This window comes from Streptomyces sp. NPDC044719 (genome assembly GCF_056433405.1).
Window position 1 is genome coordinate 1 of record NZ_JBWKHE010000012.1, and the last position, 51118, is coordinate 51118.

At 69.6% G+C, this 51118-nt stretch carries 43 protein-coding genes and 2 tRNA genes; 21 read left to right on the forward strand and 24 right to left on the reverse strand.

Annotation, left to right across the window (positions count from 1 at the left end; all coding sequences use genetic code 11):
• Positions 1 to 404 precede the first annotated feature (404 nt).
• Positions 405 to 478 (forward strand) — tRNA-Lys (locus AC07DF_RS37175).
• Here the strand turns inward: AC07DF_RS37175 and AC07DF_RS37180 are convergent.
• From AC07DF_RS37180 to AC07DF_RS37200, 5 genes are all read right to left on the reverse strand, one after another.
• On the reverse strand, positions 444 to 2111 hold the full coding sequence (locus AC07DF_RS37180) for a long-chain-fatty-acid--CoA ligase (RefSeq protein ID WP_478981265.1): 1668 nt from the start codon (positions 2109 to 2111) through the stop codon (positions 444 to 446). The genes AC07DF_RS37175 and AC07DF_RS37180 overlap by 35 nt on opposite strands.
• Positions 2112 to 2151: 40 nt before the next feature.
• Entirely contained in the window at positions 2152 to 2616 is a 465-nt protein-coding gene (locus AC07DF_RS37185) for a DUF3592 domain-containing protein (protein WP_478981267.1), read from the reverse strand.
• An 89-nt stretch (positions 2617 to 2705) separates the two neighbouring features.
• Positions 2706 to 3311: a lytic polysaccharide monooxygenase auxiliary activity family 9 protein gene (locus AC07DF_RS37190; protein WP_193478274.1), complete on the reverse strand. Its 606-nt coding sequence runs from the start codon at positions 3309 to 3311 to the stop codon at positions 2706 to 2708.
• A gap of 101 nt (positions 3312 to 3412) precedes the next feature.
• On the reverse strand, positions 3413 to 4534 hold the full coding sequence (locus tag AC07DF_RS37195) for an SPFH domain-containing protein (protein WP_478981270.1): 1122 nt from the start codon (positions 4532 to 4534) through the stop codon (positions 3413 to 3415).
• A 70-nt stretch (positions 4535 to 4604) separates the two neighbouring features.
• Positions 4605 to 5951: a peptidoglycan-binding protein gene (locus AC07DF_RS37200; RefSeq protein ID WP_478981272.1), complete on the reverse strand. Its 1347-nt coding sequence runs from the start codon at positions 5949 to 5951 to the stop codon at positions 4605 to 4607.
• A gap of 201 nt (positions 5952 to 6152) precedes the next feature.
• On the opposite strand from AC07DF_RS37200, the gene AC07DF_RS37205 reads away from it, so the two are divergent.
• The 5 genes from AC07DF_RS37205 to AC07DF_RS37225 all read left to right on the forward strand — a co-directional run bounded on the left by AC07DF_RS37205 (position 6153) and on the right by AC07DF_RS37225 (position 15727).
• Positions 6153 to 6226, forward strand: a tRNA-Lys gene (locus tag AC07DF_RS37205).
• Positions 6227 to 6354: 128 nt separating this feature from the next.
• On the forward strand, positions 6355 to 7068 hold the full coding sequence (locus AC07DF_RS37210) for a FadR/GntR family transcriptional regulator (RefSeq protein ID WP_478981274.1): 714 nt from the start codon (positions 6355 to 6357) through the stop codon (positions 7066 to 7068).
• A 325-nt stretch (positions 7069 to 7393) separates the two neighbouring features.
• Positions 7394 to 9394, forward strand: coding sequence for a glycosyltransferase family 2 protein (locus tag AC07DF_RS37215; RefSeq protein WP_478981276.1), 2001 nt, complete (start codon positions 7394 to 7396; stop codon positions 9392 to 9394).
• Positions 9391 to 11331, forward strand: coding sequence for a radical copper oxidase GlxA (gene glxA / locus AC07DF_RS37220; RefSeq protein ID WP_478981278.1), 1941 nt, complete (start codon positions 9391 to 9393; stop codon positions 11329 to 11331). Before AC07DF_RS37215 ends, glxA begins: the two co-directional genes overlap by 4 nt.
• Positions 11332 to 11515: 184 nt before the next feature.
• The gene (locus AC07DF_RS37225; RefSeq protein ID WP_478981280.1) at positions 11516 to 15727 is read left to right on the forward strand and encodes an nSTAND1 domain-containing NTPase; all 4212 of its coding nucleotides are present in this window, start codon (positions 11516 to 11518) and stop codon (positions 15725 to 15727) included.
• Here AC07DF_RS37225 and AC07DF_RS37230 read toward each other — a convergent pair.
• From AC07DF_RS37230 to AC07DF_RS37260, 7 genes are all read right to left on the reverse strand, one after another.
• Positions 15724 to 16761, reverse strand: coding sequence for a glycoside hydrolase family 6 protein (locus AC07DF_RS37230; RefSeq protein WP_478981282.1), 1038 nt, complete (start codon positions 16759 to 16761; stop codon positions 15724 to 15726). The two genes, AC07DF_RS37225 and AC07DF_RS37230, sit on opposite strands and share 4 nt — an antisense overlap.
• A gap of 350 nt (positions 16762 to 17111) precedes the next feature.
• Positions 17112 to 17795 (reverse strand): class F sortase, encoded by a 684-nt coding sequence (locus AC07DF_RS37235; protein ID WP_478981284.1) that lies wholly within the window; start codon positions 17793 to 17795, stop codon positions 17112 to 17114.
• Positions 17796 to 17797: 2 nt separating this feature from the next.
• Entirely contained in the window at positions 17798 to 18547 is a 750-nt protein-coding gene (locus AC07DF_RS37240; RefSeq protein WP_478981286.1) for a hypothetical protein, read from the reverse strand.
• Positions 18548 to 18669: 122 nt separating this feature from the next.
• Positions 18670 to 19449: an HAD-IIA family hydrolase gene (locus AC07DF_RS37245; RefSeq protein WP_193478283.1), complete on the reverse strand. Its 780-nt coding sequence runs from the start codon at positions 19447 to 19449 to the stop codon at positions 18670 to 18672.
• A gap of 133 nt (positions 19450 to 19582) precedes the next feature.
• Positions 19583 to 20374 carry a hypothetical protein gene (locus AC07DF_RS37250; RefSeq protein WP_478981288.1) on the reverse strand — a complete coding sequence of 264 codons (792 nt, stop codon included), beginning with the start codon at positions 20372 to 20374 and terminating at the stop codon, positions 19583 to 19585.
• A 246-nt stretch (positions 20375 to 20620) separates the two neighbouring features.
• Entirely contained in the window at positions 20621 to 22294 is a 1674-nt protein-coding gene (locus AC07DF_RS37255; protein ID WP_478981290.1) for an eCIS core domain-containing protein, read from the reverse strand.
• A gap of 141 nt (positions 22295 to 22435) precedes the next feature.
• A complete protein-coding gene (locus tag AC07DF_RS37260; protein WP_478981292.1) occupies positions 22436 to 22654 on the reverse strand; it encodes a hypothetical protein in 219 nt (72 codons plus the stop codon).
• A gap of 131 nt (positions 22655 to 22785) precedes the next feature.
• Here AC07DF_RS37260 and AC07DF_RS37265 point away from each other — a divergent pair, with 131 nt between their 5' ends.
• A complete protein-coding gene (locus tag AC07DF_RS37265; RefSeq protein WP_478981294.1) occupies positions 22786 to 23601 on the forward strand; it encodes a TetR/AcrR family transcriptional regulator in 816 nt (271 codons plus the stop codon).
• On the opposite strand, the gene AC07DF_RS37270 is transcribed toward AC07DF_RS37265, so the two are convergent.
• The gene (locus tag AC07DF_RS37270; protein WP_478981561.1) at positions 23559 to 24860 is read right to left on the reverse strand and encodes an ROK family transcriptional regulator; all 1302 of its coding nucleotides are present in this window, start codon (positions 24858 to 24860) and stop codon (positions 23559 to 23561) included. The two genes, AC07DF_RS37265 and AC07DF_RS37270, sit on opposite strands and share 43 nt — an antisense overlap.
• A 96-nt stretch (positions 24861 to 24956) precedes the next feature.
• Here AC07DF_RS37270 and AC07DF_RS37275 point away from each other — a divergent pair, with 96 nt between their 5' ends.
• The 3 genes from AC07DF_RS37275 to AC07DF_RS37285 all read left to right on the forward strand — a co-directional run bounded on the left by AC07DF_RS37275 (position 24957) and on the right by AC07DF_RS37285 (position 27533).
• The gene (locus AC07DF_RS37275) at positions 24957 to 26060 is read left to right on the forward strand and encodes a Gfo/Idh/MocA family oxidoreductase (RefSeq protein WP_478981296.1); all 1104 of its coding nucleotides are present in this window, start codon (positions 24957 to 24959) and stop codon (positions 26058 to 26060) included.
• Positions 26057 to 26578 (forward strand): heme-degrading domain-containing protein, encoded by a 522-nt coding sequence (locus tag AC07DF_RS37280; protein WP_478981298.1) that lies wholly within the window; start codon positions 26057 to 26059, stop codon positions 26576 to 26578. The genes AC07DF_RS37275 and AC07DF_RS37280 overlap by 4 nt, the downstream gene beginning before the upstream one ends.
• 88 nt (positions 26579 to 26666) lie before the next feature.
• On the forward strand, positions 26667 to 27533 hold the full coding sequence (locus AC07DF_RS37285; protein ID WP_478981300.1) for an LLM class F420-dependent oxidoreductase: 867 nt from the start codon (positions 26667 to 26669) through the stop codon (positions 27531 to 27533).
• A gap of 91 nt (positions 27534 to 27624) precedes the next feature.
• Here AC07DF_RS37285 and AC07DF_RS37290 read toward each other — a convergent pair whose 3' ends face one another.
• The 3 genes from AC07DF_RS37290 to AC07DF_RS37300 all read right to left on the reverse strand — a co-directional run bounded on the left by AC07DF_RS37290 (position 27625) and on the right by AC07DF_RS37300 (position 29737).
• Positions 27625 to 28482, reverse strand: coding sequence for a fumarylacetoacetate hydrolase family protein (locus AC07DF_RS37290; RefSeq protein WP_478981302.1), 858 nt, complete (start codon positions 28480 to 28482; stop codon positions 27625 to 27627).
• 145 nt (positions 28483 to 28627) lie between these two features.
• Positions 28628 to 29338 (reverse strand): YidC/Oxa1 family membrane protein insertase, encoded by a 711-nt coding sequence (locus AC07DF_RS37295; protein WP_478981304.1) that lies wholly within the window; start codon positions 29336 to 29338, stop codon positions 28628 to 28630.
• Between the two features lie 87 nt (positions 29339 to 29425).
• Positions 29426 to 29737 (reverse strand): DUF6412 domain-containing protein, encoded by a 312-nt coding sequence (locus AC07DF_RS37300; RefSeq protein ID WP_478981306.1) that lies wholly within the window; start codon positions 29735 to 29737, stop codon positions 29426 to 29428.
• Between the two features lie 235 nt (positions 29738 to 29972).
• Between AC07DF_RS37300 and AC07DF_RS37305 the strand changes: the two genes are divergently transcribed.
• A complete protein-coding gene (locus AC07DF_RS37305) occupies positions 29973 to 31448 on the forward strand; it encodes a glycoside hydrolase (protein ID WP_478981308.1) in 1476 nt (491 codons plus the stop codon).
• Positions 31449 to 31576: 128 nt separating this feature from the next.
• On the forward strand, positions 31577 to 32596 hold the full coding sequence (locus AC07DF_RS37310) for an SEC-C domain-containing protein (RefSeq protein WP_478981310.1): 1020 nt from the start codon (positions 31577 to 31579) through the stop codon (positions 32594 to 32596).
• A gap of 16 nt (positions 32597 to 32612) precedes the next feature.
• Here AC07DF_RS37310 and AC07DF_RS37315 read toward each other — a convergent pair whose 3' ends face one another.
• Both AC07DF_RS37315 and AC07DF_RS37320 read right to left on the reverse strand, forming a co-directional pair.
• A complete protein-coding gene (locus tag AC07DF_RS37315) occupies positions 32613 to 33200 on the reverse strand; it encodes a hypothetical protein (RefSeq protein ID WP_478981312.1) in 588 nt (195 codons plus the stop codon).
• Positions 33201 to 33582: 382 nt separating this feature from the next.
• Positions 33583 to 34707 (reverse strand): MrcB family domain-containing protein, encoded by a 1125-nt coding sequence (locus AC07DF_RS37320; RefSeq protein WP_478981314.1) that lies wholly within the window; start codon positions 34705 to 34707, stop codon positions 33583 to 33585.
• 736 nt (positions 34708 to 35443) lie between these two features.
• Here AC07DF_RS37320 and AC07DF_RS37325 point away from each other — a divergent pair.
• The 4 genes from AC07DF_RS37325 to AC07DF_RS37340 are packed head-to-tail and all read left to right on the forward strand — an operon-like array spanning position 35444 to position 41374.
• Positions 35444 to 37792, forward strand: a complete 2349-nt coding sequence (locus AC07DF_RS37325) for an ATP-binding protein (RefSeq protein WP_478981316.1) — start codon at positions 35444 to 35446, stop codon at positions 37790 to 37792.
• A gap of 5 nt (positions 37793 to 37797) precedes the next feature.
• Complete coding sequence (locus tag AC07DF_RS37330) at positions 37798 to 39453, forward strand: DEAD/DEAH box helicase family protein (RefSeq protein ID WP_478981318.1); 1656 nt, start codon at positions 37798 to 37800, stop codon at positions 39451 to 39453.
• Positions 39450 to 40049, forward strand: a complete 600-nt coding sequence (locus tag AC07DF_RS37335; protein WP_478981320.1) for a hypothetical protein — start codon at positions 39450 to 39452, stop codon at positions 40047 to 40049. Before AC07DF_RS37330 ends, AC07DF_RS37335 begins: the two co-directional genes overlap by 4 nt.
• An 8-nt stretch (positions 40050 to 40057) precedes the next feature.
• Entirely contained in the window at positions 40058 to 41374 is a 1317-nt protein-coding gene (locus tag AC07DF_RS37340) for a sigma factor-like helix-turn-helix DNA-binding protein (protein WP_478981322.1), read from the forward strand.
• Positions 41375 to 41545: 171 nt separating this feature from the next.
• Here AC07DF_RS37340 and AC07DF_RS37345 read toward each other — a convergent pair whose 3' ends face one another.
• Both AC07DF_RS37345 and AC07DF_RS37350 read right to left on the reverse strand, forming a co-directional pair.
• On the reverse strand, positions 41546 to 42274 hold the full coding sequence (locus AC07DF_RS37345) for a very short patch repair endonuclease (protein ID WP_478981324.1): 729 nt from the start codon (positions 42272 to 42274) through the stop codon (positions 41546 to 41548).
• 97 nt (positions 42275 to 42371) lie between these two features.
• Entirely contained in the window at positions 42372 to 43760 is a 1389-nt protein-coding gene (locus AC07DF_RS37350; RefSeq protein ID WP_478981326.1) for a DNA cytosine methyltransferase, read from the reverse strand.
• 148 nt (positions 43761 to 43908) lie between these two features.
• Between AC07DF_RS37350 and AC07DF_RS37355 the strand changes: the two genes are divergently transcribed.
• A complete protein-coding gene (locus AC07DF_RS37355) occupies positions 43909 to 44718 on the forward strand; it encodes a GIY-YIG nuclease family protein (RefSeq protein WP_478981328.1) in 810 nt (269 codons plus the stop codon).
• 204 nt (positions 44719 to 44922) lie between these two features.
• On the opposite strand, the gene AC07DF_RS37360 is transcribed toward AC07DF_RS37355, so the two are convergent.
• Together AC07DF_RS37360 and AC07DF_RS37365 are read right to left on the reverse strand one after the other, a co-directional pair.
• Positions 44923 to 46353 (reverse strand): alginate lyase family protein, encoded by a 1431-nt coding sequence (locus AC07DF_RS37360; protein WP_478981330.1) that lies wholly within the window; start codon positions 46351 to 46353, stop codon positions 44923 to 44925.
• Between the two features lie 269 nt (positions 46354 to 46622).
• Entirely contained in the window at positions 46623 to 46925 is a 303-nt protein-coding gene (locus AC07DF_RS37365) for a hypothetical protein (protein WP_478981332.1), read from the reverse strand.
• Between the two features lie 189 nt (positions 46926 to 47114).
• On the opposite strand from AC07DF_RS37365, the gene AC07DF_RS37370 reads away from it, so the two are divergent.
• From AC07DF_RS37370 to AC07DF_RS37385, 4 genes are all read left to right on the forward strand, one after another.
• Positions 47115 to 47537 (forward strand): Hsp20/alpha crystallin family protein, encoded by a 423-nt coding sequence (locus tag AC07DF_RS37370; protein ID WP_432960872.1) that lies wholly within the window; start codon positions 47115 to 47117, stop codon positions 47535 to 47537.
• Positions 47538 to 47631: 94 nt separating this feature from the next.
• Complete coding sequence (locus AC07DF_RS37375) at positions 47632 to 48060, forward strand: DUF2267 domain-containing protein (RefSeq protein WP_478981335.1); 429 nt, start codon at positions 47632 to 47634, stop codon at positions 48058 to 48060.
• Positions 48061 to 48282: 222 nt separating this feature from the next.
• Positions 48283 to 49116 carry an alpha/beta fold hydrolase gene (locus AC07DF_RS37380; RefSeq protein ID WP_478981337.1) on the forward strand — a complete coding sequence of 278 codons (834 nt, stop codon included), beginning with the start codon at positions 48283 to 48285 and terminating at the stop codon, positions 49114 to 49116.
• Between the two features lie 49 nt (positions 49117 to 49165).
• Positions 49166 to 49651, forward strand: a complete 486-nt coding sequence (locus tag AC07DF_RS37385) for a MarR family transcriptional regulator (protein ID WP_478981339.1) — start codon at positions 49166 to 49168, stop codon at positions 49649 to 49651.
• A gap of 162 nt (positions 49652 to 49813) precedes the next feature.
• Here the strand turns inward: AC07DF_RS37385 and AC07DF_RS37390 are convergent, their stop codons facing one another.
• Complete coding sequence (locus AC07DF_RS37390) at positions 49814 to 50161, reverse strand: DUF397 domain-containing protein (RefSeq protein WP_478981341.1); 348 nt, start codon at positions 50159 to 50161, stop codon at positions 49814 to 49816.
• On the reverse strand, positions 50162 to 51007 hold the full coding sequence (locus tag AC07DF_RS37395) for a helix-turn-helix domain-containing protein (RefSeq protein WP_478981343.1): 846 nt from the start codon (positions 51005 to 51007) through the stop codon (positions 50162 to 50164). It abuts the gene before it with no gap.
• Between the last annotated feature and the right edge of the window lie 111 nt (positions 51008 to 51118).

Genomic DNA, 51118 nt, shown 5'->3' on the forward strand with positions numbered 1-51118 from the left:
CGACTGGCTGGACTGGTACAACTACCACCGACCCCACACCGGAATCAGCGGCCACACCCCAGCCAGCCGCGTCACCAACCTCCCCGGACAGCACATCTAGGGCCTGTCGTTTGGATCACGCCGCAGACGCGGGGCCTGGCACGCACATCTGCCGCGTTGTCGTCGGTTGCCGGCGCTCCGCGCCGACGCCCTCCTCCGCCTTGCAGCTGCACGCACCAAGCCCCGCTCACCGGCGCTGACAAGGTGCCGCCGATTCCCTGCGACCTGATCCAAACGACAGGCCCTAGGCCCGGCCCTTCTGATCACGCCGCGGCCACGAGGTGGTCAGGAGCACCCCTGGAGACCGGGTAGTATTTTTACGTCGCCCACCACGGAACACGGTTCCGCCGGTCGGCGCGAGTCATGCGCCGCTAGCTCAGTTGGTTAGAGCAGCTGACTCTTAATCAGCGGGTCCGGGGTTCGAGTCCCTGGCGGCGCACCGGTGAAGGGCCTCTCGTGGGAGCGAGAGGCCCTTCGGCGTGTTCGAGGTCCTCCCCGGTCAGCCTGCGGTACGTGCCCTTCCCCGGCGGCCGCCACCACACCGGATCGGCGCACCGGAAGCCCTCCCGCCGTAGAGCCGCCCGGTGGATCTTGTTCGTGGCCGTGACCGGCATGCGGTCGGTCACGCGGACGAACCGGGGAGCCATCTTCGTCCCCAGGTCGGGCTGGGCGAGCAGGAACTCCGCGAAGGACAGCGGATCGAAGGTACCGGCGATCGTCGCCATGACCTGGTCGCCGGTCACCGGGTCCGGCACCGCGTACACGCAGACCGCCGCCGCCCCCTCGTAGCGCGCGAGGATGTTCTCGATCATCGCGGCGGCCAGGTTCTCGCCGTCGACGCGGAGGCGGTCGTCGGTACGCCCGGCGAAGTGAAGATAGCCGTCGGTGTCCCGGCAGAAGAGGTCGCCCGTCCAGTACCAGCCTCCCTTGCGGCGCTCCGCCTCGGCCGCCGGGTTGCGCCAGTAGCCCTCGAAGGGGCTGGGGCCCTGGTTGACCAGTTCGCCGATCGCCTCGTCCCCGTTGAGCAGCCGGCCCGCCGTGTCGAAGCGGGCCGGCGGGCACTCCCGGCCCGTATCCGGGTTCAGGACCACCAGCCCGGGCGTCGCCCGCCCGACCGCTCCCGGCGGCGTGCCCGGCGACCACTGCACGGCCGCCCCGCCCTCCGACGAGCCGTACCCCTCGACCAGCCGCACCCCGAACCGCCGCTCGAAGGCCGCCGCGTCCACCGCGCCCGCCTCCGTGCCGAAGCCCAGGCGGAGCGGGTTGTCACGGTCCTCGGGGTGCGACTCGGTGGCCAGGACGTACTGGATCGCCCGGCCGACGTAGGTGAAGTACGTCGCACCGTAGCGGCGCACGTCCGGCAGGAAGCGGGACGCCGAGAAGCGGCGGCGCAGCGCCACGGCCGCCCCGGTGACCAGCGCCGGCGCCCAGTCGGCGATCACCGCGTTGCCGTGGAACAGCGGCATGCAGATGTAGTGGACGTCGTCCGGGCCCAGGGAGAACTGTTCGGCCAGGGAGCGGCCGGCGGCCGCCAGGCGGCCCTGGGAGCAGAGGGCGGCCTTGGGTGCGCCGGTCGAGCCGGAGGTGAAGTAGAGCAGGAGCCGGTCGTGCGGGGCGGCGCGGGAGGGGTCGGGCCGGGCACCGGCGTACGGGGCGAGCAGGGCGTCGTACTCCTCCGTGCCGGTCAGCAGCAGGCGTACGCCGGGCAGTTCGAGACCGTCGAGCAGGTGCAGACGGGCCGGTTCGGTGATCAGCACCCGGCACTCGGTGTGCAGGATGTCCCGGGCGAGTTCGGGCCCCCGGCGGGTGGGGTTGATGCCGGCGACGGCGGCTCCCGCGAGAGCGGCCGCGCTCAGCCACATCGGGTACTCGGGGGTGTTGTCGAGCAGCACGCCGATGTGCGGCTCGGCGCCGGGTGGCAGCAGGTCGGCGAGGAGCGCCGCCCGGACGGCGGCCCCGGCCGCCACCTCGTGCTGCGTGAGCACCCCGCCCTCGAACCACAGCCCCGGCCGGCGGTCACCCCACCGCGCCGCCACGAGCTCCGCGACCGTGCGCCCCGTAGTGGCTCCCATGAAGGCGCACCGTAGCTGACCTACCGTCAGATGTGGAGCGCTAGGGCTGCAGGGACTCGCCCACGGCGGAGAACATCGCGTACGTCACGGCCATGAAGCCGAGGAGGAAGAGGATGAACGTGCCGAGGAAGGCGAGCAGGCATCCGGTGCCCACCGCCAGCTTCCCCCGCGCCGGAGGCCTGGCCGTGGCGTGCTCCGGGCGGTCGGCCGGGTAGTGCACGGTGACGATGTCGCCCTCGAGGGTCGTCCCCGGCCCACCCCGCTCCTCGAACCGGACGCCGCGACCGTCACGTGTGGTGAACTCGTAGACATGGTGCAGAGTCGTGCGCACCGAGCTGTCGCCCCCACCACTCGTCGTGGTGTACGTCCGCAGACAGCGCGCCTCTGCGGTAAGGCCGCTGTTCCAGGCCCGACCGACCCGCACGGAGCGTCGGATCACCGCGACCGCGGCACAGGAAACGACCGCGATCATGAGCGTGGGCACGATGTAGAACAAGACATCCATGAGCTCCCCCGAAGGCCCCGCGCGGCCTTCGATCGGCCGGTGTGGGAGGAACGTACCCACACCGGCCACACCGGTGACTCAAGGGAACCTCAGAACGTCACGTCCGAGCAGGCGTAGAACGCGTTGGCCGTGTCGGCGATCGTCCATACGGCGACGATGACATGACGGCCGCTCAGCCCGGACGGCAGCCTGCCGCTGTGGGAGAGCGTCGACGGCGGCCGCTGGCCGTTGTACGGGACCGTGAAGAACGGCGTCAGGTTGAGGTCGGACCGGGCCAGGTTGTGGTTCTGGTTCCAGCCCGGCTTGGTGACGTAGTAGCGGAAGTCGGTCGTGGCGTGCATGGCCGTGAACTGCCAGCGGAACGTGTAGTTCTGGCCGCCCGTCACCTTGGTGGCGGGCCAGGCGCCGCCGGACGGGGTCCGCGGTGCGCTGAGCTGGCCGAAGTGGCCGAGGCCGGCGTTGCATATCTGCCCGTCGGCCGGGCCGGACGCCGGGAAGCCCTTCGGGCCCTCGACGCTCTGCGGCTCCCACTGGATGGAGCCGCAGTTGGTCACGGTGCCGTTCTGGCAGAGCTTCTGCCGGCTGATGGGGAGGTCGGTGTAGCCGTGGCCGCTGGCGCCGCCGGAGGAGAGTACGAGGGCTCCGGTCGTGGCCAGTCCCACCGCGGCTGCGGACAACTTGGTCCTTGTGCGCATGCTGCCGCTCCTGGAGAACGTGGGGGATGTTCAGTGAGCCGTGCAGGTAGGTCTAGACCAAGTTTGAATGTATGGCGATGAACTGAACATGTCCATACCAATTACGGAGGCGTTTCCCCCCGCCCCGCGCAGAACGCCACCGTCAGGTCCTTCACCAGCGCCTTCCGCTCGTAGTCGTCGAGTTCGACCAGCCCCCTCATGGTCAGCCGGGTCACCGTGTCCTCCACCGAGTCCACGACCGAGGTGAGCACGCTCGCCCGGTGCTGGGCGTCCAGCGCCGCGATCCGGCGGCGGTGCATCGCGGCGGCGACCTCGGGGTCGTACTCCGCCCGGAGCGGCTGCACCGAGAACACCTCAAGGCCGACCGGGGCCGCCTCCGCCGTCACCAGCCGGGTCAGCACCTCGACCGCCGCCTCCCCGGCTCCCCCCGAGCCGCCCGGCATCACCACCGGCACCCGGGCCAGTGCCGCCTCGACGCACTCGCGCAGGTACGCCTCGTGGTCCTCGACGCCCAGCGTGGCCCGCGCGGTGTCCCGCACCCGCCACACCACCAGGACGACCACCCGCAGCGCGACCCCGTGCGCGTCGGTCGCGGGCACCGGCTCGCTGCGCCAGTGCCGCAGCCGCACGTCCACCCGGCGGCGCAGCAGCAGGGGGTTGACCCACAGCAGCCCTGAGCGCCGGACGGTCCCCCGGTAGCGGCCGAACAGATCCAGCACCCAGGCCCGCCCGGTCCGGCCCCGGGCCAGCCCGCCGAACCCGAACAGCGCGAGCGCCCCGGCCCCCGCGTACGCGGCCCACTGCGCGGGACCGAGCCCGGCCCCGGCGTGGGCGGGCAGCCGCATCACCTCCAGTGCGAGCGGCGGCAGCACCCCGGCCCACCACGAGGTGGCCACGCACCCGGCCGCCCCGCACGCTCCGGCCAGCACGCCCGCCGCACCGGGCAGCACCCGCGCGGTCCGCTCCACCAGGTCGGGGTCGACCTCCGGCACCGGACGCGGCGTCAGGGCGGCCGGGCGCCTGAGACGCGGCTGCTCCCCCGTGCCCTGCCGGCGGCCGACGACCGCCGGCTTCAGCGGTAGCGGCGCCGGAACGGGTTCGTCGCGGAACAGCAGGTGGACGGGGATCTCGGTGGTCGACTCGTTCTGGATGAGCCGGGCGGTCCTGGCCGGCCCCTCGGCCGGTCCCTCGGGCTCGGACGTGTGGGAAGTGGTCGTGGTCATGCGTGCCTCCAGCCTCCGCGCCAGATGCGTCACAACGGGTGGGCCCCCCGGGCCGAGAGTGCCAGGAGTGCTACGAGAACAGCCGCCGCCAGGTCTCCGGCCCCGGGAAGCCGTCCGCCGCTCCGCCCCGCCAGCCCTGGGTGCGCTGGAAGGCCTGGACGGCCCGCCGGTCCGACTCGCCCCAGCGCGGCCCCGGCCGGTCCGGGTAGAACCTGCCGAAGCCCTTCCGCACCAGCTGCTTCCCCAGCTCGGTGACATACGGGTTACTCGCACCGGGCCGGAACATCGCCCGTCCCGGGTAGCCGGGGACACCGTGCGAGGAGGGCGGCGGCCCGGCCTCCGCCGCGGTGACGTCCTTGCCCTTCCCCGAGACCAGCCATTCCCAGGTGCGCGGGCCGGGCAGCCCGTCGGCGTCCGCGCCCTTCCAGCCCTGGGCCAGCTGGAAGGCCCGGGTCGCCCGCCGGTGGGAGTCCGACCAGCGCGGCCCCGGTTCCGAGGGGAACGAGGCGCGGGCCCCGCGCGCGACGAGCATGCGGCCGAGCTGCGTGACGTACTTGTTGTTCGCCCCGGGGCCGAAATACGTCGCTCCCGGGTAGGGCGTGGCGGCCGGTGCGCCCGGCATCCCCCGGTCCTTCGCCGGAGCCGGCTCCTCCTGCCGGTCCTTGGCCGGGGCCGGCTCCTCCTGCGTGCTGACGCCCTTGTATCGGTAGGGGACGTACCGGTCGGAGTCGCTCGTGTAGGCGTACGGGGTGGTCTGCCGGCGGGTGTGCGGGCGGGCCTGTTCGTAGGCCGTGTAGGAGGTGTGCCTGGTGTTCGTCCAGCCGCCGAAAATGACGACGTGCGAGCCGCTCTCCGGGTTGGCCGGATTGTGGAACAGCAGAATGTCGCCCGGCTGGAGTTCCTCCTTGGAAATCCGTTCACCGAATTGGGCGAGGCTGCCGGTCCATTCGTTTCCGGGCAGCTTCCAGGCCATCGACACATAGCCCGAGCAGTCCTGCCGGTAACCGTCGGACCAGTACGCGTTCATGTTGTACGGCACTTTCGCGGCGACCCAGGTCTTGGCCCGCTCCATGATCTCCGTACGGGTGATGGCGGCGAGCTCAGCTGAGTCGGAGGGCTTGCCCTCACGGCCGTCCGAGCCGTGCAGCGGGGCCGTGTCACCCTGCGGGGTCTCGGGCTCGTCATCTGCGAAAACACCCGATCGGTGGGGTGCCTGAGGGGCGGCGGCGGCCGGTACGGCGTGGCCCGCGCCGAGGGTGGCGGCGGCCACGGCGGCCAGGGCGAGAGCCCGGTGCGCGGCCGGATGGGTGGTGGTGCGGCCGGCCGGGGAACGCGGCAGGACGCGGCGCCAGTGGACGCAGCCGGGGCAGTCGCAGTCGCCCCCGGGGTCGAATTCCTCGAATACCGGCGACTTCATGCGATTCCCCTCACAGTTCCGGCGGAAAATGACGGCGCCCGGTGCAGCCCCGGGCGCGCGCCGTCAGTTTCTCAACTGTCTTCCGCACTCGCATGCTGACGGTCCGAATGATGTAACCGGCCCCCTTGCCGCGATGGCCCCGGCCGCGGGCCGGTGGTCCGGAGCACCTCCTGGCGTCCGGTAGAGTTACGACGTCAGCGCGCGCCGCTAGCTCAGTTGGTTAGAGCAGCTGACTCTTAATCAGCGGGTCCGGGGTTCGAGTCCCTGGCGGCGCACCGACCGGAAAGCCCCTCGCGGAAGCGGGGGGCTTTCTTGTATCTCGCTGGACTCTTCAGCCTCTGAGGCTCCTCCGCACCTGGCCGGAACCCGGTGCACCGTGCGATTGGCCGGATACCCTCTCGCCATGGCAGCGCGTGACCTACAAGAGCGGATCAAGAAGCTCATCATCGACCGCCGGCTGGCCTCCGGGGCCCCGCTGCCGACCGAGCCCGAGCTGATGGAGTACCTCGGCGCGAGCCGGAACTCGGTGCGCGAGGCGCTGAAGGCGCTCCAGGCGATGGGCATCGTGGAGATCCGGCACGGCTTCGGCACCTATGTCGGCCCGATGTCCCTGGCCCCGATGATCGAGGGCCTCGCCTTCCGCACGGTCGCCGGGCACTACCGGGGCGAGGACTCCCTGCTCCAGCTGCTCGAACTGCGGGAGGCCGTGGAGACGGGGCTCGTCTCCCGGCTCGCGGGGCGGATACCGGACGCGGATCTCGTTGAACTGGACGGGCTCGTCGACCGTATGGAAGAACAGGCCGCGCGCGGAGCCGGCCTCGCCGAGACCGACCGGGCCTTCCACGCCACCCTCTACCGGGGGCTGGACAACGTGCTGCTGTGCGAGGTCCTGGAGGCGTTCTGGGACGCCTTCCACCGGGTCCGTACGGACCTCGGGGGCGAGCCGCAGGACCCGAAGGTCACCTGCCGGCAGCACCGGGAGATCCTCGACGCGGTCCGGTCCGGCGACTCGTTGCGGGCGGAGGAGGCCATAAGAGAGCACTTCGGCAACATCCGCGCCCGTCTGTCCACAACGGCTCCACAGAGTCCCCACACGCGTCACAATGAACGCGTATGACCGGTAAACACCGCGTTTCGCATCTTGCGATCATGATGGACGCCGTAGAACCCTGGTTATCTGGTTTTTCAAGATGCTGCGGATTCGCGGCAGTTGGGGGGCAGAAGGACCGGTTGCCGGCCGGGCGGGGGTAGGGGCCCCGTTCATGGAGCGATGCCGAGGGGGGCATCATGCAACCGGAAGGTCGCGTTGCCGTGTCTATAGGGTGTGGATGACGTGGTGACTGCGATCCACCACTGATACGTCTGTGAAGGTCGAGGGGGACCTGGCGCAGACGGTAAGAAGCGACGAAACACGCGGATGTCCGCGTGTGGGGGGATGACTCATGACGTCGAGGCCCACGGGTGCCCGGCAGGACCACGACCCGTCCCAGACCACTCAGCTCAGGGTGCCGGCTCATCGGATGAGCACGACGGGGACGTTCCGGCGGATCAAGAAGAATCTGCCGAGATATGACTACGAGCATTACAGCCGGCTCGCGGGTCCCCTCACCCAGCCTGATCCGAACAAGCCGTACAAGGTGCAGTACCGCTCGCTCATCTCGCAGGAGCCGCACCGCATCAGGGTCGCCCTGATGCTGGCCGCGGCCCCGGTGCTGTCCCTGGTGCTGCTGTTCTGGCTGCTCCAGCCCGAGCACTGGACCGAGCGCGACTACCCGGCCTTCGACTGGCTGCCCGCGCTCGACATGGTCATGCTGGTCTCGATCGGCCTGATCGAGTTCTTCCGCTGCATGAACGTGCTGTCGAACGCGCACGCCACGCTGGTGGCCCGCGACCCGATCCCGGTGGTGCCCGAGACCGGCACCAGAGTGGCCTTCCTCACCTCCTTCGTGCCCGGCAAGGAGCCGCTGGAGATGGTGACGAAGACCCTGGAGGCGGCCGTCAAGATCCGCCACCGGGGCCTGATGCACGTGTGGCTGCTCGACGAGGGCGACGACCCCGAGGTGAAGGCGGTCTGCGAGCGCCTCGGCGTGCACCACTTCTCCCGCAAGGGCGTCGCGAAGTGGAACCAGGCCAAGGGCCCGCACCGCGCCAAGACCAAGCACGGCAACTACAACGCCTGGCTCGAGGCGCACGGCGACGAATACGACTTCTTCGCCTCGGTCGACACCGACCACGTGCCGCTGCCCAACTACCTGGAGCGGATGCTCGGCTTCTTCCGCGACCCGGACGTCGGCTTCGTCATCGGCCCGCAGGTCTACGGCAACTACGACAACCCCATCACCAAGGCCGCCGAGTCGCAGCAGTTCCTCTTCCACGCGCTGATCCAGCGCGCCGGCAACCGCTACGGCTCCCCGATGTTCGTCGGCACGTCCAACGCCGTGCGCATCAAGGCGCTGAAGCAGATCGGCGGTCTGTACGACTCGATCACCGAGGACATGGCGACGGGCTTCGAGATGCACCGCCACAAGAACCCGGCGACGGGGAAGAAGTGGCGCTCGGTGTACACGCCGGACGTGCTCGCGGTCGGTGAGGGCCCCAGCGCCTGGACGGACTTCTTCACCCAGCAGATGCGCTGGTCGCGAGGGACGTACGAGACGATCATCGGGCAGTACTGGAAGGGCTGGTACTCGCTGCCGCCGAGCAAGCTCTTCAACTACACGATGATGATCATCTTCTACCCGATGTCCGCCCTGAACTGGATCCTGGCGGCGCTGAGCTGCTGCCTGTTCCTGGGCCTGGGCGCCTCGGGTGTGAACATCGACCCGGCGGTCTGGCTGATGCTCTACGGCAACGCCTCCGCCCTGCAGATCGGCCTGTACGTCTGGAACCGCCGGCACAACGTCTCGCCGCACGAGCCGGAGGGCTCCGGCGGTGTGGCCGGCATGGTGATGTCCGCGCTGTCGGCGCCGCTGTACGCGAAGGCGCTGATCGACTCCGTGCTGCGGCGCAAGAGCAAGTTCGTGGTCACGCCCAAGGGCGACTCCGCAAGCCCCGACCGCTGGTTCGGGACGTTCCGCTACCACTGGTACTTCGTCGCGATCTTCGGTGGCTCGATCGCCGCCGGCTTCGTCTACGGCCACTCCCACCCCGCGATGATCATCTGGGCGACGTTCGCGCTGCTGATCACCGCCTCGCCGGTCTTCGCCTGGCGCTGGCAGCTGCGGCAGGACGCGAAGAAGCCCGCCGAACCCGCCGTGGAACAGCCGCAGGACTCCGCGGGGCCGCACCGGACGCAGCCGCTGCCGATTCCGCAGCAGCCTGCCGCCCACGCCCCGCAGCACAAGCCCAGTTGGGCCGCCGCTCCCGGCGGCAACGGGGAGGTCGGAGGATCCGACCAGACCATGCAGATCGCCCTTGGTGGACTTGGGGGACGTAAGGAATGAACGACCGTGCAGGCCGCCGCCGGGCCCGTCGACTCGCGATCGGCACGGCGGTGGTACTCGCGCTGGCCGGGATGAACGGGCCGTGGCTCTACCGCTTCGGCACCGAGAAATACCACCAGTACACAATCAACAAGCCGGAGTACAAGGCCGCGAACGGCAAGTGGGAGATCATCGATTTCCCCGAGGAGTACCGGCAGAACACGATCCACGCGGCGCTGCTGCGCACCGGCAAGGTGCTGCTCGTCGCGGGGTCGGGCAACAACCAGGACAACTTCGACGCGAAGAAGTTCGACACCCGGATCTGGGACCCGGTCAAGGGCACCATCAAGAAGGTCCCCACGCCCGCCGACCTGTTCTGCACCGGCCACACCCAGCTCGCCAACGGCAATCTGCTGATCGCGGGCGGGACCAAGCGGTACGAGAAGCTCAAGGGTGACGTCACCAAGGCCGGCGGCCTGATGATCGTCCACAACGAGAACCCGGACGAGCCGATCACCCTGCCCGCGGGCACCAGGTTCACGGGCAAGGAGAACGGCAAGACCTTCGTCTCGAAGGACCCGGTGCTGGTGCCGCGCGCGAAGAAGGTCTTCGACAAGGCGACCGGGAAATTCCTGCGCAACGACCCGGGTCTTGGCCGTATCTACGTCGAGGCGCAGAAGCGCGGGCAGAAGTACGAGACCGGCACGCAGGACAACTACAAGGTGCACGGCCTGAGCGGCGCCGACGCCAAGAACACCTACGGCATCGCCCAGAAGCTCGCCCTCGACAAGAAGGACTTCCAGGGCATCCGGGACGCCTTCGAGTTCGACCCGGTCGCCGAGAAGTACATCAAGGTCGACCCGATGAAGGAGGCCCGCTGGTACCCGACGCTCACCACCCTGAGCGACGGGAAGATCCTCAGCGTCTCCGGCCTCGACGACATCGGGCAGCTCGTCCCGGGCAAGAACGAGGTCTTCGACCCGAAGACCAAGAAGTGGACCTACACGGACAAGGTCCGGCAGTTCCCGACCTACCCGGCGCTGTTCCTCATGCAGAACGGCAAGATCTTCTACTCGGGTTCGAACGCGGGCTACGGGCCGGACAACGTGGGCCGTGAGCCGGGCGTCTGGGACGTGGAGACCAACCAGTTCAAGAAGATCCCGGGGCTGAGCGACCCCAAGCTCATGGAGACGTCCGGCACGGTGCTGCTGCCGCCCGCGCAGGACGAGAAGTACATGGTGGTCGGCGGCGGTGGCGTCGGCGAGTCCAAGGAGTCCAGCGAGAAGACCCGGATCGTCGACCTGAAGGACGCGGACCCGAGCTTCGAGGACGGCCCGTCCCTGGAGAAGGGCACCCGCTACCCGAACGCCTCGATCCTGCCCGACGACAACGTGCTGATCTCCGGCGGCTCGGAGGACTACCGGGGTCGCGGCGACTCCAACATCTTCCAGGCGCACCTCTACGACACGGAGAAGAACGAGCTCAAGCGGGTCGCCGACCCGCTGGTGGGCCGCAACTACCACTCCGGGTCGATCCTGCTGCCCGACGGCCGCTTGATGTTCTTCGGCTCGGACTCGCTCTACGGCGACAAGGCCAACACCAAGCCGGGCAAGTTCGAGCAGCGCATCGAGATCTACACGCCGCCGTACCTCTACGGCGACGGGGACCGGCCCTCGCTGTCCGGCGGGCCGCAGACCATCGAGCGCGGCGGGACGGGGACGTTCACCTCGTCGAGCGCGTCCAAGGTCAAGAAGGTCCGGCTGATCCGGCCGAGCGCCGCCACCCATGTCACGGACGTCGACCAGCGGTCGATCGCCCTGGACTTCAAGGCGTCCGGCGACAAGCTGACCGTGACCGTTCCGAAGAACCGGAACCTGGTCCAGGCGGGCTGGTACATGCTGTTCGTGACGGACGCCAAGGGGACGCCGAGCAAGGCCCAGTGGGTCAAGGTGCCGTAGTTCCCGGCTGAAGTGCCGTGGTTCCCTGCTGATCGGGGCGCTCTCCTGTGCGGAGGGCGCCCCTTTCGCATGTCCGCTGCGAGGGCGTGACGGGAAACGTGCTTGACCTGTGCACGTAATTCGGTGTGGTCTCGGGTACGACATCGGCAACGCGTGTGGTCAACGGTGGCGGGGGATACGGGAGATGACCGAGTCGACCACGTCGGACCCGGTGGCCGAGGAGGTCCTGGCCGCCGCGACCGTCCAGGTCTCGGGCACGGACGGGCGCATCGGCGGCCTGGGAGTGCTCATCGCACCCACCCTGGTCCTGACCTGCGCCCATGTCGTACTGGACGCCCTGGGACTGCCGACCAGGCGCGAGGAACCGCCCGAGGGCCCCGTACGCGTCGGCCTGGTCCTCCGCGAGGGTGGGGTCGAGGAAGCCGTCGTCCGCGACTGGGTTCCGGTGCGCGCGAACGGTACCGGGGACGTCGCCGTACTCTCCCTGGCCGGCCCGCTTTCGGAAGCCCGGCCGGTCGTCATGGTCGCGCCCCGGGACGTCTGGGACCACAGGGCCATCGTTTTCGGACTGCCGAGGGACGACACCGGCGGCGGCTGGCACACGGCCCGGCTGCGCGCCCGTACCGGCACCGGCCGCTTGCAGATGTCGCCGCAGGACGGCCAGTCGGACCCGGTCCAGCCCGGCTTCAGCGGCTCCGCCGTGTGGGACGACGACCTCGGTGCCGTGGTCGGCATCGTCGCCTCGATCTCCCCGGCCCACCGGGGCCAGAGCTTCTGCATCCCGACCCGCACGGTCCTCGACGAGCTGCCGGACCTCGCCGAACTGCTCGCGCCCTCCTCCCCCTTCCCCGGGCTGCGCCCCTACACCGAGGAGCACAGCGCGCACTTCTTCGGCCGGGACGAGGACGTCACCGCGGTCGTCGACCTGCTGTGCCCGCACGGCTCCCTGCCCGAGGGCTGTGTGACGCTGACCGGCCCCTCCGGCTCCGGCAAGTCCTCCCTCCTCATGGCCGGCGTACTGCCCCGCCTGAGGGAACGCGACATCGAGGTCGTCACCCTGCGCGCGGAGGGCCGCCGCCCGGACGCCTCAGCGGTCCACGAGGCGGTTCGGACCCACAGGTCGGCACGCGGGCTCGTACTGGCGCTCGACCAGTCGGAGGCGCTGCTGCTGCGCCCCGAGGAGGAACTGCGCGCCCTGGTGGACGCGCTCCTCGACGCATGCCGCCACCCCTCGGTCGCCGTGCTGGTGGCACTGCGGACCGACTTCCAGGACGCCGCCCTGCGCCACCCGGAGCTGAGCCGGCTGGTCGGCGGCGCGCCCGCGCACCAACTGGGCCTGATGACCCGCGAGCAGCTCACCGAGGTGGTCAGACTGCCCCTGCGGGCCTTCCCCGGTGTCGAGTACGACAGCGGACTGGCCGACCGCCTCATCGAGGACGCGGCGGGCCGCCCCGGAGCCCTGCCGCTGCTCGGATTCGTCCTGACCACCCTGTGGGAACGGCAGCTCGGCGGCCGGCTCCGCCTCGACACCTACCGCGAACTTGGCGGCCTCGGCGGGGTGCTGAGCAGCAGGGCCGACTCGGCGTGGCAGCGGGCGTTGCGGGGTGCGGCGCCGGGCGCGGCGACCGGGCTGCTGCGCGCGCTGATCCAGGTCCCGCCCGGCAGCGGCACGGCCCTGCGCGCCCGTCTCGCACGCCGTGACGCGGGCGAGGAGCGGTGGGCCGTCGCCCGGGAGCTCGTCGAGGCCCGCGTCCTGGTGGTGGGCGCGGACCCCGAGCGGGGCGAGACGGTAGAGCTGGCCCACGAGGCCCTCATCGAGCACTGGCAGCCCCTCGCGGAGCAGCTGGAGACCGACCGTACGTTCCTCACGTGGCGCGGCGAACTGCGCTACGACCGGGCCCGCTGGTGGCGGGCCGGGCGGCCGGACGGGCTGCTGCTGGAGGACCCGGCGCTGTCGGCGGCGGAGCGGTGGCTCGCAGACCGGCCTGACGAACTCACGGAGGAGGACCGGGAGTACATCGAGGCGGGTGCCGGGCTGCGGGACCGCAAGGCGCGGGAGGCCGCGAGGTCCGAGCGCCGCAAGCGGTATCTGCGGGTGCTGTGGGCGGTGGTCACGGTACTGGCCGTGGTGGCGGCGGCGGTGGTGTCCGTGCTGTATCTGAACCTGCTGACGGAGCAGCGGCGGCTGGCTTCGGATCGGCTGGCGCAGCAGGCGGCGAGTCTGGACAGCACGTCCCTGACCGCCTCTTCCCTGTACGCGGTCGGTGCGTATCGGGCGGAGGCCCGGCCCGAGGCACGGTCATCGTTGCTCGCGCAGTACCTGCGGTTGCAGGACGTTGAGCGGGTGGTGATGGAGGGGCGGAACGATGTCGAGGACGTGGCGCTGACGGAGGACGGCACGTACGCCTACGCGGTGCTGGGCAACGGCGACTTCGTACGGCTGAACCTGCAGGGGAAGAAACGCCCCCCACCACGCCTCTTCTCAAAGCGGCGCGACACCGAGCGGATCGCCATCTCGGCGGACGGGCGGAGGGCGGCCCGGGCGAGTGGCTGGGGGCTGGTCTCCCTCGGTGTGCAGATCCCCTCCGACCCGGACAAGTTTCGAACCACTGTCCTGCGCGAGGGCGAGGCCGTCGAGAAGAACCCACGCGCCCCCAACGACCTGCGCTTCGACGGGGACGGAAAGCGGATCCTCGCCGCCATCCCCGGCGAGGGCGTGCTCGTGTGGAACGCGGACGACGGCCGCCGCACGGGCCGCACGCTCGTGCCGCCGAAGGGCTGGGACACGGCACAGGCCTGGTTCGCCGCGGACGACACGGTCGTGGGGCGGATCGTGCCCTCCGGCGCTGAAGCGGACGACCCGCAGGGCCGGCTGGTCTCCTGGGACCTGGCCGGCGGTTCGCCGCACCGCCCCTGGGACGAGCGCACCACCGCCTCCGCGACGGTCAGCGGCAACGGCCAGGTCCTGGTCACCTGCACCGAGCAGGGCGCACTGGAAGCCTGGCGGCTGGGCAGCACACCCCGGCGCTTCCAGAACTGGAGCAACAGCAGCTTCCCGGGCCTGTGCCCGCTCTACGCACCCAGGCTCGACGCCACCGGCCGCTACCTGATCAACCCCACCGGGCGCATCGGCACCGACCTCGGCAGGATGCGGTTCCTCGTCATCGATCTGGAGAAGGGCTGGCCGTCGACCTTCGACACCCCCGCTGCCGCCTCGGAGGACCAGAACATCACCGGCCGCTCGTTCGCTCCGGCGGTCGCGCTCGCCGGTCCGCCGGACGATCTGCGCGCCGCCGTCTCCATCGGCGGGAGCATCGTCACCGTACGCGTCGAGCCGCCCACGTCCTTCGACAGCAACTCCCTGGTCAACCGCATCCGCACACCGGACGGGCCGAGCGGCAGGATGGCGGTCGTGGACGCGGCCGGCACCGGACTGCAGTTGTGGAACCTGTCCGACCACCGGCTCCTCGCGACCGCGCGGCCGTCCCGGCCGCTGGCCCGCCTGTACGCCGCCTTCAGTCCGGACGGGCGACGGATGCTGACCGTCGCCGAGGACGAACGGACGGTCCTCGTCTGGCGGATCGACGGCGGCTCCCTGAAGGAGGAGCACGTCCTCGAGCTGCCCGCCCCACCCGGCATCACGGCCTCCGGGCCGGACCCCAAGACGGGCCTCACCCCGTCCTGGATCAACCTGAGCTTCTCCGACAACGAACACGCCGTGATCTCGGGGCTCTCTTACGTATCCCGATGGCGGCTCGACACCGGTCGCATGGACGGCGAGATCTATCGGCCTCCCGTTCAGGAGAGCGCGCAGATCGCCAACGAGGCGGCCGGCACCTACGCCACCGCCCTGCCCGGAAAAGCGCAGGCGGTGGTGCGGACGGTGGCCGAGATCGGCGTCTGGGACTTCACGACCGGCGAGTTCAAGAGGTGGATCAAGAGGGAGGAGGACCATCGGTCGGCCAGGTCGCTGGCCCTCTCCCCGGACGGCAGGATCCTCGCCGTGCAGTACGCCGGCGGCCGGGTGCAACTGTGGGACGTCCAGAAGAAACAGGAACTCCCGGACCTCACCACCAACGGCGTCCACTACCTCGGCCGCTTCCTGGGCGACCGCCTCCTCCACACCACCACCGCCGCCGGTGAACAAGTCGTCTGGGACGTGGCGGACCGGCAGGACACCTACCGCTACTACGTGGGCTACGGCTCGGTCCTCTCCCCGAGCACCGACGGCAAGTCCCTCACCATCGTCGACGGTTCACGCACCTCGACCATCCCCCTCGCGCCCGAACGCTGGATGGACCGGCTCTGCTCCCTCGCACAGCGGGAGCTGAGCAAGGCGGAGAAGAAGCTGGCCGTCGACCCCGAACAGGTCGACGACGTCTGCCCGGCCTTCTAGGAGCTGGCCTTGGTCAGCTTCAGTGCGTAGTCCGACCACCACTGGCCCGCCTTCGGGCCGCCCTTGCACTCGCCGTCCGACTCCCCCGGCCGCTTGACCCAGAGGTACGCGTCGACCAGCGGGTCGGCCGTCTTCGTCGTGGGTGTCTCGCCCAGCGCGCGGCCCGGCGGGTTGCACCAGCGCTCGTCCGGGTTGCCCTGGGTGTAGGGGCCCTTGCCGTTGCGGCTGGTGTCGATGACGAAGTGCTTGCCGCCGACCTTGGCGGAGAGCTGCTTGCCGTAGGCGATGGACTCGTCGGTGGAGTAGAAGTTGGAGACGTTGACCGAGAAACCGTCGGCCTGTTCGATGCCGGCCCGGTTCATCGACTCGAAGATCTGGTCCGGGTGACCCCAGCCGGCGTTGCCCGCGTCCAGGTACACCTTCGTGTTCTTCAGCGACTTCAGCTTGGCGACGGCCCCCTTGAGGAGGTCGTAGCGCTCCTCGTGGAACTGCTCCGGCGTGCAGCCGTCGACGAGGTGCAGCAGGGCGTCCGGTTCCAGGATGACCGCGGCCGACCGGTTGCCGATGCCCTCCGCCACGCCGTCGAGCCATGCGCGGTAGGCGTTGCCGTCGGCGGCGCCGCCCTGCGAGTACTGGCCGCAGTCGCGGTGCGGGATGTTGTAGAGCACGAGCAGGGCCGTACGGCCGGCCTTGTCGGCGGCCTCGGTGAAGCCCTGGGTCTGCTCCCGCGGGTTGTCCGGGCCGACCCACTCGGCGACGGGCTGCTCGGCGATCTTGCGGATCTGCTCGGCCTCCTGCTTCTTGCCGGACTTCTCCAGCGCGGCGACCTGCTGTGCCGCGGTGCCGTCCGGGTTGACCCAGAAGGGGGCCTTTTCCTTGGGCTGTTGGGTGATCCCGGCGCCGGCGTCCGCGCCGCCGTCCGATCCGTCTCCTCCGTCGGAGGAGGAACACCCCGTGATCAGCAGTGCCGCCCCCAGCACCACTGCGGACATCCGCCTCCCGGCGGTCGTCCCGGCCCCCCTGCTGCCGTACATCCAACTCCCCCTTGGGTGCACCGTTCCAAGTCTCAATCCTGACATACGTCCCGCGACACCCACGAGGCGGAACCCACCTGGGTGGATGACGCAGAGCCACCGTATCGGGACTTGACGTATTCAACCTCTAGGCCCGGGCGGCCCTTTGGTTCTACAGTCTTCTCAGCACGACCCGGCCTTCGGCCAGAGTTTCACCCACCGTGGCTCCCGTGGCCTCCCGCGCAGTTCGCCGGGCTACTCCCGCAGCCCGTGCGCGCGTGGTCGAGGACCGGCCCGGTCGTCGACTTCAGGGGGAGCGGGTCGTCGGCCGGGTTGGTGGGGGGTCTCAGTGCGGTCAGCTGGGCGTCTCACTACAGTCCGGTGCCGGTGAGGTACGCCGACACCACCACGTTCGCCGTATAGCTGCCGGTCGTACGGTCGAAGCTGCCGCCGCAGGTGACCAGCCGCAGTTCGGCCCGGCCCGAGCGGCGGGGACCGTAGGCCTGGTGAGCGTCGAAGCGGTCGCGGGTGAGGACCTGGACGGACTCGACGGTGAACTCGGCGACCTTGGTGTCGGCCCGGATCACCCGGATCGTCTGGCCCGGCCGCAGGGCGCTGACCTTGTAGAAGACGGCGGGCCGGGTCTCGCTGTCGACGTGCCCGACCAGCAGCGCGGTCCCCGGCGCCCCGGGTGCCGCCCCGCCCGCGTACCAGCCGACCACCCCCGGCTGGTCGTACGGCGGCGGATCGAGCGCCCCGCGCCGGTCCAGGCCGCGCGCCACCACCGGTGCCTGGACGCCGATGCCGGGGATGTCGACGCGCTGCGGCAGCGCGTCGCCGAGCGGGCGGTGCGCGGGGGGCAGTTTCACGTCCGGGGGGCGTCCGGCCGCGGCCATGTCGCCCGTGGTGGGCGCGGAGATGCCGTGCCGTACGTCGGTCACCTCGCGGCCCCAGAGCCAGAGCCCGAGCAGCAGCACCACCCAGGCCACGCCGGCCAGCAGCCGGCCGGAGCCCGAGGGGCGTCTGCGCACCCGGTCGAGATCGAGGTCGGACATGGTCAGTCCGTTCCGCGCTTCCGGCGGACACTGTCCAGCGCGACGGCCACCGCGGCCACTCCCGCGAGGATCAGGCCGATCACGCCCTGCGCGGCGCCGGGCCCGGCAACCCGGTCCTCGGCGGCGACGAGGTGGGCGGCGCCGCCACCGCCGGCCTCGACGGGAGCGACGGGCGAGGCGTGCGCGCCCGGCCGCCGGGAGGCGAACGGCTGGCCTTCGTCCTCGAGCCCGGGATCGAGCTTGGCCTCAGGCTCAGACTCGGACTCAGGCTCGGGCTCGGACTCGGGTGACGGCCCGCCGCCCTCGGGCAGGGGCTGCCGCCCGCCCGTCCCCGGGGCGGGTGGCTGCCCCGCAGCCCCGGACGCGGCCGGACCCGCACTCTCCCGGCTCTCCCGGCTCTCCCGGCTCTCCCGGCTCTCCCGGTCCTTCTTGACGGTGAGCGTGCTGGTCCGTTCCGCGTCCCCGCAGGTGATCTTCACGGGGTACGTCCCCGCCTTGAGCGTGGAGGGCACGCGGCTCTCGCCGATGAGTTCACCGCCGGTGACGGTGAGCGGGGCGTCCGCGACGAACGCCGTCGAGGCGGCGACGGCCGTCCGCGCCGCGCAGCCGGTCACGCGGAGCGCGACGTCACTGCCGGGTGCGGGGGTCGCCGGGGTCACCGAGACGCCCCCCGGGTCCGCCGCGAACGCCGTCGGCGTGAGGGCGGCCGCGACCAGGACGCTCGTACAGAGAGTGAACCTCAGGGAACCCATCGTGAACCTCCAGATGCCTGGAGCCTCCCCCGCACGGTGGGTCGACGCATCCTCAGGGACGCGGCGACTGCTCCGAACGGGTGGCGACGGGTTTGGCTGCGCTGCCCTTGTGGGCCCGCCGTCTAGACCCGGTCGACGAGGTCCGCGATGGAGTCCAGGACCTGCGAGGGCCGGTACGGGAAGTCCTCGACCTGGTCGGGCCGGGTCAGGCCGGTGAGCACCAGGAACGTCTGCATCCCGGCTTCCATGCCGGCCAGCACGTCGGTGTCCATGCGGTCACCGATCATCGCGCTGGACTCGGAGTGCGCCCCGATGGCGTTCAGTCCGGTCCGCATCATCAGGGGGTTCGGCTTGCCCGCGAAGTACGGCTTCTTGCCGGTCGCCTGGGTGATCAGCGCCGCCACCGCGCCGGTCGCGGGCAGCGGGCCCTCGGTGGAGGGGCCGGTCTCGTCGGGGTTGGTGCAGATGAAACGGGCGCCGCCGAGGATGAGCCGCACCGCCTTAGTCATGGCCTCGAAGGAGTAGGTGCGGGTCTCGCCGAGGACGACGTAGTCCGGCTCGTGGTCGGTCAGGATGTAGCCGATGTCGTGCAGCGCGGTGGTCAGCCCCGCCTCGCCGATGACGTACGCCGATCCGCCCGGCCGCTGGTCGTCCAGGAACTGGGCGGTGGCCAGGGCCGAGGTCCAGATGCTCTCGATCGGCACGTCCAGGCCCATGCGGCGCAGCCGGGCGTGCAGGTCGCGCGGGGTGTACATCGAGTTGTTGGTGAGGACCAGGAAGGGCTTCCCCGACTCGCGCAGCTTCTTCAGGAAGGCGTCGGCGCCAGGGATCGGTACGCCCTCGTGGATGAGCACACCGTCCATGTCGGTGAGCCACGACTCGATGGGCTTGCGGTCTGCCATGTGCGGGATCTCCTGCCGTACGCGGTCCAGCGTGCGACCCAGCCTAGACAGTGGCCGGATCATGCGGAATGGGCCGGTCATGGCGTCCCGACAGGCGGGACGGTGCACGGACCCGCATCGCGGTACGGCCGCCTCAGCGGCGCCGGCGTGCCAGGAGCAGTACCCCGCCCCCGGTGAGCAGCAGCGCCGCCGCGGCCGCCGTGACCCGGAGGCCGATTCCGGTTCGGGCGAGTTCCTCGGCGAACGGGAAGCGGTCCTCGCGGGGCGGGACCGAGGCCTCCGGCTCCGGCTCGGTCTCCGGCTGGGAGTCGGTGCCGCCGTCGATCTCCCCGTCACCGCCGTCGACCGGGGCGTCACTCGCGATGCCGAACCGGTAGTCGTTGGACTGCCCGACCCAGTCGCCGTCGTCGTCGTGCCGCTGTACGACGGCCGCGTTGGCGGTGACGTCGTTGGGCACGGCGTCCGAGGTGATCGCGAGCCGCACCGTCACGGTGACGGTCTTGCCCGGGCCGACGGTGAACCCGGCGAACCGGTTCTCGTCGTCGGCCAGCGCCCCGACGAGCTCGTCCTCACCGGTCTTCTCGAACCGCACGGCGTGGGACCGCGCGCCCTCGAAGAACTCCAGCCGGGGCTGGGACGGCTCCAGCGCCCGCTTGTCGTCCACGAGCACGACGACGGGATGGATCCCGGTGCAGGTCCGGTCGGTCGTGTTGGTCAGGTCGAGGTACCAGGTCCCGTACCCGCCCCCGGCCGCGTAGGAGCCGGGGCCGCCGTGGACGCGGGTGGTGAGCGGGAAGGTGTGGTCGTCGGGCGCGGCACAGGCGGGCGCCGGATCGTCCGCGTGCGCCGGGTGTGCACCGGGGAGCAGGACGGCGGCTGCCGCCGCCAGGCAGAGGTGAGCGGGCGTGCAGAGTCGCATGGACATGTGACATTGCCGGATGCGGGCGATCGCGAGCGACGCGGCCCGCAACGGCCCCCGAACGGCGGTGCGAAACCGCCCGGTCGGCGGACAACCGGCCTCGGGGAGCAGGTCTCAGGCCGTTCCGCTCCCCCCTCCGGCACGGAGCATGCGGACGACGGCCGCGTTGCCGGCGCACCGCTGGGCGTGCCGGAGATGCTCGACGACCTTGGGGTCGGGTGGTTTCCGCGCCGGCGGCATCCGCGTTCCCGTTCAGTGGCGCAGGGTCAGCGTGAGCGTGGCGCCCAGGAACCCGTTGTCGGCGGAGCCGGTCCAGCCCTCGTGCCAGGTCCGGCCGGCCTCCTTGCCGTACATCCGGAAGTACCAGAGGGGATCGTTGCGGTCGAGGGTGTTCATGCTGTCGTCGTGCTGTTCGCGCGCGTAGTTCTCCATGGTGATGTAGTCGCTGCCGCTCACGGCGACCACACCGCCGTAGTGGTAGTCCATGTGGTTGTCGGAGCCTTCGAGCCGGGCCTCCGTACGCCTCTCGTGCTGCTCGGCGTCCGGCCGTGCCATGGTCACCATGCCGTCGCCGACCCTGGGAATGGCGGCGTGCTGGTTGGCCTCCAGGTCCCGCAGCACCCGTTCGGCGTTCTCGGGGGACTCCCGGACCAGCTGCTGGAAGCGGCCGCTCATGCCGAAGGTGATCTGGTCGTATCCGGCCACGCCGCCGCTGTCGATGGCCTCCTGGAACTTCCCCTTCCAGCCGCCGCCGGGCTCCATGCGCGCGAGGAACTGCTCGATCGTCTCCCAGTAGCGGTTGTCGGCCTCGCGGTACATGGACGGCTTCCCGGTCACGAAGCCGATCATCTCGTTGCAGCGCTGCGGGGTGAGGACGTCGAGGCCCTTGGTCTTCTCGCCGCCCTTCTCCTTGCGGTACTTGGGCTCGACCTCGTAGAGGACGACCTTGCGGCCCGATCCCTCGATGGTCAGGGTCCTGCCGGTCTTCGACAGCGAGAGCCCGCGTTTCTGGCCCGCGCCGGGAAGGTTCTTGATGGACGCGCTGAGCTGTTTGTCGGTGGCGAAGAAGTTCTTGGGTTCCTTGCCGTCGCCGGCGTGTTCCACGGCCAGGTCGAACTTGTCCGACACGGCGAGGTCCACCTCTCCCGCGTAGACCAGGTGGGGCTTGGGCGGCGCGTAGCGGGAGCGCTCGTCGTACCAGCTGCCCTGGTCGTTGGTGTCCTGGCCCACGAAGAAGTCGTCGGAGTCGGGCTGCTTCTTGGGGTACTCCGCGGAGCCGGCCTTGATGACGTGGAGGCGCTGGACCGCCGTGGCCTCGTCGCCGCAGCCGTCCCCGCCCGGGCAGCCGGCGGCCGCGGCCTTCTGGGTGCCGGTGGTGCGCTGCACGGGCGCCGGTCCGCTCATGACCTGGTCCGCCTTCGTCTCCGCGTGGCGTTCGCCCGGGTCGCCCGGGGCGGACATGCTGACGCCGGCCCCGTTGTCCGTGCCCGGTACGGGTCCGGTCTGCTGGTCCTCGAAGTGGGCCAGTTCGTGCGCCCAGTCCTTCTTGGTCATCCCGCCGCCGTCGACGACATGGCGACCGCTGGTGAAGGCCTTGGCCTCCAGGACCGCCGCCGACTCGCGTGCCACGGGCCCGTCGTGCACGAGGACGCCGCTGAAGTCCGACCCGCCGAAGCGCTGCTCCATCTCGGAGCGCAGGCCCGGCTCCATGGGCCTGGCCGGGGAACCGAGGGCCCGGTCGAGGGCGGCCCGCTGCACCTGGGCGTGCTCGGCCTCGGGCGCCGCCTCATGGGTGTCGTGGCCCGCGGCCACGCGCTGCACATGCCGGATCCAGGCCGCGCTCAGCGGTGACGCCGGTGGCCTGGCGGAGGATCCGCCCGCTGCCCGGCCGGCCGCACCGGCATGCCCTTGGTGGAAGGCCCGCATGTCTTCTCCTTCTCCCCGGAACCGGACAGCCACTCAGCGATCAACCGATCAACGTCTACCGAAACCGCGGCGGGATGAACATGCCCGTACGCGCACACCTGGGGGCAACGTCCGAGGTCCGGGAAGTCCCGCGGACCCGACCTAGCGGCGCCCCAGGGCTTTCGCGCGCGAGTGGGACCAGCCGGTGAGGAGGACACCGGCGGCGGTGAGCGCCGCGTAGGCCAGCAGCAGCGGGAGGAAACCACCGGGGAGCCCGCCCAGCAGCCCCCGCTCGGAGTCGTCGACGAGGAGCCGGACGAGCGCCTGGGCACACGCGACCAGCAGCACCATGCCGAGAACCTGAAGGACGTCGTACTTCATGGGCTTCCCCTCCACCGGGAGCGACGAGACCGGACGTTACGAACGTACCAATCGACGGAGGCGCATTGACCGCCTATCAGCCTCGATTTCCGACTTACGTCACACTTTCGCGGCGGGGCTATCGTGAGAGTGTGCGTGACGAAAAGAAGGGGACGTGCCCGGTGTGCGGCAGCCCCACGGCCCGTCCGAGCCGGGGTCGCCCGCCGGTCTACTGCTCGCGGAGCTGCCAGGCGCGGGCCTACCGCCGGCGCAGACAGCCACTGCCCGAGCCGGGCACGCCGCCCGTGTCCCGGCCGTCGGAGGTCCGGGCGCGGCAACGGCGCCGGATCGCCGAGGGGGTGTGGCGTATCGCGGCCGGGCAGGGGCTGGAGGCGGCGAGCATGCGCAGGATCGCGGCGGAGGCGAAGGTGTCACTGCGGGTCGTGCAGTACCACTTCGACTCCAAGCACGCCCTGCTGGTCGACGCGCTGCGCCTGCTGCACGAGGAGAACGAGCGGCTGGCCCAGGAGCGCATCCCGTACGACACGACCGAGCCGTGTGCGCTGCTGCGTGCGCTGCTGGACGAGTTCCTCCCCCTGGACGAGCAACGCGCCTTCGCCCTGCGCGTGTTCACGGCGTACTACGCACGCAGCCTGACCGACCCCGACCTCGCGGAGGTCTTCCTGGCCGCCGAGCAGCCGCTGGAACGACTCGTCGCGGACCTCATCGGGGTCGGCGAGGCGGCGGGACTCACGGCCCCGGGCATCGACCGCGCGCACGAGGCCGACCTGCTGGTGTCGGGGGCCGTCGGGCTGGGCCTGGACGTCCTGTACGAACGCCGTTCCCTCGCGGACGTACGCAAGGTCCTGGACTACCACCTGGCACGGCTCTTCCCCACCGAGAGCTCGCTCCGCCCCCGCTCCCCTCACCCGCCCCCACGCCCGAACACCGGCCCCAGCACCAGCTGAGCCGCCCCCACCGCGACGGCTCGCCCGCCCCCGGGGGCGACCCGCACCGGCACGGCCTCCTGGCCCGTCCGCCGGGCCCGGGCCTCCAGCACCGTGCCGACACCCTGTACGAACGCCTCCGGAGCCGCGGCCACCGTGCGGCCGCCCAGCAGGACGACGTCGATGTCGAGCAGGCCCACCAGATTCGCCGCCCCGGCGCCCAGGACCCGGGCCGCCTCCCCCGTGTCGCCACGCGCCACCGCGCCGAGGCACAGCGCCTCGACACAGCCGCGGTCGCCGCAGGTGCAGGGCGGGCCGTCCAGTTGGATCACCTGGTGGCCGAACTCCCCGGCCCCGGTCCTGGGCCCCCGGAGCACGGTCCCGCCGATCACCAGACCGGCGCCCAGCCCCGTACCGAGGTGCAGATAGGCGAAGGAGCCGCCCTCACCCCCGGCGGCCAGGCCCAGCGCCGCCGCGTTGGTGTCCTTGTCGACCACCACCGGCACCCCGAGCCGCTCCGCCAGCGCCTCACGCAACGGAAAGCCGTCCCACTCGGGAAATCCGGTCACCCGGTGCAGCACCCCCCGCCCGTGATCAAGCGGCCCTGGCAACGCGACACCGACCCCGAGCAGGGACCCGGCCCGGGCGAGCGACATGGAGACCGACGCCTGCGCCGCCACACCCCGGACAGACCCCGCCCCGCCCGACCCGGCCTCACCAACCGCCCTCCGCGCGACCTCCGCCCCCGGCGAGGACCCGGACTGAGCAACCGGCCCGGAGACCGACCCCTGCGCCGCCGCGTCCCAGGCAGACCCCGCCCCGAGCACGGAATCCGCCCGGGCAGGCGACCCGGGGGGCACCCCGGCCACCGTCTCCCGCACCGCTTCCGTCACCGCCGTCAGTACGGCCGGCGCCCCGGCCCCGAGGTCGAGCGGGGCTCGCCGCTCCCCCACCACGGCCCCCCGCAGATCCACCAGCACGGCCCGCACCTCGTCCCGGTCCAGATGGACCCCCACCGCGTGCCCCGCCTCGGGAACCAGCCGCAGCACCGTCCGCGGCTTGCCCCCCGTAGAGGCCCGCCGGCCGGCCTCCGCCGCGAGGCCGTCCTCCCGCAGCCGGGCCGTGATCTTGCTGACCGCCTGCGGGGTGAGCCCGGTCCGCTCGGCGAGTTCGAGCCGGCTGATGCCGTCGGCCCCGGCGGTCCGCAGCAGGTCGAGCACCAGCGCGGCGTTGTGACCGCGCAACACGAGCAGGTTCACCCCACCTCCGGTGCCACGCATGCCGCCCATCCCGCCCGTACGGTCGTCCGCCCTGTTCACACCCCCCATTGTCACCGGCGCTTGCACTTTGGCAACAGCGTTGCGAAAGTGGGTGCCATGACTGGCACACCCCTCGGCACGGGCCCCGGCACCGCCCCCGGCTCGCCCCTCCGCGTCGGCCTCGTCGGCTACGGCCTCGCCGGCTCCGTCTTCCACGCCCCGCTGATCGCCGCCACCGAGGGCCTCACCCTCGACACAGTGGCCACCTCGAACCCCGAACGGCAGCAGCAGGCCCGTGCCGAGTTCCCGGACGTACGCCTCGCCGCCACCCCGGACGAGCTGTTCGACCGGGCCGCCGAGCTGGACCTGATCGTCATCGCGTCCCCCAACAAGACGCACGTGCCGCTCGCCACCACCGCCCTCAAGGCCGGTCTGCCGGTCGTGGTCGACAAGCCCGTCGCGGGCACGGCGGCCGAGGCCCGCGAGCTGGCCGCCCTCGCCGAGGAGCGCGGCCTGCTCCTCTCCGTCTTCCAGAACCGCCGCTGGGACAACGACTTCCTCACCCTGCGCAAGCTGCTGAACGAGGGCGAGCTGGGCGACGTCTGGCGCTTCGAGTCCCGCTTCGAGCGCTGGCGCCCGCAACTGAAGGGCGGCTGGCGGGAGTCCGGCGACCCCACAGAGATCGGAGGTCTGCTCTACGACCTCGGCAGCCATGTCGTCGACCAGGCCCTGGCCCTCTTCGGCCCGGCGGCCTCCGTCTACGCGGAGTCGGACATCCGCCGCGCGGGCGCCGAGACGGACGACGACACGTTCATCGCGATCACGCACACGAACGGCGTCCGCTCCCACCTCTACGTCTCCGCGACGACCGCCCAGCTCGGCCCCCGCTTCCGCGTCCTGGGCTCGACCGCCGGCTACGTCAAGTACGGCCTCGACCCCCAGGAGGCGGCACTCCGGGACGGCCTGCGCCCCGGGCCCGGCTGGGGCGTCGAGCCCGAGTCGGAGTGGGGCCGAGTGGGCTCCGGCGAATCCCCCGCGACAGGCGGCGGCCGCCCCGAACCGACCCTCCCCGGGGACTACCCCGCTTACTATGCGGCCGTGGCGAAGGCCCTGCTGGAGGGCGGCCCCAACCCGGTGACCGCGCTGGAGGCGGCCGCCGCCCTGGACGTACTGGAGGCCGCCCGTCGTTCGGCCCGCGAGAAGGTGACGGTGACGCTGTGACGCACAAGAGCAACCCTTCCCATCACCAGGAACTCGGCCCCAAGTTCCAGCCGGAGCTCACGCCGAGCCTGGAGGAACTGGAGACGCAGGAACGCCGCCTGGTCTTCCGCCAGTTCAGCTTCGACGACGCCTGGGCGCTCGGCTCGCTCCTCGTCGAACTGGCCCGGGAGCGGCAGGCCCCGCTCGCCATCGACATCCACCGCGCCGGCCAGCAGCTCTTCCACGCGGCGCTGCCCGGATCCACCCCGGACAACGACGCCTGGATCGCCCGCAAGCGCCGGGTCGTCGAGCGCTACGGCTCCGCCTCCTACCTGGTCGGCGCCCGCTTCCGCGCCAAGGGCACGACGTTCGAGGAGTCCTCGCGCCTCGACCCCGACACCTACGCGGCCCACGGCGGCTCCTTCCCGATCAGCGTCGAGGGCGTGGGCGTGATCGGCGCGGTGACGGTGTCGGGGCTGCCGCAGCTCCAGGACCACCGGTTCGTCGTGGAGGCGCTGGAGCAGTTCCTCAAAGTCTGAACCCCGCTGGAATCATCACCCGCCCCCTCCGGTTGGCACCTGCGTACGCGTGATCAAGCACGGCTCCCAACCGGAGGGATCGCAACCGATGACCACCGCCCTGAAGGAAACCGTCGGCCGGTACGGCATCTGGAGCGTGGGCCTGCGCTCGGAGGACCCGGACCGGCGCGGCGAACTCGCCGAGGCCACCGCCGAACTGGAGGAACTCGGCTACGGCGCCGTCTGGCTGGGCGGCAACACCTCCGCCGCCCACGCCGCCCCGCTGATCGAGGCGACCTCCCGGCTCACCGTCGGCACCAGCATCCAGAGCATCTGGCAGCACGAGCCGGACGCCGCGGGCACGGCGTTCGCGGACCTGGAGTCGGCCCACCCCGGGCGCTTCCTCCTCGGCCTCGGCGTCAGCCACGCCAAGCGGGAGGAGCAGTACGCCCGCCCCTACTCGGCCCTGGTGGCCCACCTCGACGGCCTGGACACCGCCGGAGTGCCCGCGGACCGGCGTCTCCTGGCCGCCCTGGGCCCGAAGTCGCTGCGGCTGGCCCGCGACCGGGCAGCGGGCTCGATCCCGTACCTGGTCACGCCCGAACACACCGCGCACGCCCGCGAGATCCTGGGCGAGGCCCCGCTGCTGGCCCCGGAGCTCGGCGTCGTCCCGGAGACCGACCCGGCCCGCGCCCGCGCCCTGGCCCGCGAGTTCCTGGAGCTCTATCTCCCCCTGCCGAACTACACCAACAACTTCCTCCGGCACGGCTTCACCGAGGACGACCTGAAGGAAGGCGGCAGCGACCGCCTGGTCGACGCGCTGTTCGCCTGGGGCGACGACACGGCGATCCGCGCCAAGATCGACTCATTCTTCGAGGCGGGCGCGGACCACGTGGCCCTCCAGGTAGTGGACGACTCCCCGAGGGACGCCCTGCCGAGGAACGCGTGGCGCGACCTGGCCTCAGTACTGAACTGACCTTTCAGGGGCGCGGGGAACTGCGCGATCAACCACGGACGGCCCGCAGCCGACACATCAGCGCAGTTCCCCGGCTCTCCCAGCGGAGCGCCTACGCGTCTTTGAACTCCTGCCGCTGCCGCCCCAGCCCCTCGATCTCCAGCTCGACCACATCCCCGGCCCTGAGATACGGCTTCGGCTCGGGCTCGCCCATGGCGACCCCCGCCGGCGTCCCCGTATTGATCACGTCGCCCGGGTACAACGTCATGACCTGACTGAGATACCGCACGACCTCCCCCACAGAGAAGATCTGCTCAGCCGTCGTCCCGTCCTGCTTCAACTCGCCGTTGACCCACAGCTTGAGGGACAGATCCTGCGGATCCGGCACCTCGTCCGCCGTCACCAGCCACGGCCCGAGCGGGTTGAACGTCTCGCAGTTCTTGCCCTTGTCCCAGGTCCCGCCCCGCTCGATCTGGAACTCCCGCTCGGACACGTCATGCGCCACCGCGTACCCGGCGACATGCGCGAGCGCCTCCTCCGCGGACTCCAGATACCTGGCCGTACGCCCGATGACGACGGCCAGCTCTACCTCCCAGTCGGTCTTCACGGACCCGCGCGGCACGAGCACCGTGTCGTGCGGCCCGACGACCGTGTCCGGCGCCTTCATGAAGACGACCGGTTCGGCGGGCGGCTCGGCACCCGTCTCGCGCGCGTGGTCGTGGTAGTTCAGCCCGATGCAGACGATCTTGCCGATCCGGCCCAGCGGCGGTCCGATCCGCAGCCCGGTGGCGTCCAGGGCGGGCAGCTCACCGGCGTCCGCGGCGGCCCGGACCCGGCCGAGCGCGGCCTCGTCGGCGAGCAGCGCGCCGTCGACGTCCGCGACGACGCCCGACAGGTCCCGCAGGGTCCCCTCGGCGTCGAGCAGCGCGGGCCGCTCCGCCCCCGCCGTACCGACTCGCAGCAGCTTCATGATCACGTCTCCCTCGATCGCGGGCGCCCGCCGATGCGCGCGACCCGGATGCGGCGGGGACAGCGATCGGAGGACTGGTCGATCCTCCAAGCTGGGAGTCCACTCCGCAATACCCGGTTCACGTACTGGACCCCGCCCTCACGGGTCACCGATACAGCACGGCCCGCTCGACGACACTCCACGTCGTACTGGTCACGACGTACAGCGCTGCGGCCAGCGGCACCACGGCCACGGTGACGAGCGTGAAGAAGGACATGAACGGCATGGCCTTGGTCACCGCGCCCAGTCCCGGCAGCTGCTCGCCGGCACCGACCTGGGCGGCCGGATTCGCGGCCATCATGCGCTTGCTGAGCCGGTAGCTGAACACGGCGACACAGGCCACGACGACGAACAGCCCCGCGTACACGAGCCCCGCATCACCGAACAGACCGCCCGCCAGCGCGTTAGTCCACCGCTCCCCCAGCGGCGCGGCGAGCAATTGGTGGCCGAGCAGCTCGTTGGCCTGCCCGCCGATCGTGTCGCTGGAGAACAGGTGGTAGAGCAGGAAGAACGCGGGCACCTGGAGCAGCCCGGGCAGGCAGCCGGCCAGCGGCGACACCTTCTCCTCGGCGTGCAGTTCCAGTACGGCCTTCTGGAGCTTCTCGGGGTTCTTCCCGTGCTTCTTCCGCAGCTCGGCGATCTTCGGCTGGAGCGCGGTCCGGGCTTTCTGGCCGCGCGCGGCGGCCCGGGACAGGGGGTGGACGAGCAGTCGTACGAGCGCGGTGAACAGGACGATCGCGGCGGCGGCCGCGGAAGCGCCGAACAACGGCTGGAGCAGGTCGGCGAGGTGCTCGACCAGGTTGGCGAAGACGGACATGCGTGAGCCCTCCGGGGGTCTCGTCGTGCCGGAAGCTGGTGATGGCGGCATGACGACCCGCGCGGGGTCAGTTGCGTGGTTGTGCCCCTACGCGAAGGTCGCCCGGAGGGCGTGTCCGGGTGCCCGGGGCCGGGGGCGGCCCTTGGCGTCCGGGTCGCGTTGCGACAGGAAGGCCGTACGGAGGTCACGGTCGCGGATGGCCGTACGCACCCGGGTGCGTGGCACGGTGGGCGCGCAGCGCGAGGCGACGAGGGCGCAGACCGCGAGCGCGGCCGATGCCGCGGCGGTCGCCGCGAGCGCGACGGTGGCGGTGAGGCTGCCGGTGTCGAGCAGCGCCACTTCCAGGATCAGGCAGAGCAGCACGAGAGCGGGACGCGGATTCGCCCAACTGCGGATCATCGACGGCCCCTCCTCTCGTACGTGTGTATGCCCTGCTGTTCGTTATACAGGATCACCTCGCCGAGCGCGTCCGAGACTTCGTACACGGGTTTGAGAAAGGTTCGTCACAACTCTCGACAACCCATCCGTCACACCCGATGCTTCTCGATGCCATGGACGGGCCGTCCCGCGACGCCTGGGCCGGGGGCACCGGCGCCTGCCCCCACACTCCCCTGAACTCCCCTACGGAGGAGCCGTGATACGACGCAGAACCCTGCTGTCCGCAGCAGGCGGTACGTTCCTCGGCAGCGCCCTGGCGACAGGCACCGCGCACGCGGACGCCACGATCGCCGTCACCCCCTCGACCACCTACGGCACCTGGGAGGGCTGGGGCACCTCCCTCGCCTGGTGGGCCAACGTCTTCGGCGCCCGGGACGACTTCGCGGACCTCTTCTTCACCACCAAGTCGGTGACCTACAACGGCCGTTCCCTCCCCGGCCTGGGCCTCAACATCGCCCGCTACAACCTCGGCGCGTGCAGCTGGAACAGCGTGGGCGGCGAGACGATGGTGAAGTCGCCCAACATCCCCGCCTTCAAGCAGATCGAGGGCTTCTGGCAGGACTGGAACAACGAGGATCCCGCCTCCTCGGCCTGGAAGTGGTCGGCGGACGCCAACCAGCGCGCGATGCTGGTGAAGGCGACGCAGCGCGGCGCGATCACGGAACTCTTCGCCAACTCCCCCATGTGGTGGATGTGCTCCAACCACAACCCCTCCGGCGCGGCGGGCGGCGGCAACAACCTCCAGACCTGGAACTACCGCCAGCACGCGAGCCACTTGGCGGCGACGGCCCTGTACGCCCGCACGAACTGGGGCGTGAACTTCGCGACGGTCGACCCCTTCAACGAGCCGGCCTCCACCTGGTGGACCGCGACCGGCACCCAGGAGGGCTGCCACCTGGACCCCGCGGTCCAGGCGGCCGTACTCCCCTACATGCGCAGCGAGTTGGACAAGCGAGGACTCAGCGGCATCCGCATAGCGGCCTCGGACGAAACGAACTACGACACGGCCCGCTCGACCTGGTCCTCCTTCAACGCCTCCACCAAGGCCCTGGTCTCCCAGGTCAACGTGCACGGCTACCAGGGCTCGGGCGGCCGCCGCGACCTCCTCTACACGGACGTGGTGACGACGTCCGGCAAGAAGCTGTGGAACTCCGAGACGGGCGACAGCGACGGCACCGGCCTCACCCTGGCCTCCAACCTCTGCTACGACTTCCGCTGGCTGCACCCCACGGCGTGGTGCTACTGGCAGGTCATGGACCCGTCGACGGGCTGGGCGATGATCGCCTACGACGCGAACACCCTCCAGCCGACCACCGTCCAGACCAAGCACTACGTACTGGCCCAGTTCAGCCGCCACATCCGCCCCGGCATGACGATCCTGGACACGGGCGTCAGCTACGCGGTGGCGGCATACGACGCGCCATCCCGCCGCCTGGTGATCGTCGCGGTGAACACGGCCACCTCCGCCCAGACCCTCACCTTCGACCTCTCCCGCTTCACGACGGTGACGGGCGGCTCGAACGGCGCCGTCCCCCGCTGGAACACGGTGACGACGGGCGGCGGCGACCTCTACACCCCCCGCTCGGACATCCGCCTGAACGGAAAGTCCGTCAGCGTCCCCTTCGCGGCGAAATCAGTCCAAACGCTCCAAGTGGACGGCGTGACGCCGTAGGTCGGCGGTCGGCGGCGGTTCGGGGCGATCCGTGAAGCCCGGGTGGCGAGCACGGGGAATCCGCGGGTACAGGTGTCTGGCCTGCACATCTCTCACGCTCGTCACCTCCCGGCAGTACGGTGTCCCCCATGCGCCCCGACACGCCTGCCGAAAACGTCGACCACACCGCCGAAGCGGCACGCCTGGAGCGGACCGCCGGCCTGTATCCCGAGGACGCCGAGGCCCTGCTGCTACGGGCCGCGGCCCACCTGGAACTCTCCGGCGACCGCCCCACCGCGTCCACCCTCTACGACCGCCTGCTGTCCTCCACGGCCGACCTGGACAACCCCCACCTGGTACGGGCGCTCAAGGCCTCCAACCTCTGGGAGTACGGCCACGAGGCCGAGGCCAGGGCGATCATCGAGGGAGTCCGGGCAGCCTCCCCCCAGGACCCGGCCCCCTGGGTCATCGTGGCCGAAGCCCTCGAGTCGCACGACGAACTGGAAGCGGCCCACGAGACGTTCACGGAGGCCGTGCACCGCCTCCTGACGGACGTGGCGGAGCCCCCCTACGCCACCCACCCCCTCCTCTTCGGCCGCCACCGCGTACGGCGCATGCTGGGCGAGTCCCACGACGAATGGGACGCCCTGGCGGACACGGTCCACTCCCTCCCGATCACCCTGGACGAACTCCACGACCCCAAGCGCGTCTGGTCCCTGGGCTCGGAGAACCCGGCGGAACTGGAGGCCGAGATCCTCCGCCTGAGAGCAGAACTCGGCGCCTACCGCGAAGCCCTCTCCCGCCCCTTCCCGGTGGCGATCCTCCACTGGCCGGCCACAGAGCTCACAGAACTCCTGGAGGCGTACCCGTCACTCTCCACGGAGTACCCGACCCACGAGGCCCACCTCGCGACCATAGAGTCAGCCCTCCGGGAACTGGCCTCCTCCGGCACCCCGAACCTGGGCATCGTCACGGGCACGGTCCCCTCCTACGAGGCCTTCGCAGCATCAGAACTCTCCTCCCCGACCGACGCGACGCTGCTCCCCCAGTACGCGACGACCCTGGCGGCCCGGGGGCGGGCGGTGGCTTGGCCGCCGCAGCAGGGGGCGGCTTGCTGGTGCGGCTCCGGCCGCTCGTACGGAGAGTGCCACGGCACCACGACCGCCTGAAGTCCGGCTGGCACTCTCACCACCCGAGCTGTGAGTCGCCCAGGACCTCGCTGCCGATGTGCGCGGCGAGCTTCTGGGCCCGGGCCAGGTCACCGAACTTGGTCACGTGCACGAAGACGGTGTGATGCTCGGCCCACGGCCCCCACTGGGCGCGCTCGCCGTGGAACACGACCTGAACCCCGTCGTACGACACCGACCCGTAGTGACCCGCCTCCGGCTCATCCGGCCAGACGCCGTGCCAGTCGATGCCGGCCACGCCCTGGCCAAGAGCCGCCACAAAGCGTTCCTCCACACTCCCCCTGGGAGCATCCACCATCACGTCCAGCGGCAGGTGTGGCTCCAGCGCAGCGTCGTCCGCCGCCGCGACATCGAGGTCGAACCAGAGGTACTCACCCGCCGGACCGGTCCGTGCCTCCGCGTACTCGAACTTCGCCTCAGGCAGGACCGCAGCCATCTGCCGCACATCCGCGACCGTCCGCAGCTGGGCGAAGAACTCGACCTCGTCATCACACTTCGCCAACAGACCGCACAGCCGCTTGGCCTGCGCGTACGCCAGCGCCGCGTCGGTGGTCCGCAGAACGGGATAGGCCTTGGAATTCCCCATGGTCCAACGCTCACACGCCCTGACAGACCCGGCCACCACATTTCGCCCCCACGGCCGCCCTCCTCCCCCCTCACCGCCGACCGCTGACTCCGAGCTGCTGCCGCACGCCCGCCCCCGCGGAGCACCTGAACAGCCAACCCATGGCGCGACCGCCCTATGGACCCCGCCTTCCTCGGGCCGCCCGCTCGCTTCTCTCCCGTGCTGGAGCGGCCCGGGTCAAGGGTGGCCCGCAGGGCCATCGGCGCCAGCCGACGCGGAACGCAGCGCAGCGGAGTGGAAGCGCCCTTGATGCGGGTCGTGTAAGCGCGACACTGGCAAGAAGCGGGCGGCCCAGCAGCACGGCCCGGTCTAATGGATTCCACGAGAGAGAGCTAGCCAGCGTCTACAGGACGCCATCTTCGAGGTTCGTCACCAACCCCCATAAAGCCGCACTGGGCGAACCACCCCAAGCATCCCCCTCGCGCCAAATCGAAGCGACCCCGTGCGCTTCGAGGTATTCCGCGTAATGCCCTATTCCCTCGGTAAAGAGGGCTATGAGGTGAGGTTTGGACTCCCCTCGCATTTCATGCCAAAAATGACTGTACTCGAAGAGCTGCCCTATGGCCTGACGCACCGCTTCGGTCGCGTTTCCGTTACTCACCGTCTTGCCTTCTACCAGCCACGCGCCTTTAACGCTCGAGACATTTCGATGCAGGACAAGATCCCGGGGATGCATGCCAGCGATTACAGGCGTGAAGCCGCATGTAACAGAGTGAATCCCGAAATCCTTGATGAGCTCTTCATGCCTCCGCGTCCTTCGACGCCGCCCGCCTTTGAGGTGAACGTAGTAGTCGCTGCTATCCTTGGGGCAAAATCCGTCCAAGGGTCCGCCACTCATATGCTCTTCGGATACGTACTCCACCGCAGGCTCGTCCGCTCTCGGCATCTGCAGATAGACGCGTTGAGCTGCAGCCACGTCACGGAGCAGCTTGGACGCCTCCAGCAAATCCGCTTGCAAGACCTCCTCCGTCGGCAGGTTGGCGATCTCATACCGCCGCGCAGCCACACTGCTCGCTTCATACGACCGTGGACGCCAGTCCTTGGACCCGAAGTCAGGGCTATGGCTCCAACCCGATGCCACAGAAGGCGGAAGCGCGGCTCGGAGCCGTTTCGCTCGCAGTGTCAGTTCCCTTCTCAACTGTGGGCGTTGCGGGATGCTCTTCTTTAGACTCGTCACCCCTTGTTGCAACGTCAGTGTCACGGCCGACAGATCAGCGCTGAAGATATATGCCAGGTACAGCCCCTCATGTGGTTCAGCGTTGATCGCGGGGTCGTAGACACCAATCCATGGCGTGCTTGTTGCGTACCCCTGCCCACCGTGCCCGTCCGCGGTGAAGCCTGGCGGCAGTGGAAGGTCACCCCTCTCCTTCACTCCCCGCAGGAGTGCTTGCCCCGGCACATCGTTGGCGGCCAAGGCGGTGGCGTCGTAGATCTCCGCGATACGGATGAGTAAGTCCTTAAGAGCCATGCGCAAACGTTAGTCGAAGCGATCACCCTTGGTCCAAGTTTGTTCAGGTACGCAACTAGAGAGGGTCAGATCTCAATCGGAGATGTAGCTCGCACACGCCACCAGGTCGATCCCGGCCCGAGATGCACAACAAGACCAGGATGCAGAACCGCTCCAGTATCCCGAGCAACAGATCGATGCGCCCGCGCCGCGAGCACCACATCGGACCCGTACGGTTGGCCGCCCGCTTCGACATCGCAGCCTCCACCACCCACCAAATCCTGCAACGGCAAAGCATGCCCGACCTAGCCGCCATCGACCGATCCGTTTGATGCTTTGAGCGCTCCCGGCTCGGTGAACTGGTCCACATCGACGTCAAGAAGGTCGGCCGCACACCCTGCGAAGGCGGCCACACGCTCCTCGGCCGAGCACCTGGCCGAGCCACCAGGACCGCGAGGCGGCACCGGGTACGCCTACCTGTGACGGCAGTGACGCGTGGCGGACGTGGGTGAATGGAGGCCCGACGCCCGCGGTAGGTCACTCGGGCCCCCGAGTTGAGGCACCATCACCCCGGGGCGCCAACCCGCTTGATGACAGACGGGCACGGACTTTCGTAAGTGGCAGACGGACTGTCAGTGGCCGCCTATACCCTCAGGATCGACGCATGACTTGTCCGAGTCGGGCTGCTTTGCCATGCGTGACGCGCCAAAGAGGTTTTCTTGCGCGTCCGTTCAACCCAGGAGAGGGTCCTGCCGGAGTGAAGATCACCCCTTCGGCCCGCGTGCTACGCATGCTGGGCGAGATCGAGTTCGACGAGTGGCAGTGTGTGGCCGAGCTCGTTGATAACTGCTTCGACGACTTTAGCGAGATCGTCCGTTCCGGATTGGACTGGCCCGACGGGTACAAGGTCAGCGTGTCATTGCCGTCCTCGGCCAACGGGGAACTCGTCATCGCCGACACCGGTCGGGGCATGACATACGAGCGTCTGGAGCGCGCGGTGCGGGCCGGCTGGTCCGGCAACGACATGCACGACAAGCTCGGCCTATTCGGCATGGGGTTCAACGTGGCCACCGCCCGCCTCGGCAGGCGCACCCGCGTCTTGACTACGCGGCCCGGCGATAGCGAATGGATCGGTGTCGAGATCGACCTCGACCACATCCAGGACGATTTCGAGGCGACGGACATCACTGAGCCGAAGAGCGACCCCACTCAGCACGGCACGCGGATTGTCGTAGACCGGCTGAACCGGACGCGGGCGGAATGGCTGCGCCGCAACGGGCAAGCCCTCCGCAACATGCTGGGTTCCGTGTATTCGTGGATCCTGGACGCGCGCGGCTTCGAGCTCTATGTGGGCGGGACCCGGGTCAAGCCGGTCCGGCATTGCCGCTGGGGGGACGACCGCTTCGTGCTGTACAACGGCAAGGAGCGTATCCCCGCGTACATCAAGATCGACGAGAAGCTACAGGACGGGGTGGCCTGTTCCGACTGCGGCCAGTGGCAGCTGACTCACGGCGACGTTTGCGCCGACTGCGGGAGTGAGAAACTCACCGTCCGCGAACGCCGGATCTGGGGCTGGCTCGGCATTCAGCGCTACCTCCACAAGACCGACTACGGCATCGACTTCCTTCGCAACGGTCGCAAGATCCTCCGCTGGGACAGGCAGTTGTTCACTTGGAACAACCCCGACGGCGTTCCCGGCAATGAGGACCCCGAGTACCCTGTCGAGCTTGCCCACCAAGGTGGCCGCATCATCGGCGAGATCCACCTCGACCACGTCCCCGTGACATACCAGAAGGACGCCTTCGAGTACGCGGACCGTAGCTGGCGCAGCGCTGTGGAGCTGCTGCGTGGGGTGGCGCCGCTCCAGCCCAAGAGAGCCGAAGCGCTTGGCTACCCGGAGAACGTGACCCCGCTCGCCCTTCTGTTCAAGGGATACCGCCGTAACGACGCCGGGCTGCGCTGCCTGGTACCCGGTGACGGCCGCAAGCCCATCCACGATGAGACCCGCCGCTGGGGGAACGAGTTCCACAAGGGCACCCCGGGCTTCCAGACGGACGAACGCTGGTGGCAGGCAGTCCTCGAACACGAGGAGAGCAAGAACAAGGGGAAGCAAGTCAAGACGACGGCCAGCGTCCCGAACCAGCCCGACGAGCAGGCGGTCATGGATGCCCTCGGCGTGCCCGCCGACGCGCCCGCCTCTGGCTCCACCCAGCTGACCGGCCCGGAGGCGGGCGGCGATGACACGACCACCAGGGCGAATGAGGCGAAGGGGAAGTCCGAGACTCGAAGCGAGCGCCTGGCCCGCTATGAGAACGCCTCGACACGGCACTCGTATCTCAGTCGCCCGTTCGGCCACCCGGACCTCGGCTACCTGAACGTCGAGACGCGCCTACTCAAGAGCGGTGAGCCTCTCCTCGACGACTCGGGACAGACCGTCCCGGTCCTACTTGACCAGCGCGCGGGCAACGAACTCACCGCCTTTGTCGATGCCGACCACGAGGTGTTCCAGCGGTTCGGCGCGGACTACGCCGATCTCCTCTTGGCCGAACTGGCACCTCTGCTGAAGGTTCGCGCGCGCTCCCAGTGGGGCCCGTCCCAGCTGGTCGCCGGCCTCCGCGCCCAGTCCCTCAAGGAGAGCGCGCTGGACGGCACCACGGTCGGCGCGGAGGCCCGTGACCTACTGAACGAAATTCGCAGCCGCATGGTCGCCGAACTCAACCGCTCCGGTGAGTACCGCGAGGTCTTCGGCCACCTCAGCGAGGAGGAGAGGACGGCTGTCGAGGAGTCGCTGATCGCCTCCGGCCGCGTCGGCCAGGTCGGACGCTTGGACCGGGACGCCGGGTTCATCTCTTTCCTCCCCGCGCTGGCGCTCGTTCGCCTGGTGGAGGTGATGCCTGAGACGTTCCTGGATGGCCGAGTCTTCCGGGGCCCATACGCTGATGTGAAGTCACCGTCCGCGCGCTCCCTGAGCCTAGCCCGTGTCACGGGCTACCTGGCCGACGTGGCAACCATCGGAACCTTCGCCGGTGAGGCCACCGCCCTCCAGCTCCAGCGTGCCCGCCTCAGCATCACCTTGCTCGCTGACGAGCTGGTCGGTGAGGAGTGAACGCCGTGTTCCTGTCCCCTGCCGAGCTGCGGGATGGTGGCCCGGCGGGACTGACCAAGGCGCTCGAGCGGACTCTGTGGCACCTGGGATTCCATGACGTTCGTGTCGTGGACGGCGCCAACGACCACGGAGCGGATCTCCTCGCTGTCCGGGACCGCGAGCAGTGGGTGTTCCAAAGCAAGTGGAAGGCGCACGGCACAGCTGACCACGCCGGCATCGACGACCTCGAGCGGGCCCGTACCCGCTACCGGGCGGACAAGGCCATCTTGGCGACCAACACAAACATCACCGCGTCGGCCGAGGCGCGCCGCCGCGCCTTGGCGGGCGTCGGCGTCGACATCGCGCTATGGCACGGCGCCACGCTCGCGGCCATCGGTGAGCGCATGCCGGAGCGCGTGCCGAGCCTTTACAAGTTGCGGCCCTATCAGGCCGAGGCGGTGGAGGCCATCGAACGTGACCTGGCCGCCGGGGGCTCGGCCCTCCTCGTCCTGGCGACCGGATTGGGGAAGACTGTCGTCGGCGGGGAGGTCATCAGCAACTTTCTCAAGTCCCGTCCGCACGCCAAGGTTCTCGTGGTGGCGCACATGCGAGACCTCGTGGAACAGCTCGAGAAGGCGCTGTGGCGACACATCCCGAAGACCGTTCCCACTCGCCTCCTCACCGGTGAGAGCAAGCCCAGGGACTTGGCCGGGGTGATCGTCGCGACCGTCGAGTCGGCGCTGGCCGCTACACGAAACGGCTACCGTCCCGACCTCATCATGATCGACGAGACCCATCACGTGGCCGAGACCGGCAGGTTTGCGGAACTCCTCGATCTGTGTTCGGCTGCGGCACAGTTCGGAGTGACCGCCACCCCTTGGCGCGGCGATAAGTTCGACATCACGGTTCGTTTCGGCTACCCAAGCTTCACAATGGGTATCGCCGAGGGCATGGCAGCGGGCTTCCTGGCCGCCGTCGACTACCGACTGTATGCCGACGGTATCGACTGGGACGCCGTCAAGGAGATCAGCCGCCACGGTTACTCGATCAAGGACCTCAACCGGAGTCTCTTCCTTCCTCAGCGGGATGAGGAGATCGTGGAGCACCTGCGGGCGGCCTGGCGGGAGACCACCGAGCCTCGTGCCATCGTCTTCTGCCAGACGATCGACCACGCCGAACACATGGCGGAGCTCCTCTCGGTCTCCGATCCGCAGTGGGTCAACGCCTCCTATCTCCACAGTGGCCTGCCTAAGCGTCACCGCAACGTGCTGCTCAACGAGTTCCGCCTCGGACGTGTCCCGCTCATCACCTGCGTCGACGTGTTCAACGAAGGCGTCGACGTGCCCGATGTGAATCTCATAGCGTTCCTGCGCGTCACCCACAGCCGAAGAATCTTCGTGCAGCAGCTTGGCCGCGGGCTGCGCCTCAGCCCTGGCAAAAAGGCGCTCAAGGTCCTCGACTTCGTGACAGACATCCGTCGCGCCGCCGCGGCCCTGAATCTACGTCGGACCCTGGAGGCCACCGAGGCCGAACACCTCGATCTCCCCCACACCTCCCGAATCGAGTTCCAGGACGAGACCGTCGGCTCCCTCATGGACATGTGGATCCAGGACGCCGCCGACCTCGAGACCGCGGCGGACGAGGTCCGCCTTCAGTTCCCCATGCCGAAAGGAATCCTGTGACCGACTACAAGATCCCGACCGAGGTCGAAGCCGCCGTCCTCACCCGGGTCTTCGAGCAAGCCGCCGACGCGGACTGGCTCAACCTGCAGGACAGCGATCGCACCCGCCTCTACCAGCAGTGGACGGACGACCCGGAGGTCGGAGGTCGGCTGATCGGATTCGTCGGCATGGCCGCGAACGTGCGGCCATGGCTCAAGGACGGTCCGATGAAGGAGTACCAGCGGGCACGCCGTGGCGTGGGCAAATACGCCAAGTACGTGAAGAGGCCCGCCGCGACGATCGACGAGATCATCGCGAAGACACTGGGAGGGGAGTGGGAAATAGTTCCCCGATCCAAGCGGCAGAAGCCGATGCGAGCCAAGGTTCGCAGGGTCGGGTCGGAGGACAGCGAACTGCACTTCGTGGCCGGTCCCGACGCAAGCTTCAAGCACCTGGTGTGGCCCGCCATCCTCGACCGCTCCGGTGGCGAGACCGCACCGTGGACGATCTGCGTCATCGATCCCTTCCTCAACCCCCTCACGCGGGAGGACAAGGTCCAGCATGAGCGCCTGGCCAAGTTCCTGGGCGTGCGGGTTATCTACTTCAACGAGATGTAGAGGCAGTGATGTTCGACGAGGGATGGATGATCCAGGCTTGGCACTCGAGATTCGATGACCGCGCCCGGGCCATCGTCGAGGCCCGCGCGGCGGGCCATACCTTGGAGGAGGCCGGGGCCGAGTTCAGGGTGACCCGGGAACGGGTGCGACAGATCATCACCCAGTTGCAGCAAAGTCTTGTCGCCATGACCGATACAACCCACCAAGGATGGCGTGAGATTCTGTGGGCTGTCGGCGCGGCGCCCGCTGTCCGTAGAGACGCCTTCGCGGCAGCCTTGGGAGTGAGAGACCACGTCGTTTTGGAGTTGCTCCTGTTGGAGGCCGGCCTGAACGCCCCGCGCACTTGGGCTGGCCCTCTACGGGGTTGGTGGACCGCCCACCCCGACTCCCTCGACGCCGCGCTACGCCGACTGGTGGCCAACACCCCCCTGGCCCGCGACGCGCTCCGCGAGGCGGCCCGTACGGCGGGCGTGCCCGAGGGGATCCCCTTGAGTGATCTTCTCGACCACCCCCGCTCCAAAGTCGCGCCCAACACCGACGGCCACTGGGTTCGCCGCAAGGCGAGGGGACGCGATTCCGCGTACCTGTACCTGCTGGAGGCCGGTCGTCCCTGTACCGCCGAGGAACTACTCAAGCCCATGTCCGTGGCGACGGAAAAGGCGGCGCGGGAGGCGCTGCGTCGAGACGACCGGTTCGTACTGAGCCGGCCCGAGGGCTCCTGGGCCCTGGCCGAGTGGTCACACTTGCGCCTCACCCCGTTCAGCAACGCCGTCGAGGCCCTGGTCGCGGTGGTGACAGAACACGGGCCAATAGCCCGAAATTCCCTCTTCGCGAAGGTCACGGAGCTGTACCCCGTGACCGCGTGGCGGCTCACGCAGTGTCTACTCAGCGACCAGATCGGCGAAACCGCCGACGGCCTCATCGACCTGGTCAATCGTGGTGCCCAGCCGATTGAGGAGGCGGAGCCGGCCCAGCCGACCACCATGGCAGTCCAGGGTGATGTGCTGGGCGCCCGAATCCCCGTTGACCGGGATGTCCTGCGTGGAAGCGGAGTGCGAGTGAACTCCTGGCTGACCTGGCGCCTTGGCCTCCGCCAAGCCCCCATGAGCCGCACGTTCGCCACCTCCGGGGGACACTCGACTCTCAGCGTCCGCCGCGGAACGAGCTTCGCCCAGGTCTCCAGTCTCCGCCGTCACGCCCTCGAACTCGGAGTGGTCGAGGGCTGCGTCCTCGCCGTCGTCCTGAACCTCAGGGAGGGAACCGCCCTCGTCCACCACGGCTGCGTGGGGGAAGCGTGCCCGGCACGGGCCTCGTCCTTGGCCTGATCAGGCGGGCCGAAAGAAGTGACCCATCCACGACGACGGGACCATCGTACTGACCGTCAACCTCCTCGCCCAAGCCGGAAGTTCAAGCGGAGCGAGAAGGTCATGGCCGCGAGCACGGATGACCGGGGAGGACGGCCCCGCAGCGTCTGATGGACGCCGTCGATGACCTACTCAGTCGTCGTCTCCGCTAGCGAGACCGTCGATGTCTGTGGGCTTTGACCTTGACTCCGCCCGTCGTGCCTGGACCTCGTGGGCGATCAGCTCGGCTGCCGGCTCCGGGGCCTCGTGCTCCCATACCCGGATCACGGCCCAGCCGGCGGAGTGGAGAATCTGAGTGGTCTCGACATCCCTGTTCCTATTGCCCTCGATCTTGTCCCGCCAGAACTTGGCGTTCCTCGTCGCGGGACGGTAGTGCTGAGGACAGCCATGCCAAAAGCAGCCGTCCACGAACACCGCGACCCGAGGCCCAGAGAACACCAGGTCAGCCCGGCGCCGGATCTCGGGAATGGGGCGCGTGTCCACCCGATATCGCAGACCGCGCCGGTGCAGCAGTTTCCGCAGGGCGAGCTCTGGACCGGTGTCCTTACCTCGGTTGGCCCGCATCACGGCGCGGACGCTAGTGGAGGACGCCTTGGAGTCAGCTGGCAGAGGGCGCTCGCATACCATGCCCATTTCCCGGGCCTGGCGCCACGCCTCGGCGAGGTTCTCCCCGCGAGTGGCACGGTCCACTTCGCAGACATAGCGCTCCCGTGTGCCGCCGTCCTGTGACCAGCGGAGATAGGCCCGGATACGGCGCGTCCGCCGGTACAGCTTGAGGGCGATGGAGGCGCACGCGTAGCGACCGTCGCCGAGGGCGACGACGCGCCGGTCACGACCGCCGGCGGCGCGGTCTTGTTCCATCGTCGGAGTGGCGGAGCCCGCCCGTCGCTTGTACGCGCGCTCGGTGGGAAGGCCCTCCTTCCAGTGTCCGGCGCGCCCTGTCGGCTGAGGCATGGCGTTACTGACCCGCCGCATCCAGGGCGTCGGCGACGGCCCTGGCGAAGAACTCACCGAGAACCACCGGGACAGCGTTGCCGAGCTGCCGCATCTGCTCCCCACGAGGGCCAGAGCCGATCCACTCGTCGGGGAAGGTCATGACTCGGGCGGTCTCGCGGACGGTCATGTAGCGGTGGCGATAACGCCATCCCCCCGGAGACATGAGGTCTTCCAACCGCTTGTCGAGCTCCATGACGGACTCGCCACCGGGGACACCGTGAACGCCAGCCTTGACGGTCTTGGCGGGGCGGTCGAGTTCGTTCGGGGTGTGGCCCTTGTAGATCCTCGCGCCCGGCCAGCCAATGTGTCCGGGGAATTCCTCCCCGCCGAAGTCGTGCTTCTCAGCGAGGCGGGTCACGTCGATTTCGGGAAGAGCCGGGAGCTCCTCGTCGGTGCCGTATCCCTTGATGGCATCGCGGAGAGTGCGCCATGGCAGGCACTTGTCCTCCTTGATCGCCTCGGGCAGGCGCGCCATGACGCGCTCTTCGACGTGGAGGGGCACGTCATGGCGCGCCCAGTAGGAACCGTCCCGCATGGAACGATGGAGGGCGTCGTCCGAATAGCGGCGTCTCCTCACGTGCGCCGCGAAATCCCTGACGATCTCGACGCCAAGGTCGGCACGGAAGGCGACGATCACGACCCGGTTACGGATTTGAGGGACGCCGTAGTCCGCCGCGTTCACGGGGAACGCAATCACCCTGTAACGGTCGGCGCTCCTGTCGTCAACGGGGAGACCGCCGTCGATGTCCAGCTTGTGTCCCGCCGGGTCCGGATCGCCGAGCGCCCCCATGAGGGCGCCGTTGTGCTCCTGCCAGGTCTTCCTGGGGTCTCGTTCCATGAAGGGTAGGCGCAGCTCGTTCCTGATGTACTCAAAGTAGCCGCTGAACGACGGGCGCAGGAGTCCTCGCACGTTCTCGCAGATCACGGCCTTCGGCCTCATCTCGCGGACGGCGTTGAACAAGGCGGGGAACATGTTCCGCTTGTCCTCGTCACCCTTGGCGACCCCCCCGGCGCTGAACGGCTGGCAGGGAGGGCCACCGGCGAGAACGTCGACCTCGCCCTCGAACTTTCGAAGATCCAGGTCGCGCACGTCCCCCGGGTACAGGGGCGCGGGCTCACCGACCTTCGGCGGAACGGGAGTCGTCTCCCTGACCTCCACGAGCCCGTCATCGCCGAGGGTCCTGCGGGCGCTGGCGAGGAGCGTCTCGCAGGCCCGCCTGTTGAACTCGTTGAACAGGAGCGGGCGGAAGCCCGCGCGGTGGACCCCCATGGCAAGGCCACCGCCGCCCGCGAACAGCTCCACGCTCGCGCGACTGCGAGGGATCTTGGTCTCTTCCGGCTGGTCACCCATGGCCGAATCGTACCGCGGAGCGGCAGGGGATCGGAGCGTCCAACTCGAACGGATGATCGATGAATGAGGAGCTCATAGAGTAGGCCGTGACCCAGACCCTAGGAAAGAGAGAAGGATGACGGGAAGCAGCGGGGCGGACGATCGCGGAGTGTTCCACGACGACTTCCGGCTGAGTATCACCAAGGCCCTCGGAGACCAGCTCGCCCAGGCGCTGAGAAGCCTCGGGCGGGCACCCCTCGGGGAGGAGAGCCTGGCCAAACTGGAAGAGCGGCCGGGGGTGTACCAGCTCTACGTCAATGACGTGTTCGTCTACGTGGGAAAGGCGGATCGAAGGCACAAGGGGCTTCCGGGGCGGCTCCGCAACCACCTGCGCAAGCTGTCAGGTCGGCGCAACCTCGACCTCGCCGACGTCACCTTCTCATGTCTGTACGTGGACGAGGACTTCTCCGCCCTCGCCCCCGAACAGCTCCTCATCAACCACTACAGGGAGCGGGGCGGGATCCCGTGGAACAACAGCGGATTCGGAAGTAAGGATCCCGGGCGCAGACGTGACACAACGGTCCTCAAGAAGGACCACTTCGACGTGCAGTACCCCATCAACCTCGACGCACCGGTCCAAGGGGTCACCCCTGGGACGAACGATCTGCGGACCTTCCTGAAGAAGCTCAAAGCCGGCCTGCCCTACAACTTCCGGTACGTGGAGCCCTCGTGCGCGGCGGACATCTCCGTCGAGGTGCCGGACGGTCCCCTCTCAGCGGACGAAGCGTTCCGCCTGGCCTCCGCCTCCCTGCCCGTTTCCTGGCAAATCACAGCACTCCTGAACTACGTGATCATGTATGAGGAGGAGGAGCAGTACAAGAGCGCGTCGCGCCACTACCGTGCCGGTGAGGTAGTTGATCAAGAGCCGGAGAAGTCTTCCGCGCCACTGACGCCCGAGGACCTCGGCGACAGCGAATAGGGACGCGAGCCGAGACCGCTCCCCGCTCTGGGGGGCGCTGGCCGAGCGCGGATCTTGGGCAGCGATCTGCGTCCTGAAAGGCACAGACGGCTTAGGGGCGGAGCGGGTGGGCGAGCGGCGCCCCGCTACGCCGGGCCGCGCACCCACCCGCGCCCCAGCCCCGACCCGCAGCACCCCCGCAGCACCCCGGCAACCCACCAGCGGCTACTTGGCCCCACCCCGCCGCCGAAGTATCAGCACCCCACCCCCGACAGCGGCAAGCCCGGCCGCCGCAACCCACCCGACCCCACCTGCACCCCCGGTCGCAGCAAGATCCCGCTCCGCACCCGCAGAGGGCGAAGCCACACCCGCTGAGGGCGAAGCCGACGCGCTCACCGCCCCCTGCGGCCGCGCCCCGTCGCCGACCTCCTCCTCCCGCCCCCGGGTGAACGCCAACGTCCCGAACCCGAGCTGGTCATAACCCCCACTGTTGGGCCCGTAATCCCCACCCCCACCCTCAGGCGCAGCCTTCGCCGCGGCCCGCGTCACATACGACGCCGACAACCCCCGCCGCTTGGTGTAGTGATTGGCGATCATCGCCCAGATCGGACGGGTCATCCCCGGATCCACAGCCGCCGCACCGGAAGCCGTCTCACTCCCCGACCACCCCCCGATCGCCCCCTTCCTCCGCGTGTTGGCCGTATACGGCACATCACCGCCCAGGCTCCACTTGGCCACGTACTCCGCACCCTTGAGGAACCGGCTGTCGTCGTACCCGTACAGATCGATGCCCTGGTTCCACGCCATCTCGCACACGGTGCCCATCAGCCCGACCCCGAGCAGCGCATGCCCCTGATCGCGCCCGGCCTCGACCCACTCCGCGAGCCCGTCGTCGTGCACCACGGGAATGGCATGCCGGACCGACCCCATCCCCTCCCCGTGCTTGAAGTACTCCACGGCCCGCTCCACCACGGCCCGGTCGTCGCAGAAGATCCCGGTTGCCAGCACACACGCGACAGCCGTCAGATCCCAGTTGGGCCAGTAGTTGGTGACGACGGCGTTGTTGTGATGGCGCAGGAAGTCGTCGCTGAGCGGAAGGAAGACGTCGGACAACAGCTCCCGCGCCCGCCCGAGCTCGAAGTCGCCGCGGTCACGCACGAGTTCCGCGGCGTTGGCGAACTGATACCCGTACAGCCCCGCGGCCAGGAACCGGTCAGCCGAGCCCTGGATCGAGGTCAGCTTCCCCGACCAGGCGTTCAGGATCGCCACTGCGGTGTCGGCATGCGCGTCCTCGCCGCTGACGTGGTAGCGAAGGGCGTTCTGGTAGGCGGCGTGGATGTCGTTGTAGAGGGCCGCGTAGTTCTGGGGCGACCCGGCCCCCCGGTACACCGTCGCCTGCGGATTGGCCCGCCAGTCGCTCTGCGCATGGCGGTTGGCGGTGAGCTTGGCGAACCCGGCCGCATAGGGCCTGGCACCCGCCTTCACCTTGGCGGCCATACGGTCCAGGTCGGTCCGGGTGTGCAGCAGCCCCGGGTGAGCGAAGGGGCCGTCGGCGGCCGAGGCCGGGGGCGCGAGGGCGGCCGTACCGATACCGATACCGGCGCCCGCCGCACCCGCTGCTTTCAACATGTTCCGGCGGCTGATCTGTCGTGTCACGTCGTCGTACCTCAGCGTCGTAAGTCGCGTGCCTGTGGGGGACGGTGAGGAGACGGACGGGCGGTGACGGCGATAACAAAAACTGCGGTACAGTTGATCTGCATCCGGTCGCCGGAACTCCGGCTGAAGGATCGTGCGTTGGTGGTCCAAGGAAAGACGCCCCGCTTCCTGCGGGGAAATGCAGGTGCAAGGCCTGCCCGGCGCTCCACACAAGAACCCGGCCCTGGGATTCAGGGCCGGGTTCTTTGCTGCACCCGCTACTGGCCGGATCAGCCGCGCCGGTCGGCCACGACCCAGGACGCCACGGCCACAGCCCCCGCCACTCCGAACACGGCGGGCCAGGCGCCCACCCTCTTGGCCAGCGGATGCGACCCGGCGAACGCGGCGACATACGCGGCCGACAACGCCCCCGCTGCCACCCCGCCGGCCTGCTGCCGCCACTGCCGCGCGGCCGCCACCCCGGCGACCGCGAGCACGGCCCCGCCGAGCGGCCGCTGCCTGGTCCAACGGGCCACGCCGTACCCGCCGACCAGCCCGCTCGCGGCGACCACCGCGCTGGGAACCTTCACCATGTTCCTGCCTCCTGACCTCACGAGAACCCGAGGCTAACTCCCGGGGCGGGCGGTGCACACGCCGGGGCGCGCGAACGGCGCTCACCCGAACATGAGCCGAGGCTTGTCAACTTTTCTCTTCCGAGCTATATAAGAAGAAGCAACACATGCGGCATCGCGACACAGTGTCTGATGAGAGGAGAGACAGTGATGCTCATGCGCACGGACCCCTTCCGTGACCTCGACCGACTCACGCAGCAGGTCCTCGGCTCCGCCGCCCGCCCTTCGGCGATGGCGATCGACGCCTACCGCTCCGGGGACGACTTCCTCGTCCACTTCGACCTCCCCGGCATCGACCCCGAGACGATCGAGCTGGACATCGAACGCAACGTCCTCAGCGTGCGAGCCGAGCGCAGGTCCCCCGCCCCCGAGGGTGCGGAGCTACTGGTCGCCGAACGTCCCACCGGCGTCTTCACCCGCCGCCTCTTCCTCGGCGACACGCTGGACACGGAGCGCATCGACGCGTCGTACGAGGCCGGCGTCCTGACCCTGCGCATCCCCGTGGCCGAGCAGGCCAAGCCCCGCCGTATCCAGATCGCGGGTGGCGACAGCCGCAAGCAGCTCAGCGGCTGACCCCACCCGAGCACCCACGCAACCGAGGCAGCGTCCCGCGGGCGTCCCACCCGCGGGACGGTCACCCATGAACACCCCAGAGGAAATCCCGCACATGACCGCGACGACGGTTACCACGGAGACGCTCACCACGACCCAACTGCTCGACGCGGTGCAGGAGTCGGGCCAGTACCCCACCAGGGCCGAGGCGGAGCGCGTCACCCGAGTCGTCCTGTCCGCGCTCGGAGCCCACGTCATCGGCGACGAACGGGTCGACCTCGCCCGCGCCCTGCCCGAAGAGGCCGCCAGGCTGATCGCCTCCCAGGTCCCGGCCACACAGCGGCTGACGGCCGCGGAGTTCGTCGACTCGATCGCCACCCGTACCGAGGGAGCCACCCCCGCCACGGCCCGCTGGGACGTCAGCTCGGTCCTCGGCGTGCTGCCGCCCCTGATCGGAGACGACCTGGTGACCCGCATCCTGGCCCAGCTGCCGCCGGGCTACGCCCTGCTGTTCGGCCGAGCGGACCTGGGCCCGATGCCGTAGCCCGGTAATCCGCGTACGGCCGCAGCCCGGCAGTCCGCGTACGGCCGTAACCCGGCAGTCCGTCTACGGCCGTAACTCGGCAGTCCGCCCACGGCCGTAACCCCGCTGACCCGGCTAACCCCGCAGCCCTCGCACGACGGTCACCGCCGGCCCCGCAAATCGGCTGGCGGCGGCCGTCGGGCAAGGAGAAGCTGGCCCGAGCCGTCACCGGAGGAAGGCCAGTTGAACACTCCCCACCCGAAAACCGTCCGCACCACCCCCACGCCCCTCACCACCCCGGACGGCACCCGCATCGCCCACCACGACCACCGCCCCGAGCGGGAGTCCGCCACCCCCTTCCTTCTCCTGCACGGCCTGGCCGGCCACCAGGGCGAGTGGGACGCGGTCGCCGCCCGCCTCCTGTCCGACGGCCACCGCGTGGTGACGTACGACGCCCGAGGCCACGGAGCCAGCACCCGCACACCGCCGACCACGACCCGCCAGGCCCACGTCCAGGACGCCGTAGCCCTGATCGAGGAACTGGACCTGGCCCCCGTAACCCTCCTGGGCCAGTCCCTCGGCGGCCACACGGCGATGCTGCTGGCCGCCTCCCACCCCCACCTGGTCACATCCCTGATCCTGGTCGAAGCGGGCCCGGCGGGCCCGAGCCCGGAGCTCCCCGCACAGATCGCGACCTGGCTGGACAGCTGGCCGACACCGTTCGAGTCGCTGGAGGCCGCGAAGACCTTCCTGGGCCATGAGGCCTGGACGAGAACCTTGCAGCAACGAGAGGACGGCTGGCACCCCACCTTCGACCGCGCCACGCTCATCTCGTCGGTCGCCGAGCTGGCCACCACCGCCTACTGGCCCCAGTGGTCGCGGATCACCTGCCCCACACTCCTCGTCCAGGGCGAACACGGCACCATGCGCCCCGACGAGCCCACCACCATGCTCACCCACCGCCCGGTCACCCGCCTCACCCGCATCCCGGACGCGGCCCACGACGTCCACCTGGACCAGCCGGACCGCCTCTACGAGGCGATCAGCACCTTCCTCCTTGACCTCAAGTTTGATTGAGGTCCTAGGTTGATCGCGTCCAGACGACCACCGGAGGGGATAGGCAGCCATGAGCACACAGACCGAGGACCTCAAGGAGTACTCCCGGGAGGAACTGGCCGCCCAGCCGATCGGCGCATGGACCGGCCTGGCCTACCGCAGGGTCGTAGGAGCCATCCGCGCCCAACTGGCGGTCGAGGACCTCACCCAGCCCCACTGGTGGACCCTCAACCACGCCGCCGGCGCCCCCGGCAGATGGACCCGCCCCACCCTGACCGAGCGCCTCACTCCCTACGACGACCAGGCCACTGACTTCGACCAGGTCTACGACGACCTGACCACCCGAGGCTGGCTCACGGAGGACACGACGGGCGGCATGTCCCTCACGGAGGCCGGCGAGGCAGCCCGTCTCCGAGCCAGGGACCGCAACCTGAGCGTCCACCAACAGACCCACGAGAACATCGACCCGGCCGACTTCGTCACCACGATCAACGTCCTGCGCCGGATCGTCGCCAACCTCGGCGGCGACGGAAACCTCCCCGAGGACGGCAAGTAGTCCGACAGCCCCGGCCGCCCGTCCATCCTTTGCGGAGCGCGATCACCAGGCGCCCCCACGACCCCAAACCCGGCCACGGTGCTGCACCCCTCCCCACCATCCCCGCCGCCCCCACCCCTGGGCTGCCCGGCCGGGCAAAACCCCGCGGTGGAGGGGCGAGTGTCAAGAGTGAAGCGAAGCGCAATCGGCGCCAGCCGACGCCCGAAGGGCGCTCTTGACACTCGCCCCGGAACCGCCAACCTCGGGAGAACCGGGCGGCCGTGAGTACCTCTTGGCCAACCAGCGGTCCGGGGCGCTACGACGAGACAGCGTCTCGTTCGCTACGGCACTGACAAAGCAACGCCACGCCTCGTCCCTGAAGGAGACGACAGTTCTCCTCGCGGTCTTGGAATCGCGTATGAGCGCGCCGTTGGCGGTATACGCGCACTCCACACATTCGGTGGTGTTACCGCCACTGTAAGACGACTTGAACCACTTGGGCTCGGAGGCTATCTGGGGGCCAGCGGACATTCAGAGCTCCTTGCGGGCGCGATGGATCAGGGCGGAGGAGGCCTCCATGTCCAACGCTTGTGCGCGGAGGTACTCGAACGCAAGTCTGTATCGCTCCAGTTCCGCTTCCTTCTCCAGGAAGAGCGAACCCGTGTGGAAGTCGACGTACACCACATCGAGAGCCGGTTCAGCACCGCCGATGATGACAAAGCTGCCCAGCGCCGCAGCGTGGGCTCCCTTGGAGAACGGCAGTACCTGGAGCGTGATATGCGGGGACGCGTTGGCTTCGAGTAGACGGTCGAGCTGCTCTCTCATGACCGCCGGCGATCCGACGACGCGGCGGACGACCGATTCATCGAGGATCGCCCACAGGTGCAACGGCTTCGAACGGGACAGCAGCTCCTGTCGTTTCATGCGGATGTCCACCAGCCGCTCGATCTCTGCCGACTCCAAGGGCACTTCATTGGCTTCCTGGAGTGCCGTGCTGTAGGCACGCGTCTGCAGAAGCCCGGGGACGTAGACGCAACAGAAGTGGTTCTCACGAACGGCTTCGTCCTCAAGGGTGAGGAGCAGGTTCATGCTCTCCGGGATGGAGTCGGCGAAGGAGCTCCACCAGCCCTGCTCCTTGGCGTTCTTAGCGAGGTTGACGACTGCTCGCCGCTCAGAGTCAGTTGCTCCGTACTCACGGCACAGCGCTTCGACGACGATCCACTTGACCGGTCCAGCCGTGGTCTCGTACCTGCTGACGGTCGCCTTCGAGACGCCGACCAGGCGCCCGGCTTCCTCCAGTGTCATTCCCGTGCGGGAGCGCAACTTGCGCATGGTGGCGCCAAGTTGGCGACGTCGTGTCGTGCTCCGTTCGGGCATGCGGCTCCTTCACCATGTGCCGGGCCTCAGCCCGTAGGACGCCCATCAGGCTAAGTAGCGGCAACTGGGCTCACCACCCGATTCACCCGATAGATTCTGATGAGAAGCTAC

Bases quoted from the DNA above. Each gene is read 5' to 3' on its own strand.
- AC07DF_RS37320 (WP_478981314.1), bottom strand. From the start codon at position 34,707: ATGGCTCTTAAGGACTTACTCATCCGTATCGCGGAGATCTACGACGCC.
- AC07DF_RS37300 (WP_478981306.1), bottom strand. From the start codon at position 29,737: ATGATCCGCAGTTGGGCGAATCCGCGTCCCGCTCTCGTGCTGCTCTGC.
- AC07DF_RS37210 (WP_478981274.1), top strand. From the start codon at position 6,355: ATGGCAGCGCGTGACCTACAAGAGCGGATCAAGAAGCTCATCATCGAC.
- AC07DF_RS37285 (WP_478981300.1), top strand. From the start codon at position 26,667: ATGACCACCGCCCTGAAGGAAACCGTCGGCCGGTACGGCATCTGGAGC.
- AC07DF_RS37180 (WP_478981265.1), bottom strand. From the start codon at position 2,111: ATGGGAGCCACTACGGGGCGCACGGTCGCGGAGCTCGTGGCGGCGCGG.
- AC07DF_RS37200 (WP_478981272.1), bottom strand. From the start codon at position 5,951: ATGAAGTCGCCGGTATTCGAGGAATTCGACCCCGGGGGCGACTGCGAC.
- AC07DF_RS37390 (WP_478981341.1), bottom strand. From the start codon at position 50,161: ATGTCCGCTGGCCCCCAGATAGCCTCCGAGCCCAAGTGGTTCAAGTCG.
- AC07DF_RS37275 (WP_478981296.1), top strand. From the start codon at position 24,957: ATGACTGGCACACCCCTCGGCACGGGCCCCGGCACCGCCCCCGGCTCG.
- AC07DF_RS37350 (WP_478981326.1), bottom strand. From the start codon at position 43,760: ATGGGTGACCAGCCGGAAGAGACCAAGATCCCTCGCAGTCGCGCGAGC.
- AC07DF_RS37185 (WP_478981267.1), bottom strand. From the start codon at position 2,616: ATGGATGTCTTGTTCTACATCGTGCCCACGCTCATGATCGCGGTCGTT.
- AC07DF_RS37365 (WP_478981332.1), bottom strand. From the start codon at position 46,925: ATGGTGAAGGTTCCCAGCGCGGTGGTCGCCGCGAGCGGGCTGGTCGGC.
- AC07DF_RS37190 (WP_193478274.1), bottom strand. From the start codon at position 3,311: ATGCGCACAAGGACCAAGTTGTCCGCAGCCGCGGTGGGACTGGCCACG.
- AC07DF_RS37270 (WP_478981561.1), bottom strand. From the start codon at position 24,860: ATGCGTGGCACCGGAGGTGGGGTGAACCTGCTCGTGTTGCGCGGTCAC.
- AC07DF_RS37255 (WP_478981290.1), bottom strand. From the start codon at position 22,294: ATGCGGGCCTTCCACCAAGGGCATGCCGGTGCGGCCGGCCGGGCAGCG.
- AC07DF_RS37260 (WP_478981292.1), bottom strand. From the start codon at position 22,654: ATGAAGTACGACGTCCTTCAGGTTCTCGGCATGGTGCTGCTGGTCGCG.
- AC07DF_RS37215 (WP_478981276.1), top strand. From the start codon at position 7,394: ATGACGTCGAGGCCCACGGGTGCCCGGCAGGACCACGACCCGTCCCAG.
- AC07DF_RS37375 (WP_478981335.1), top strand. From the start codon at position 47,632: ATGACCGCGACGACGGTTACCACGGAGACGCTCACCACGACCCAACTG.
- AC07DF_RS37225 (WP_478981280.1), top strand. From the start codon at position 11,516: ATGACCGAGTCGACCACGTCGGACCCGGTGGCCGAGGAGGTCCTGGCC.
- AC07DF_RS37315 (WP_478981312.1), bottom strand. From the start codon at position 33,200: ATGGGGAATTCCAAGGCCTATCCCGTTCTGCGGACCACCGACGCGGCG.
- AC07DF_RS37310 (WP_478981310.1), top strand. From the start codon at position 31,577: ATGCGCCCCGACACGCCTGCCGAAAACGTCGACCACACCGCCGAAGCG.
- AC07DF_RS37295 (WP_478981304.1), bottom strand. From the start codon at position 29,338: ATGTCCGTCTTCGCCAACCTGGTCGAGCACCTCGCCGACCTGCTCCAG.
- AC07DF_RS37235 (WP_478981284.1), bottom strand. From the start codon at position 17,795: ATGTCCGACCTCGATCTCGACCGGGTGCGCAGACGCCCCTCGGGCTCC.
- AC07DF_RS37345 (WP_478981324.1), bottom strand. From the start codon at position 42,274: ATGGAACAAGACCGCGCCGCCGGCGGTCGTGACCGGCGCGTCGTCGCC.
- AC07DF_RS37195 (WP_478981270.1), bottom strand. From the start codon at position 4,534: ATGACCACGACCACTTCCCACACGTCCGAGCCCGAGGGACCGGCCGAG.
- AC07DF_RS37240 (WP_478981286.1), bottom strand. From the start codon at position 18,547: ATGGGTTCCCTGAGGTTCACTCTCTGTACGAGCGTCCTGGTCGCGGCC.
- AC07DF_RS37340 (WP_478981322.1), top strand. From the start codon at position 40,058: ATGTTCGACGAGGGATGGATGATCCAGGCTTGGCACTCGAGATTCGAT.
- AC07DF_RS37245 (WP_193478283.1), bottom strand. From the start codon at position 19,449: ATGGCAGACCGCAAGCCCATCGAGTCGTGGCTCACCGACATGGACGGT.
- AC07DF_RS37385 (WP_478981339.1), top strand. From the start codon at position 49,166: ATGAGCACACAGACCGAGGACCTCAAGGAGTACTCCCGGGAGGAACTG.
- AC07DF_RS37230 (WP_478981282.1), bottom strand. From the start codon at position 16,761: ATGTACGGCAGCAGGGGGGCCGGGACGACCGCCGGGAGGCGGATGTCC.
- AC07DF_RS37370 (WP_432960872.1), top strand. From the start codon at position 47,115: ATGCTCATGCGCACGGACCCCTTCCGTGACCTCGACCGACTCACGCAG.
- AC07DF_RS37290 (WP_478981302.1), bottom strand. From the start codon at position 28,482: ATGAAGCTGCTGCGAGTCGGTACGGCGGGGGCGGAGCGGCCCGCGCTG.
- glxA (WP_478981278.1), top strand. From the start codon at position 9,391: ATGAACGACCGTGCAGGCCGCCGCCGGGCCCGTCGACTCGCGATCGGC.
- AC07DF_RS37395 (WP_478981343.1), bottom strand. From the start codon at position 51,007: ATGCCCGAACGGAGCACGACACGACGTCGCCAACTTGGCGCCACCATG.
- AC07DF_RS37250 (WP_478981288.1), bottom strand. From the start codon at position 20,374: ATGTCCATGCGACTCTGCACGCCCGCTCACCTCTGCCTGGCGGCGGCA.